The 48952-nt window shown below is 40.2% G+C and carries 35 protein-coding genes and 5 tRNA genes; 11 read left to right on the top strand and 29 right to left on the bottom strand.

Going from position 1 to position 48952, the window contains the following annotated elements:
• Positions 1-72: 72 nt before the first annotated feature.
• Positions 73-975, bottom strand: a complete 903-nt coding sequence (locus ABD985_RS14775; RefSeq protein ID WP_345373004.1) for an ROK family protein — start codon at positions 973-975, stop codon at positions 73-75.
• A 117-nt stretch (positions 976-1092) separates the two neighbouring features.
• On the opposite strand from ABD985_RS14775, the gene ABD985_RS14770 reads away from it, so the two are divergent.
• A complete protein-coding gene (locus ABD985_RS14770; protein WP_345373002.1) occupies positions 1093-2178 on the top strand; it encodes a J domain-containing protein in 1086 nt (361 codons plus the stop codon).
• A gap of 111 nt (positions 2179-2289) precedes the next feature.
• Here the strand turns inward: ABD985_RS14770 and ABD985_RS14765 are convergent, their stop codons facing one another.
• On the bottom strand, positions 2290-4479 hold the full coding sequence (locus tag ABD985_RS14765; protein WP_345373000.1) for a glutamine synthetase III family protein: 2190 nt from the start codon (positions 4477-4479) through the stop codon (positions 2290-2292).
• Between the two features lie 513 nt (positions 4480-4992).
• Here ABD985_RS14765 and ABD985_RS14760 point away from each other — a divergent pair.
• The gene (locus ABD985_RS14760; RefSeq protein ID WP_345372998.1) at positions 4993-8148 is read left to right on the top strand and encodes a hypothetical protein; all 3156 of its coding nucleotides are present in this window, start codon (positions 4993-4995) and stop codon (positions 8146-8148) included.
• Between the two features lie 356 nt (positions 8149-8504).
• Here ABD985_RS14760 and ABD985_RS14755 read toward each other — a convergent pair whose 3' ends face one another.
• The 7 genes from ABD985_RS14755 to ABD985_RS14725 all read right to left on the bottom strand — a co-directional run bounded on the left by ABD985_RS14755 (position 8505) and on the right by ABD985_RS14725 (position 12390).
• Positions 8505-9935, bottom strand: a complete 1431-nt coding sequence (locus ABD985_RS14755; protein ID WP_345372996.1) for a PP2C family protein-serine/threonine phosphatase — start codon at positions 9933-9935, stop codon at positions 8505-8507.
• 250 nt (positions 9936-10185) lie between these two features.
• Entirely contained in the window at positions 10186-11616 is a 1431-nt protein-coding gene (locus ABD985_RS14750) for a PP2C family protein-serine/threonine phosphatase (protein WP_345372994.1), read from the bottom strand.
• Positions 11617-11868: 252 nt separating this feature from the next.
• Positions 11869-11942 (bottom strand) — tRNA-Met (locus tag ABD985_RS14745).
• A gap of 36 nt (positions 11943-11978) precedes the next feature.
• A tRNA-Met gene (locus tag ABD985_RS14740) sits at positions 11979-12052 on the bottom strand.
• A 39-nt stretch (positions 12053-12091) separates the two neighbouring features.
• Positions 12092-12165, bottom strand: a tRNA-Met gene (locus ABD985_RS14735).
• A gap of 38 nt (positions 12166-12203) precedes the next feature.
• Positions 12204-12277 (bottom strand) — tRNA-Met (locus ABD985_RS14730).
• A gap of 39 nt (positions 12278-12316) precedes the next feature.
• Positions 12317-12390 (bottom strand) — tRNA-Met (locus ABD985_RS14725).
• Positions 12391-12750: 360 nt separating this feature from the next.
• Here ABD985_RS14725 and ABD985_RS14720 point away from each other — a divergent pair.
• Positions 12751-13149, top strand: a complete 399-nt coding sequence (locus ABD985_RS14720; protein ID WP_345372992.1) for an START-like domain-containing protein — start codon at positions 12751-12753, stop codon at positions 13147-13149.
• A 524-nt stretch (positions 13150-13673) separates the two neighbouring features.
• Positions 13674-15023 carry a magnesium transporter gene (gene mgtE / locus ABD985_RS14715; RefSeq protein ID WP_345372990.1) on the top strand — a complete coding sequence of 450 codons (1350 nt, stop codon included), beginning with the start codon at positions 13674-13676 and terminating at the stop codon, positions 15021-15023.
• A 65-nt stretch (positions 15024-15088) separates the two neighbouring features.
• Here the strand turns inward: mgtE and lgt are convergent, their stop codons facing one another.
• The 3 genes from lgt to tsaD all read right to left on the bottom strand — a co-directional run bounded on the left by lgt (position 15089) and on the right by tsaD (position 18153).
• Positions 15089-15937, bottom strand: a complete 849-nt coding sequence (gene lgt / locus ABD985_RS14710; RefSeq protein ID WP_345372988.1) for a prolipoprotein diacylglyceryl transferase — start codon at positions 15935-15937, stop codon at positions 15089-15091.
• Between the two features lie 196 nt (positions 15938-16133).
• Positions 16134-16706 (bottom strand): hypothetical protein, encoded by a 573-nt coding sequence (locus ABD985_RS14705; protein ID WP_345372987.1) that lies wholly within the window; start codon positions 16704-16706, stop codon positions 16134-16136.
• Between the two features lie 421 nt (positions 16707-17127).
• Positions 17128-18153, bottom strand: coding sequence for a tRNA (adenosine(37)-N6)-threonylcarbamoyltransferase complex transferase subunit TsaD (gene tsaD, locus ABD985_RS14700; RefSeq protein WP_345372985.1), 1026 nt, complete (start codon positions 18151-18153; stop codon positions 17128-17130).
• A 286-nt stretch (positions 18154-18439) separates the two neighbouring features.
• Between tsaD and ABD985_RS14695 the strand changes: the two genes are divergently transcribed.
• The gene (locus ABD985_RS14695; RefSeq protein WP_345372983.1) at positions 18440-22966 is read left to right on the top strand and encodes a translocation/assembly module TamB domain-containing protein; all 4527 of its coding nucleotides are present in this window, start codon (positions 18440-18442) and stop codon (positions 22964-22966) included.
• 49 nt (positions 22967-23015) lie between these two features.
• Entirely contained in the window at positions 23016-23915 is a 900-nt protein-coding gene (gene hemF, locus ABD985_RS14690; RefSeq protein ID WP_345372980.1) for an oxygen-dependent coproporphyrinogen oxidase, read from the top strand.
• 170 nt (positions 23916-24085) lie between these two features.
• On the opposite strand, the gene ABD985_RS14685 is transcribed toward hemF, so the two are convergent.
• The 4 genes from ABD985_RS14685 to ABD985_RS14670 form a co-directional block, all read right to left on the bottom strand.
• Positions 24086-25177 (bottom strand): alanine racemase, encoded by a 1092-nt coding sequence (locus tag ABD985_RS14685; RefSeq protein WP_345372979.1) that lies wholly within the window; start codon positions 25175-25177, stop codon positions 24086-24088.
• 42 nt (positions 25178-25219) lie between these two features.
• On the bottom strand, positions 25220-27031 hold the full coding sequence (locus tag ABD985_RS14680; RefSeq protein ID WP_345372978.1) for a hypothetical protein: 1812 nt from the start codon (positions 27029-27031) through the stop codon (positions 25220-25222).
• Between the two features lie 388 nt (positions 27032-27419).
• Positions 27420-28382 (bottom strand): CorA family divalent cation transporter, encoded by a 963-nt coding sequence (locus tag ABD985_RS14675; protein ID WP_345372976.1) that lies wholly within the window; start codon positions 28380-28382, stop codon positions 27420-27422.
• A 206-nt stretch (positions 28383-28588) separates the two neighbouring features.
• Positions 28589-29569 carry a vWA domain-containing protein gene (locus tag ABD985_RS14670; protein WP_345372974.1) on the bottom strand — a complete coding sequence of 327 codons (981 nt, stop codon included), beginning with the start codon at positions 29567-29569 and terminating at the stop codon, positions 28589-28591.
• 165 nt (positions 29570-29734) lie between these two features.
• On the opposite strand from ABD985_RS14670, the gene ABD985_RS14665 reads away from it, so the two are divergent.
• The gene (locus ABD985_RS14665; protein WP_345372973.1) at positions 29735-32101 is read left to right on the top strand and encodes a S9 family peptidase; all 2367 of its coding nucleotides are present in this window, start codon (positions 29735-29737) and stop codon (positions 32099-32101) included.
• A gap of 325 nt (positions 32102-32426) precedes the next feature.
• A complete protein-coding gene (locus ABD985_RS14660; protein WP_345372971.1) occupies positions 32427-33266 on the top strand; it encodes an alpha/beta fold hydrolase in 840 nt (279 codons plus the stop codon).
• A gap of 68 nt (positions 33267-33334) precedes the next feature.
• Here the strand turns inward: ABD985_RS14660 and ABD985_RS14655 are convergent, their stop codons facing one another.
• From ABD985_RS14655 to ABD985_RS14645, 3 genes are all read right to left on the bottom strand, one after another.
• A complete protein-coding gene (locus ABD985_RS14655; protein ID WP_345372970.1) occupies positions 33335-34132 on the bottom strand; it encodes a hypothetical protein in 798 nt (265 codons plus the stop codon).
• 136 nt (positions 34133-34268) lie between these two features.
• On the bottom strand, positions 34269-34640 hold the full coding sequence (locus ABD985_RS14650) for a hypothetical protein (RefSeq protein WP_345372968.1): 372 nt from the start codon (positions 34638-34640) through the stop codon (positions 34269-34271).
• Between the two features lie 21 nt (positions 34641-34661).
• Positions 34662-35372, bottom strand: a complete 711-nt coding sequence (locus tag ABD985_RS14645; protein WP_345372966.1) for a hypothetical protein — start codon at positions 35370-35372, stop codon at positions 34662-34664.
• Between the two features lie 166 nt (positions 35373-35538).
• Here ABD985_RS14645 and ABD985_RS14640 point away from each other — a divergent pair, with 166 nt between their 5' ends.
• On the top strand, positions 35539-35988 hold the full coding sequence (locus ABD985_RS14640) for a hypothetical protein (RefSeq protein ID WP_345372964.1): 450 nt from the start codon (positions 35539-35541) through the stop codon (positions 35986-35988).
• Between the two features lie 82 nt (positions 35989-36070).
• Here the strand turns inward: ABD985_RS14640 and ABD985_RS14635 are convergent, their stop codons facing one another.
• The 6 genes from ABD985_RS14635 to ABD985_RS14610 all read right to left on the bottom strand — a co-directional run bounded on the left by ABD985_RS14635 (position 36071) and on the right by ABD985_RS14610 (position 42456).
• Positions 36071-37360: a hypothetical protein gene (locus ABD985_RS14635; RefSeq protein ID WP_345372962.1), complete on the bottom strand. Its 1290-nt coding sequence runs from the start codon at positions 37358-37360 to the stop codon at positions 36071-36073.
• A gap of 327 nt (positions 37361-37687) precedes the next feature.
• A complete protein-coding gene (locus ABD985_RS14630) occupies positions 37688-38815 on the bottom strand; it encodes an NAD(P)/FAD-dependent oxidoreductase (RefSeq protein ID WP_345372960.1) in 1128 nt (375 codons plus the stop codon).
• Positions 38802-39518 carry a methyltransferase domain-containing protein gene (locus ABD985_RS14625; protein WP_345372958.1) on the bottom strand — a complete coding sequence of 239 codons (717 nt, stop codon included), beginning with the start codon at positions 39516-39518 and terminating at the stop codon, positions 38802-38804. Before ABD985_RS14625 ends, ABD985_RS14630 begins: the two co-directional genes overlap by 14 nt.
• 206 nt (positions 39519-39724) lie before the next feature.
• Entirely contained in the window at positions 39725-40819 is a 1095-nt protein-coding gene (locus tag ABD985_RS14620; protein ID WP_345372956.1) for a type III polyketide synthase, read from the bottom strand.
• Between the two features lie 41 nt (positions 40820-40860).
• Positions 40861-41763: a UbiA family prenyltransferase gene (locus ABD985_RS14615; protein WP_345372954.1), complete on the bottom strand. Its 903-nt coding sequence runs from the start codon at positions 41761-41763 to the stop codon at positions 40861-40863.
• A 180-nt stretch (positions 41764-41943) separates the two neighbouring features.
• Positions 41944-42456 carry a glutathione peroxidase gene (locus ABD985_RS14610; protein ID WP_345373006.1) on the bottom strand — a complete coding sequence of 171 codons (513 nt, stop codon included), beginning with the start codon at positions 42454-42456 and terminating at the stop codon, positions 41944-41946.
• A gap of 617 nt (positions 42457-43073) precedes the next feature.
• Here ABD985_RS14610 and ABD985_RS14605 point away from each other — a divergent pair.
• Entirely contained in the window at positions 43074-44150 is a 1077-nt protein-coding gene (locus ABD985_RS14605) for an NADH:flavin oxidoreductase (protein WP_345372952.1), read from the top strand.
• 59 nt (positions 44151-44209) lie between these two features.
• Here ABD985_RS14605 and ABD985_RS14600 read toward each other — a convergent pair whose 3' ends face one another.
• The 4 genes from ABD985_RS14600 to ABD985_RS14585 form a co-directional block, all read right to left on the bottom strand.
• Entirely contained in the window at positions 44210-44716 is a 507-nt protein-coding gene (locus ABD985_RS14600; RefSeq protein ID WP_345372950.1) for a hypothetical protein, read from the bottom strand.
• 93 nt (positions 44717-44809) lie between these two features.
• Complete coding sequence (locus tag ABD985_RS14595) at positions 44810-45733, bottom strand: hypothetical protein (RefSeq protein ID WP_345372947.1); 924 nt, start codon at positions 45731-45733, stop codon at positions 44810-44812.
• Between the two features lie 168 nt (positions 45734-45901).
• The gene (locus tag ABD985_RS14590) at positions 45902-46408 is read right to left on the bottom strand and encodes a hypothetical protein (protein WP_345372945.1); all 507 of its coding nucleotides are present in this window, start codon (positions 46406-46408) and stop codon (positions 45902-45904) included.
• 55 nt (positions 46409-46463) lie between these two features.
• Positions 46464-47597 (bottom strand): hypothetical protein, encoded by a 1134-nt coding sequence (locus ABD985_RS14585; RefSeq protein WP_345372943.1) that lies wholly within the window; start codon positions 47595-47597, stop codon positions 46464-46466.
• Between the two features lie 313 nt (positions 47598-47910).
• Between ABD985_RS14585 and ABD985_RS14580 the strand changes: the two genes are divergently transcribed.
• Complete coding sequence (locus tag ABD985_RS14580) at positions 47911-48573, top strand: porin family protein (protein ID WP_345372940.1); 663 nt, start codon at positions 47911-47913, stop codon at positions 48571-48573.
• The last annotated feature ends 379 nt before the right edge of the window (positions 48574-48952 follow it).

The following is a 48952-nucleotide window of genomic DNA, read 5'->3' as shown; positions in this document are numbered from 1 at the left end:
TACGCACGGTTCTGTGAGAGGGATGAAGTTAGGGAGAGTCCCTAACTTTACCCTACTCGATCATTCATTTTATTATTTACAAAGGGATGCAGCCCCCAAAATGCCTGCATTATTCCCCAAGGTAGCTATTTCAATCTGGAGATCATTTGTATAATAAGGGGTTAGGTAATGATGGATAACTTCTTTCATTGGGGCTTCCAAAAGATGATACGTTTTGGAAATGCCGCCACCCACCAGGATTGTTTTAGTATCCAAGATACGTACCGTAGAGACAATCACTTCTCCAAGGTATTTTCCTACCTCTCGAAATACTTCTGTCGCTAAAGGATCTCCCTCCAAAGCGGCATTCGTAACCGCTTTAGCATCTAAGTTTTCTATATGATGTAATACAGACCCTGGATACAAAGGAAGCTTACTTTCTGCAGATCTTAGGATGCCTTTTTTACCGATATTTTCTTCTATCGTTTGGCCACTACTACTGATAATATGACCAATCTCAAGTCCATTACCTTCTCCTCCTTTGAATACTTTGCCATTAATTATAGCACCGCCGCCAACTCCAGTACCTAGTGTAATAAATAGAAAGTTAGGGGGAAGGGAGGCTTCGCCAAAGTAATATTCTCCGAGAGCCGCAGCGTTAGCGTCATTTTCAAGGTAGAATTTTACCTCAGGGAATGCTTTCTGAAGACTCTCCGTGAGTTGTATTCCATTTAAGGTGGGGATATTAGGAACTTCTAAAATAGTGGAGCGATCTACCGATATAGTTCCGGGAATACCGATGCCTACTTTTTTTATCGGTGAGGGACTTTTCTTTAAGCGTTTCCCAATAATATGAATGAAGTTGTCGACAAATTGTCCACCTTCATTGACCTCCGCAGTAGGATACTTCTTCTTCTTGATGATTTCCCCTTTTTCATCTACTAAGCCTACCTTTACGTTGGTACCGCCTACATCAATTCCTAAAAAGAGCTTCATATGTTATCGTTTTTCTATGATCTATTGTTTACATTCCGTACATACTCTAATATAAATAAAAAAGAGTAACATCTACTGAAAGAATGAGGCAGGATACAATTTGTTGATCGATGAACAATGCAGCAAAACTACTATAATATACTAGGGGTGTCTTCCAAGGCGACACAACAAGAAATAAAACGAGCATATAAGACATTGGTAAAACATTATCATCCGGATATTTATGATGGAAGAGATGCGGATGATAAGATGAAACTGTTAAATGAGGCTTATGGGATATTGGGAAATAGTTTAAAACGTCATCAGTATGATCAGTTTTGTTATGGAGAAGGAGCGCAATATGCCTATACCTCTCCTGCTTCAACAAACTATCATACACAATACAGTAGCAATACCTATCAGTCGGAAGGATTTAGAGCAACAACGATTCCTTCCGAAAAAATTCCTAAACGGCATTATGCCTTTGTCTTATCAGCATATTTACTCTTTCTTTCGTTAGTTTTTTGGGGAGGGTATCAAATGCAACAGTACAGTGCGAATAAGTATTATGAAGAGGCTCATGCTTATTATTTGGAGGGAGATATTCCTCAGGCATTAATCAAACTTGCGGAGGTAAGAAAACAGGATGACACACATGTGAGAGCTAATTGGCTAATGGGTGTGATTTTATTCCGAGAGTATAGTGACGAGCAACAAGCGTTAACTTACCTAAGAGCAGCAGATCGTTTGTCAGAAAATACAGAGGATAAGTTTATCATCTTACAAACATTGGCCGAGGTGTATACCGCTCAGCAACGATATGATCAGGTAGTAACAGTATTGGAGAACATAGAACAATTGAATCAAGTATTTGATCCCTTGTTGACGGAGCGTATTGCCTGGATCTATACTTTTCAGTTGAAAGAAGGAGGGAAGGCACTGCCGTATTATAGCCTGTTACAGGAGCGTGGCGTAGAAAATACAGCCCTGACATTGGGGCAAGGAGTTGCATATTGGCTAGCTGGTCAAGGAGATAAGGCTAAAGACCTTTTAGAAAAATATAGAATGTATCAACCGGAAGATGGACAAGGAGCGTATTATTTGGGGTATTATTATTTATATAATCAAAAAGATACGCTGCAAGCTTTAGAGTACTGGCGAGAGGCCAATGATAAAGGACTCACAGAAGCAGCTCAATTGATACAGAAGTTTTCAAACAACTAAACACCATGAACGAGCGAAGCTCAATTAAACATTATGAACAAACAAGCCTTCAATTACACCAGTGTAGCTGAAGGCTTGTTCGTTTTGAAATAGTTTTTCTGTCAAGAAAAACTATCGTATAAATAGCATTTCTCTAAACTTTGGAAGAGGCCAGATTTCATCGTCAACCATTGTTTCTAGTTTATCACAATGCCAACGAATCTCGTCAAAGTATTTCGCCTTGATGTCTTCATCATAAGCAATCGCTTTCTTTCTGGTATCCTTAATGGCATTGACGCGCTTACGCTCTTGCGTCATCTCATAGCTCAGACGTTTGATATCACTGATGTGCTTGGAGATAATTTTAATAGTAGTGATGATCTCCTGTGTTTCCTGATCTAGCCCGATTTCTTTTAACCCCTTAACATTCTCAATCAATTGATTCTGATATTTAATGCCGGTTGGGACAATATGGTTCTTGGCCATATCTACCATGATCCTGGATTCAATTTGTAGCTTAAGGATAAAGTTTTCCAACAATACTTCATGACGAGCCTTGAGTTCTGCCGCGCTCATGATCTGCATGTGCTCAAACAGTTTGATGCTATCCTTTTTTACTAAGATGTCTAGCGCCTTAGGAGTTGTTGGGATATTGGAAAGGCCTCTTTTCTTCGCTTCTTTGACCCATTCATCACTATAGCCATTACCATCAAAAATAATCCCCTTGGAGTGTTGAATGTACTTTCTTAAAGTATTGACAATAGCAACCTCTTTCTTGGTGCCTTTGTCGATCAATGCATCCACATCCTTTTTAAACTCCTGTAGTTGATTGGCAACGATGGTGTTGAGTATTGTCATCGGAACGGCAGTGTTAGCCGTTGATCCTACAGCTCTAAACTCAAATTTATTCCCTGTAAAGGCAAATGGAGAAGTTCGGTTTCTGTCCGTATTATCCAATAGGATAGGAGGGATCTTGTCGATACCTAGTTTCATATAAAGGTTATCTCCTTTATCAACTTTAATATCGCCGTTATTTTCCAGTTCCTCAATAACCGCAGATAACTGACTTCCAATAAAAGCCGAGATGATGGCAGGGGGAGCTTCGTTGGCCCCTAAGCGGTGATCATTTCCGGCAGAAGCAATACTAGCTCTAAGAAGGTCCGCGTAATCGTAAACGGCCTTTAGTGTATTCACAAAGAAGGTAAGGAACTGTAGATTCTCCTTTGCTTTGGTGCTAGGTGCGAATACATTTTTTCCTGTATTGGTAATTAAAGACCAGTTATTGTGCTTTCCAGAACCATTCATCTCAGCGAAAGGCTTTTCATGGAACAATACCTTGAAGTTGTGCTTCATGGCTACTTTTTCCATAATATCCATAAGGAGCTGGTTGTGGTCATTAGCCACGTTGACTTCTTCAAAGTAAGGAGCGACCTCAAACTGACTAGGAGCCACCTCATTATGGCGTGTGACAATAGGAATGCCTAATCTATAGGATTCTACTTCCAGCTCTTCCAAAAAGTTTTTAACCCTTGGAGGAATAGAACCAAAGTAATGATCATCAAGTTGCTGTCCTTTAGGTGGCTTGCGTCCGAATAAAGCACGTCCACTTAATAGCAAATCTGGACGGGCATCAGCCAATGCTCTGTCAATTAGGAAGAACTCCTGTTCACATCCCAGGGAAGCGGTCACTTTAGTGACATTCTTGTCAAAATATTGACAGATTTCCGTAGCAGCAATGTCTACGCGTTCCAATGCTTTTAGGAGAGGTGCTTTATTGTCTAGGGCTTCTCCCGTATAGGAAACAAATATCGTTGGAATACAAAGTGTTTTAGAGCTGCCACTTTGGATCAGAAATGCTGGGGAAGTGGGGTCCCAGGCAGTATAGCCTCTAGCCTCAAAGGTTTGTCTTAGTCCTCCACTAGGAAAAGAGGAAGCATCAGGCTCTTGTCGAATCAATGCGCTTCCCTTGAATTGCTCCATGGGCGTCCCGTCATCAGAGAGCTTGAAAAAGGCATCATGTTTTTCGGCAGTAGTACCGGTAAGAGGTTGAAACCAGTGGGTGTAATGGGTAGCACCTTTGGAAATCGCCCATGTTTTCATGGCAGAAGCTGCGGCATCTGCATCATATTCGTTGATAGGAGTTCCCTTTTTAATCGCATTTTGGAGGTTCTCAAAAATGTCGGAGGAAAGCATTTGACGCATAACTCTCTGATCAAATGTGTTTTCTCCAAAGTAATCGGAAACCTTGGAGGAAGGAGGGGTTACCTTTCGGATACCACGCTTTTCTACTAATTCTAGTGCTTTAAATCGTAGTGTGGACATATCTATACGTTAGGCTGAAATAATTAATTAAAGCTATTGATATAGTCAATATACGTACTAATGGATACAGGAAAGAAGTATTTGGATTCTTTTTTATAAGAGAATTTTTATAGAATCCTTATCTTGAGGGATTGTTCAGTAAACGTGGAGAAGTTATCCAAAAAAATGTTAGTATTGTTATTTGAAAATTTTTAACAATATTAACTAATTACACCTATCATAGGCAATACAAGGGAATAATGGTTGGATTTTTGCTAATTGTAGAACACAAAGGTCCTATTCAGTAGACTTTCTTGTGTCATGACTCAATAAGCGGACAAAATACTCGTTAACTTTTTGTAATTGGGAGTGTCTTTGCTGAAAAACTTCTTGTTGCTCTCTCAGCGTTGGGTCTGTTAAACAAGAAGAGAAGCAAGGGAAGACTGAGGGAAAATGAAAATTGAAAGCAGTGTGCTTTTACTAAAATATTTTTTGATGGCTACTTATCTGGTACGATTAAAACTATCAGCAATAATGATGAGAAACCGTTTGTTTATTCTACTTCTTTTGCTTGGCTGTGCCAACATGTTGAATGCGCAGGCGTTAGAAGGGAATGTTTTGATAAAGAATGGTAAAGAGGTGAGCGGTATCACAGTGGTGAATGACCCTGATGGTATGGTAGATCTTTTGTTGAAGGCCAACGGAGCTACAGAAATGAAGATCAGTAGAAGATCAAGTTTCGATGGTGTGCGTTGGGAGCCTTATTCTTCTACAAAAAATAGAGTGCCGCTTATCCGTAAAGGAGAACAAGATGGCTTAAAGTTTTTGTATGCCGTATTTAGAGACCGCAATGGAAATGTCTCTGAAGTAATTCCTATTCAGTGTGAGTTGGACCGTACCCCACCTTATGATTTGTCCCTTATTTTGAACTCAGGAAGCAAATATACGAATGATAAGTATGGTATCGTATCGGTGATTGTATCCGCTGAAGAGGCTAGTGAACTGAGGGTTTCTATTACTCCATTTATTGAGAAAGCACCTTGGAGAAAGTATATGGAGAGTTTCAAGTATCGTCTACCTCCTGGAGATGGGCTGAAAAAAATCTATGTACAGTTTAGGGATGCGGTAGGCAATGAGTCCAAGGTAATCGACGGAGAAGTAATTGTCGATCGTACTGGGCCTAGTAGACCTTCCGTGAAAATCAATGAAGGGGAACGCTTCACTAAAGATCAACAAGTAAAGCTGAAACTGTCTGCAGAAGGCGCCTCTCATGTACAAGTAAGAGGTGGCAATGGATGGGAAGAATATGCAACGGAAATAACACACGAACTTTCAGCTAATGATGGCTTGAAGGAAGTTTATGTACGTTATAAGGACGAAGCTGATAACTTTTCTACAGTAGTAAAAGCCGCAGTGATCTTAGATACAACCCCTCCTAAGTTTGCAAAAGTAGTCGTGAATAAAGGTGGACGATATATTGAGTCAGAAGATCAGCAAGGTCTACAATTAATGGCTTTTGGGGCAACTGAAATGATGATCTCTAATTATGAGGATTTTAGAGATGGACGTTGGGAGCCTTTCAAGAAGTATGCAGCTTGGCGATTTTTACCAGGAGATGGTGAGAAATTTGTGTATGTCAAGTTTAGGGATCCAGCTCATAATGAGTCTGATGTAGCGAAAACAAAAGTGATTTTAGATTCGCAGCCGCCGGAAGTAAGCGGTATCAAGATCATGGCAGAAGGAGTCGTTATAAATAATAAGGATAAAAAGAAATACCTTAAAAATGACACTTATACCGTGGATCTAGAGTTAGAGGCAGAAGGAGCAATGTTTATGATGATTGCGAATAACCCAGCCTTTACCGGTGCAAGATGGGAGCAATATAAGCCTCAAAAAGTGGGATGGGTTTTCGAGAAGTCCGAAGGGCTGAAAACCGTTTACGCCAAGTTTATGGATCGCGCTCGTAATGTGACTCCGGTGATATCAGATGAAGTGGTTATTGATAATACACCGCCGATGGCAGGTAAATTGGTGATTAATAATGACGCTACATATACGAATCATAAAGATAAGCGAGTAAAGCTGAACCTTACGGTAGCTGAAGGAGATTCCATGATGATCAGTAATCGCCCTACTTTTGAAGAAGCAGAATGGGAGTCTTTTGTTCAGCAAAAAGCATGGACCTTGGAAGGGGATGATGATATTAAAACCGTTTATGTCAAGTATAAAGATATAGCAGGGAATGTTTCAGAGGTGTATGAAGATAATATCATTTTAGATCGTCAACCTCCTCAGGACTTGATGTTGGTATTGGATAAAGGAGCCAAAGTAACGAATCACCCAGAAAAAATGGTGCAATTGAAAATACGTGCCAAGGAAGCAGTACGTATGAAGTTGTCTAACGATTTCAATTTGAGTGGTGTGAACTGGACAGTGTATACTCCTGTTAACCGATACTGGAAACTGAAAGGAGATGATGGTAATAAAATGGTTTATGCCCAGTTTATAGATGAAGCAGGAAATGAAACGGAGGTTTTAAAGGCTAGTATTCTATTGGATCGTCGACCGCCACTAGAGACGTCTATGGAAATTGTAGGAAACAAAGAAGATTACAGTGTTTCTCAGGATGTTACCTTAAAGATGAAGGCAGAAGGAGCAGTGAAGATGATGGTGGCAGATAATGTTGAGTTCAAAGAAGCAAGCTGGGAGCCATTTAAGCCTACCAAGAAATGGTATTTCCAGGGAGGTGATGGACTGAAAATTGTTTTTGCCAAGTTTATGGATGATGTTGGAAACGTTTCAGTGCCTGTATTCGATCGTATTGGTTTGGATACAGAAGCTCCAGCAGAAGGATCATTTATGGTACTGACGGATAATGGAAAGTACTGTACAGATATTGGTGGACGTGTAAGATTAAGACTGAGTGTTCGCAATGCTGATGAGATGCTGATTAGTAACAACGCAAAGTTTGATGGAGCAGACTGGCAACGCTATTCTCCATATGTAACACGATATTACTTGGATGCCATGGAAGATGGTGAAAAGAAAGTGTATGTGAAATATAGGGATAATGCAGGGAATGAAACGGAGCCTTTAGTAAGGTCTGTGATTCTGGATAGGCAGGAGCCAGTACATGAAAGTGTTCTGATTAATGGAGGAGAAAAATATATTACTGAAAATAAGCCTGTGCAGTTGACTATTTATGCAGAAGGAGCGACAGAGATGATGATCAGTAACAGTAGTCAGTTCTCAGGTGCTCAGGATAAATGGGAAAGGTATAGTACTAATGTGACCTGGAATCTTGCAGCAGGGCAAGATGGTATAAGAAGGGTATATGTGAAGTTCCGTGATGAGGCAGGAAATGTTTCTACGGTAGCTTCAGCTTCCATCATCATGGATACGACACCTCCAGCGCCATACTATGTGAAAATCAATAAAGGAGCGAGAGTAACGACGACTACCAATGTCAATCTATCCATTCGTGCCGCTAAGGACGATGCAGAGAAGATGATGGTATCCAACTCTCCTAACTTTGATGATAATGCCTACTGGAGGCCTTATCAGCATGATATTAGTTGGCCATTGACTTCTGGAGCAGGAGTGAAAAGAGTCTATGTTCGATTCAGTGATGAGGCTGGTAATATCTCTACCTTTATTACGGGAACTATTACCCTGGGAGGCGAGAACTAGGATAGCAATAATCACAAACAAAAAACACCTCAATTTACTTGAGGTGTTTTTTTTATACCCATGGCGGTGCCATGGGCTATAGATTATCACAACAATAATTCATGAAATATGACTAGTACTATGGCGGTGCTATTATTGATTAATAGAATGACGATTTATGGAACATAACCAATTACGGCGGTGCCATGGGCTATTGATTATTACAACAATGATCTACGAAATATAACCAGCCCATGGCATCGCCATGGGTTATTAAGGTGTTATTAATGGCTAGCAGTTTTTTTAAGTAGTTGTATAAATCAACTAAACATTATGAACGAGCGAAGCTCACCCTAAACATTATGAACAAAGCGCCCCTAAACCTCAATGCCCAATACCATTACATCATCAATTTGCTTCTTGTCTCCTTTCCATTCCTCAAACTCCCCCAAAAGAACTTGGGCTTGTTCAGGTATCTTGATGTCGGAAAGCTCTGAGATTGTACGGTAAAAACGTTTACTAGAGTATTTCTTATTGTCTTCACCTCCAAATTGATCGACATACCCATCGGTAAATAAGTAGAAGCGATCTCCTTTCTGTATACGGAAGATATTTTCCTTGTATTGATTCTCTACATTTTGAGCATTACCGACAGCTTTTTTAGTGCCGCGAATAATGTTGTACGTTTTCTTTTCAGAGTCCCAGTGGATCAGTGGACGCTTGGCTCCTGCGAATAGAGCGACATCCATTTTGCTATCGATGGCTAGGATACCGGCCTCTAAGCCATCCAGGTTGGTTTTGCCTTCTTCTTTTAGACGATAGTTCATTTCTGCGTCAAGGAAGGTAAGTATTTCCTTTGGAGACCATGATTTCTTCTCTACAATAATACGGTCAAGAATTTCTGAGGCAATAACGGTAAGGATAGCCCCTGGAACACCATGTCCGGTACAGTCTCCTTGAGCGATATACGTAATACCATTAAGTTCTCTTACGAAGCAAAAATCTCCAGAGACAATGTCTTTAGGTATATCCAATAAGAAACTATCTTTTCCTTTTAGAATATTTCTCGAAGAGTTGAATAACGCTTTCTGGATACGGTTAGCGTAGTTGATCGATAAAAGCAGGTTGTTATTGGTGCGTTGAAGTACCTGATGTTGTCTGGCTAACTCTTCTCGTTGTGACATGATTTCCTCTCTTGTCGTCGTAAGCTCTTCATTGGTTACTCTTAGCTCTTCATTTTGAGTGGCCATCTCTTCTTTTTGTTCCTGTACAATGGCTTGCTCTTCTTGTACCTGATCACTGTATTTTTTTAGCGTGAAGGAAATGAAGGTGTACGAGACCGTAACAAATACTAAGTCAAATAGGAGCATTTCTGGGCGAGAAACGACAATATAATTAGGAAATAGAAAAGCGAAGATATGTAGTAGAGCAAGACAGATACCAAAGACAATAGATACCTTGGTTACAATCTTTGGTTTGTCGTTGAGCATAATATGCCCCTGTGCCATTAGGACTAATGATACTAGATTTCCTATGTTGTGGATGTTTCCAGATGCATACCATCCATACAATACGAATAAGTTATTGTTGAGCATGCATAGGGCAGTGATACGGTAGCTAGGTTTTTTAAAGGTAAAATACGTAAGTATTAGGTTGATGACTGTATCTATTATAAACATTATACAGACCAGCATGTCTTGCATAATGAAATAAGCTATTAATGCAGCAGTACTTGCAAATAATGTGTTAGCAATAGAAGCCAAGTACAGCGCTCTTTTGTGAAAGATCGTAAATGTTGAAGGTTGCATTTTGGTGATTTGTCCTTAGAGGAGCTTTGTAAAAAAAAAGTAACGTAGGCTAATAATTTAGCTGATAAAAAAGTCAAGATGTAAGCGGCTCCTCATTAATATTAGAGGTTAACAAAGAAATATCGTACTCTTTGTATACACTTTTTATTTTAATCTATTTTAGGACGGGATAATTCACAAACAAAAAAAACACCTCAATTTACTTAAGGTGTTTTTTTTATGCCCATGGCATCGCCATGGGGTAATGATATTAAACCTCAATGCCCAATACCATTACATCATCAATTTGTTTCTTGTTTCCTTTCCATTCCTCAAACTCCCCTAAAAGAACTTGGGCTTGTTCAGATATCTTGATGTCGGAAAGCTCTGAGATTGTACGGTAAAAACGTTTACTAGAGTATTTCTTATTGTCTTCACCTCCAAATTGATCGACATATCCATCGGTAAATAAGTAGAAGCGATCTCCTTTCTGTATACGGAAGATATTTTCCTTGTATTGATTCTCTACATTTTGAGCATTACCGACAGCTTTTTTAGTACCGCGAATAATGTTGTACGTTTTCTTTTCAGAGTCCCAGTGGATCAGTGGACGCTTGGCTCCTGCGAATAGAGCGACGTCCATTTTGCTATCAATGGCTAGGATACCGGCCTCTAAGCCATCCAGGTTGGTTTTACCTTCTTCTTTTAGACGATAGTTCATTTCTGCGTCGAGGAAGGTAAGTATTTCCTTTGGAGACCATGATTTCTTCTCTACAATAATACGGTCAAGAATTTCTGAGGCAATAACGGTAAGGATAGCCCCTGGAACACCATGTCCGGTACAGTCTCCTTGAGCGATATACGTAATACCATTAAGTTCTCTTACGAAGCAAAAATCTCCAGAGACAATATCTTTAGGTATATCCAATAAGAAACTATCTTTTCCTTTTAGAATATTTCTCGAAGAGTTGAATAACGCTTTCTGGATACGGTTGGCGTAGTTGATCGATAAAAGCAGGTTATTATTGGTACGCTGAAGTTCCTGATGTTGTCTGGCTAACTCTTCTCGCTGTGACATGATTTCCTCTCTTGTCGTCGTAAGCTCTTCATTGGTTACTCTTAGCTCTTCATTTTGAGTAGCCATCTCTTCTTTTTGTTCCTGTACTGTTGATTGCTCTTCCTGTACCTGATCACTATACTTCTTTAAGGTAAATGAAATAAATGAATAGGCAACGGAGATAAAGGCCATATCAAAAAGAAGCATTTCTGGTCTGGCAACAACAATGTAGGTAGGGAATAAAATAGCCCCTACGTGCAGTAGCATAAGGAGTGATCCAAAAACGATAGAAACCTTCGTGACAATACCTGGCTTGTCATTTAGCATAATACGTGCCTGAGCCACGAGTACCAAGGCTACCATATTGGCTAAGTTGTGGATATTGCCAAAAGCATACCAGGCATAAAGTAAGAATAAGGCATTGTTGAGGAAACTTAATAAAGCAACACGATACCCTGGTCTTTTAACGGTAAAGTAAGCCAAGATGAAGTTAATGAGCGCATCAACTCCAAACATCCAAGTGACCTGTTTGTCAAATAGGATAAAAAAAGCTAGTAATGCAGCGCTAGTGGCAAATAACGCATTAGCAATAGATGAAAAGTACAGTACTCTTCTTTGGAATACTGTGATTTTTGATGGTTGCATTTGATAATTAGTTTTTAGAGGAGCTTTCTAAAAAAAATGTAAAGCAGGCTAATAGTTTGGTTGATATAAAAAGTATAAGATGTAAGCGACTCCTCGAAATAGTAGAGGGTGATAAAGGTAAGTTGTACTCTTTGTCTACGCTTTTTGTTTTAAGCACTTCAAGGAAGTACGGTGTTTAATAAATTGATCATATAGTTAATTTTTGAGATAAAAAAAACCTATCACGTAGCGTACTACGGATAGGTTTTTTAGTAGCGAAGACGGGAGTTGAACCCGTGACCTCAGGGTTATGAATCCTGCGCTCTAACCAACTGAGCTACCTCGCCAGGAAATTGAAAGTGATAGCAAGTGCTTGCTTTTAGTAGCGAAGACGGGAGTTGAACCCGTGACCTCAGGGTTATGAATCCTGCGCTCTAACCAACTGAGCTACCTCGCCAGGAAATATAAAAGCTATAAAGCAAGCGACTTGCTATAGTAGCGAAGACGGGAGTTGAACCCGTGACCTCAGGGTTATGAATCCTGCGCTCTAACCAACTGAGCTACCTCGCCAGAAATATAAAAATCATAAAGCAAGCGTTTGCTTTTAGTAGCGAAGACGGGAGTTGAACCCGTGACCTCAGGGTTATGAATCCTGCGCTCTAACCAACTGAGCTACCTCGCCAAGAAATGTAAAAGCTATAAAGCAAACGGCTTGCTATAGTAGCGAAGACGGGAGTTGAACCCGTGACCTCAGGGTTATGAATCCTGCGCTCTAACCAACTGAGCTACCTCGCCATTTGATTCTTCAGAAAGTACGTCTGTGAATCGGTGTGCAAATATGGGGGGTTCTGAATAATAATGCAAGTTTTGTACCCCTAAAAAATCCATTTTTGACTGAAATTTGTGCTATCTCTTTGATTTGTAGTTTGAAAAAATACCCATTTTTTTTGCGCTTAGATCTAGGGAAGGTACTTTTTTTCTAAACCATGGCTTTTACTATTTTTCGGTATCACCGTATCAACATTTTTTATATATTCCCACTTGGAGTTAGTGTGTCATCGTGATCATACTTTTTTTGAAGAATGAAAACAAACAAGCACTGACCAAGTATGAAATATGTACCAATGGAGTTTTCCTAGCTAAAACATTTCTATAATGCCCAAATATAAATATCGTCAGGAGTTTGAGGTGAATGCCTCTGTTAAAATGCTATACCCCTATTTCTCTACCGCAAAAGGTTTGTCAGAATGGATTGCTGATGAAGTGAGGTCTACGGATCAGAAAGATCACTTTGTATTTGTCTGGAATGGGGAAGAACGACCTGCTCGTATGGTAATTAAAAGAAAGGAAAACCACTTGAAGTACGCCTTTGCACCCACAAGAGAAGGAGAGGATGAAGAACCATCTTATGTAGAGTTCCTGATGGATTTTAATGAAATGACTCAAACAACTTTCGTTAAGGTGATTGATTATTCAGATATGGATGATGAGGAAGAGTTAAATGACCTTTGGGGGCAATTTTTTGAGGAACTAAGAACATTGGTAGGAGCATAACCTACTCCGTAGAGACACCTTGCCAAGGCATCTAAACCCATTAGTGTAAAAGTAGAAAGCAAGGGCGCTCCTTGTGGTCAATACCGTCAATTTAAGAAAAAGGTAAACACTGGTCTTTGCGTCCTCGCAAAGACCAAAAGATAATGTGAGCGTCCACGCTCAGGTTCTATAAGCGTGAGCGAGGACGCCCACATTATGTTTAAAATCCTAGCGAGGACGCTAGGACTAGTGGTCTAAAGACTAAGTTTTCTGATAGAAATAAAGGGACTACTTCCAAATGGATAAAGGTATAGGAGTATCTTCTCTGGATAATAATCCTTCTTCCTTCATCTTTCAGCTATAAGTTTATTTAGCAATCAATCTACTAGTACTTAGTTCCCCCTCGTGGTAGCCCCTATAAAAGGAGAAAGAAAAAAGGAAGAGACCTTTGCGCAGGGTTTTATTCCTTTTTCCTTTCTCCTTTATCCTTCAAAAAGGATTCTGCATATTTGTATTTTCATGAGAAAATTAAATAAACTCACTATATGTCTTTAGAATATTCTAAGAAATATTACAAACAACTTGAACAGGCGGTAGAAAATGAAGAGAATCAATTCCTGATTCAGGAGTTTTCAGGAAAGCACTATGCCGATATTTCGGAAATACTGTATCAGTTGGACGGACCTTCTTGTAAGTATATATTGGAGTTATTGGGTCCTGACGTAAGGGCTGATGTAATTTCAGATCTTGAAGAGGATATAAGGATTGAGTTCCTGAAGCAATATACTGCTGAGGAAGTTGCAGAAGTGATCGATCACCTGGATTCCGATGATGCAGTGGATTTATTGAATGAGCAGCCTATTAAAGCCAGGGAGGAAGTGCTTACAGCAATTCAGGACTCTGAACAGGCTGCCTATATCATGGAGCTGCTTCATTATGATGAGGATTGTGCTGGTGGTTTGATGGCCAAAGAGTTGATCAGGGCAAATATTAACTGGACGGTTAAGCAATGTATTGATGAGATTCGTCGACAAGCTGAACGTGTAGAGAAAATTATGACCGTTTATGTAGTCGATGATCATAATATATTGATGGGTAGAGTATCTCTTAAAGAGATTATTCTAAGTAAAGATGATACCAAGATCCAGGATATTTATGTTCCTGAGATTGCCTTGGTACATACCTTTCAGCAAGAGGAAGAGGTGGCAGAGCTCATGCAGAAGTATGATCTGGAAGTAGTACCTGTCGTTAATGTCCAAGGAAAGCTACTGGGGCGTATTACCATTGATGATATTGTCGATGTGATTACAGAACAGGCAGAGATTGATCAGCAGGCAATGGCTGGTATCTCAGAAAATGTGGAGTCTAGTGATGGTATTTGGGCATTGACAAGGGCACGATTGCCTTGGTTGATTGTTGGAATGATTGGAGGACTATTTGGGGCTCAATTTATAGGGGTTTTTGAAAATGAACTGACCTTGGTGCCTGCAATGGCATTCTTTATCCCTCTTATCACTGCAACAGGAGGAAATGTAGGCATACAGTCATCTACAATTATGGTACAGTCCATGGCAGGGTCTTCCTATATTCATGACACCCTATGGGATCACTTTGTGAAAGTAATTGGAGTGGCAGGGGTCAATGGATTGACTATGGCTTCTTTGGTGTTTGGATTTAATTATTTCTTTGCGGGGCCTGAGTTAGCAATGGTCGTATCATCGGCCTTGTTTTGTGTTGTAATGCTAGCCTCTGTCATGGGAACAGTGACTCCTGTAGTACTAGATCGGTTCGGGATTAATCCAGCATTGGCATCGGGGCCATTTATTACTACAGCCAATGACTTGTTAGGGTTGGGCGTATACTTCTCTGTTGCCAAGATGCTATTACACCTTTAGAGTTTAGAGTCTGGAGTTTGGAGTGATGAGTTTTTCTTAACTCCAAACTCCAGATTCTAAAACTCCTAACTTATATTAGCTTCTTTTTTCTCCGAAGAGGTCTTTCTAAGTAAGAAGTAGAACCCTGCAAGAACCAGTGGAATACTTAGTAGTTGTCCCATACGCAGTTCCAAGCCCATCATAAAGTCAGCCTGATGTACTTTTAAGAATTCCCATACAATACGGAAGCCAAAGACCAATACAAGGAATAATCCAAATAGACGTCCCTCTGCTAGTTCTTTTCCTTTACTCCAGTATAGTTTCCATAACACACCAAAAGTGATAAAGTAAGTAATTGCCTCGTACAATTGTACTGGATGTCTAGGGACATTACTCAATTGTCCATTTACTTCTACCAGGTAGCTTTTGTAGTCTCCTAATCGCTCAAACAGGAAGGCCCAAGGGAGGTCAGAAGGAATACCGACAATTTCAGAGTTCATAAGGTTACCCATACGAATAAATCCACCGGCTAGAGCAACAACTACTACGACACGGTCAACAACCCATAGAAAGCGGTGATTATATTTTTTGGAATACATCCATAGTCCAGTAAGGATACCAATGGCAGCACCGTGACTGGCCAATCCACCTTCCCATACTTTAAATATTTTAATAGGATTTGATAAGTAATACTCTGGATCGTAGAAGAAACAGTGTCCTAAGCGAGCACCCAATACCGTAGCGATAAGCATGTACATCGTTAGACTATCAACATCTTTTTCTAGTCGACCATCATTTTTGTACATTTTAATCATTAAGAATTGGCCAATAAAGAACCCTGAGGCAAAGAGTAATCCATACCAACGAAGGGAGAAAAAGCCAATATTGAAGATTTCCGGATCAACGTTCCAAGTGATATACTGAAGTAAGTTCATTTAAGCTTATTGATTTATAGAACAAAAAGTTTTTTCATTTAGGATGAGCGTATCTTGATATGAGTATCTACGCTTGGTCGCACAAAATAAGAAGCTTCTTTGTAAAAAGGTATTAAATAGTATGAATATTGATGGGTAAAAAAATACCCCTGCAAGAAACAGGGGTTGAAATTGGGTAGTATGTGCGAGAAATATTTTATGCTTTGCCGAAGAGATCCATGTCGACCAAGGTGTAGTAAATAGAACCTTTATCCGATACATCCATGTACATGACACCCTTTTCATGAAGCTCTTCCAATCGGTCTTTGGCACTATCAAAGCTTACTTTACCCTTGACACATAAGACCGAAGGAGATATCCTTCCTTTATTTTCTAGCGCAATGCGAATGATCTCAGCATCAGTGATGTGCTTTAGCGTTTTTTTATAGGCTTCATAAGAGCTATTGACATCATATAAAGTACTTTTAACAATATCGCTGAGTGCATAGACCGTTTCAAAACGCTCATTATATTCAATCGTGAGAATACGTTGTGTCAGCATGGAAGATAATTTGTACTTAGCATCTTCTTTGCTAAGTCCTGTGGCTCGAACAAATTCTTCCATCCCAATTTGTCCTCTGTGTTTTCGGATTAGCTCTATCACCTCTGTGTTGCTTATTTTTCGTAGGGCACTGGCGTATTTCTTACTGGATTGCTCCATCAGGAAAAAGCCTAAGCTACCGGCAACAAAGATGATAAGAATAATAAATATCACTTCTCCTCCTGGCATAGTGATAAACGTTTATTGGTGAATAATCATAACTGGTTGCTTCTCTTTATCTTATTGTTTACTACAATTGTTTAAAGAAAAGGGTATTTACGTTTATTTAAATTATCTAAAATTATTCCCATAATCAATTACTAGAATCATTAAATGTAAATTGGATTTAATCTATATTATTATTGTTGGGAATAATTGTATTATTTCGGTAGGAAAATGTGATTTTAAGGAAGGAACTGTTAAAAGAATAGATTTTTGTACATTGTTCCTTTAAGGGAAAAGGACTTTATTGTTGAATTATTTGTAGGTGTAAGACCGTTGGAGTTGTTAATGTGTAGCAATAATAGGGCAAATTACAGGTTGAAGGTACAGTAAGCTTTTGAAGACGATTGCAACGGTTTGTTGAGGCGGCACAAGCCGCCTCAACAAATTAGGATATAGTGCCTTCAAATTTTAATCGAGGATTGGCGCTGCTAGTGAGTGGCTCGAAGTCTTTAGCCAGGTACTGATAGTGCGCCGTGATGGCGATCATCGCAGCATTGTCTGTACAGTACTCAAACTTAGGAATAAAAACATCCCAGCCTCTTTTTTCTCCTTCTGCTTGTAAACGTTCACGCAATCCTGAATTGGCAGATACCCCTCCAGCAATAGCGATCGATCGGATATTATGTTGCTTGGCGGCTTTTTTGAGTTTCTTTATCAGAATCTCAATCAAGGTTTGCTGTATACTGGCACAAATATCAGGCATATTTTTCTCTAGGAAATCAGGGTCTTTCTGTACTTCTTTTCGCATAAAATTAAGAAAAGCGGTTTTAATCCCACTGAAAGAGAAGTTGAGACCAGGCGTACTTACTTCAGGAAAGTCGTAGGCTTTAGGGTTTCCTTCTTTGGCATAGCGATCAATCAATGGTCCACCGGGGTAGGGGAGTCCCATGATCTTGGCTGTCTTATCAAAAGCTTCTCCTACAGCATCATCCAAGGTTTCTCCAATGACTTCCATCTCCAAAGGGCTGTGAACAATTACTAGCTGTGTATGTCCACCACTAACCGTTAGGCATAGAAATGGGAAAGAAGGCTTTGGGTCTTCGATGAAGTGCGCCAAAATATGTGCTTGCATATGATTAACACCAATAAGAGGAATGTTTAGTGCCTGAGCCATAGATTTGGCAAAGGATCCTCCAACCAGCAAAGCACCTAGTAGTCCGGGACCTTTTGTGAAGGCTACGGCATCTAGCGCTGACTTTTCTATTCCAGCTTCTTGTAGTGCTTGATCAACTACAGGAACAATATTTTTCTGATGTGCCCTTGAGGCGAGTTCGGGAACGACCCCTCCATATTTTTGGTGAACTTCTTGGGTAGAAACAATATTAGACTTTACGTTACCATCAATAATGACAGCCGCCGAGGTTTCATCACAAGAGGATTCTATGGCTAATAGGATTGCTGACTTGCTCATGCAGTATTTATATAATTATGCTATGACTCCCTCTTCTTAAAAGGTAAAAGGAGGTAATGTCCTTTTAATCCCTATAAAAACTGTTAGGAGTTTTGTTAAAAACATTTTTTTAACCCCTGATTCATACTGTTATTTATTAAATTTGTCCAATTCTGTGTATTTTAGAGAGGATTGCTTCAACTAATCGTATTGAATCAGGAGCTGAATGAGGACAAAGTTACTAAATATTCATTATAAGCACATAGGACAATTGCTACTGAAATGGAGTAGTTCACTGTTATCACTTATGGTAATAGCTTGGACTATACTCTATATCCTATTGCATTATCCTCAGGTTCAGACGTATTTAGTGAAGGAAGGAACACGTTATCTTTCTGAAAAGACGGGATATCCTACGCATATTGATAGAGTCTCCATCGATTGGTTTGACCGGGTGAAGCTGTTTGGTGTGGAGGTACAAGACTTGGAGGGGAACTGCATGATTGTAGCTCCAGAAGTAAGCTTTAGTTATCAGTTAAGGCAAATCTATCAGCCAGAAGGACTTTACTTTGATGATTTTTACTTAGAGGGGACTACGGTATACATGGTTAATGATGCGGAGGCAGGGATGACCAATTTTGAGAAGTGGTTGCAAAAAGTGAGGGGTAGTGGAAATGCTTCCAGAAAAAAAGGGAAGAAGCCTCATGAGATTGTGGTCTCTAATCTGAAAGTAGAGAATGGACACTTCGAGATGCATTATCCAGATGCACCAGCTTCCGCTAAAGGTGTCTTGGACCCAAAACATCTAATCATAAGTGACCTTAATGGAGCCGCAAAAGATTTACGTTTTGTTGGCAGTAGAATAGAGATAGATGTTCGGGAGCTAAGCTTGAAAGAATATAATAGTGGGCTCAAGGTACATGAGTTAGAGGCGAACTATAACACGACTCCAACGCAGATGGAGTTCGAAAATCTATATGTCCGTTTTGGAAAGAAGTCATTTATTCAGCTGAGGCATACATTGCGATTAGGGTATGCATCTTATAAGGATTTCTCAGACTTCTTTAACCTTGTTCATATGGAAGGTGAGCTGGTTAATAGCAAGCTGCTTACGGATGATTTGCTAAGACTTAATGAATCCTTAGGACAATATGATGATCAGTACCAGGCTAAAGGGGTGTTGAAGGGTACGGTGGCGGACTTGTACTGGAATGAAGCGGAGGTTACACTAGGAGATTCTTCCATCTTCAAAGGAAACTTTTTCTTTCGGGGATTACCAAAGCTAGACAGTACCTATATGTTACTGGATATCTCAGAGGGTAGCTTATATCATCCGGAAGATCTGCAACAATACGCTCCAGAAACGGTGTATACCTATATGCATCGCATGGGTAAGAGTGATTTATCCCTACAGTTTTCGGGGTGGATGCATCAGTTTGAAGTGAGTGGTCAGGTATCTTCAGCTATTGGAGTAGTAGAGGCAGAGCAATTTAATTTACATACACAGGAAGAAACTTATCAGGGCACTTTGCGCTTTCAGCAGTTTAACGTGGGAGCATTGATAGAGGCCCCGTTGATTGGTGGTATAAGTGGAATGCTGAACATTGATGGGCAAGGGTATGATTATGAGAATAATCTTCGTCTGGCACTGAACACAGACTTGCATAAAGTGGCCTTTAATGGTTACCGATACGATTGTTTTGTACTGGATACACTTCAGTATACGGCAGAAGAAATATTGGTGAAAGGAGCTGTAGAAGATCCTTTCTTAAAATCATCAATATTGATCGACTACCTTTATGGTGAGCAACAGGGAAGTATTGATTGGACCTTGGATGCAAGAGATCTTTCAACACTGAATGTGTTGGATGATGCCATAAAGGTGTCTTCGGCAGGAAACATGGTTTTTTATGGAGACCATTGGGATAACTTACAAGGAACTTTAAACATAGGACAAACATTACTGGAGCGTAATGGGAGGGCAACGACTATCGATACCCTATCTTTAGAAACCACTTACACTCCTCAGAGCGGATATCGTACCTTGACGATAGAATCTGATATTGCAAGTATATTGGCAGAAGGGACATTTAATATTTTTGCCTTTACAGAGGACTTCACAAACTATTGGAAAAAGGTATGGGACTATTATGAGGTTAAGCCAGAGATAGTTGCTTCTCAGGAAGGCGAGAAGAGAAAGCCAGAACGAACCTATACCCTTTCATTTGATTTTGAGAATAAGGACCTTAATCGGCTGATTGCCCTTTTTGATCCGTCTATACGTATGTCTCAGGGCACCAAAGCCAGCGGAGGATTTCATCTGGGAAATAGGGATTCCTATTATTTAGATATGTATATGGATACTCTTATTGTAGGGACGCATTATTTCCTATCCAATGAATTACATGGGTTGGTTGACTTTATTCCTCATCAGGAAAAATTCAAAACTGTTTTAAACTTTTCATCTGATAAGCAGCGTGTTCTCGGAATGCCTTTCGAGAATATGGACTGGAGTCTTTATACGGAAGATTCCTTATTGCGTTTGGATGGACAAGTAGAACATGCCCGTTCTTCTGACCGATTAGACTTTAAAGGAGACTTGTTACACTATCAGGATAGTGTTGTGTTGCGCTTTCCAAATACTGAGTTTGTGTTGATGGGGTATGAGTGGGGGAATCCTACACAGAACGATAATATCATTCGCTGGAATAAACAGAAAGAACAGTTAGAAGTATTAAATACTGGGTTTGAACAGGGTATTCAGAAGTTCTGGTTAGATGGGATTGCCGGCAAGTATCCCGACAATGAACTTACACTAGATATAGTGGAATTAGATATCTCTTTATTGGAAAGAGCTTTGGATAAGGAGTATAAGGGTAACTTGAATATGGAAGCGTCCTTCTTTGAGCTCTTAGGGAGACGCCCCAAAATGCTGGGAGATATTTCTGTCGATAGTATTTATATAGAGGATTACCTTGTAGGGCATATGGAGGCCAGTTCTACTTGGAAAGGTAAAGAGAAGTTGATGGAGTTGTCTGCATCCCTCACCAGAGATGATAAGACACTGATGGAAGTAGATGGACGCTATGCTCCCGATATGCCAGAGGACCGTCAATTGGATGTGATGGTTTTGTTGAATAATACAGAAGTCAAGCTAGCAGAACCTTTCTTGGAAGGAATATTCTCCGATCTGGAAGGGGACGTATTGGGATACCTGTCTGTCACAGGGTCGCTAGGAAGCCCTAGGTTAAATGGTAATATTAAACCCATTGATGCCTATATGCGATTAGATTATACCAATGTTCGTTATCAGTTTCGTAATCGACTGGATATCATTGGAGATCGCTTTGTGCTTGATGGTATGGAAGTTATGGATGAGGCAGGGAATAAGGCCTCTTTGGATGGAAGTATTACTTACCATGATTTTGAGCGGCTTAGTTATAATATCCTTGTTTCCATGAATGAGCAGATGTTGGTATTAAATACTACTGAGGAGGATAATGAGCTGTATTACGGAAAAGTATTTGGAAGTGGGCGATTGAACTTGGCGGGTACAGTTGATGAAATAGATATTACTATTGACGGGAAGACGGAGCGAAATACTACCTTGAGCATTCCTTTGTCCAATGAGGAGGCGGTAGACCAGAGTGAATATATTCGCTTTAAAAGCGTCAAAGGTGAAGAGGCAGAAAAAAATACATCAACCCTGGATTTAGCAGAACAGGATGACTTAAAGGTACATTTGAATATGAATGTGGAGCTTACTTCAGGAGCCGAATGTCAACTTATTTTTGATAAAAATACAGGAGATATTATGAAGGGCAATGGAGTAGGGAAATTGCAGATGAACTACGAGTCAGATGGTGCTTTTACCATGTTTGGAGATATGAATATCCTAAAAGGGGATTATCATTTTACCATGAAGATTATGGATGTCAATTTGATTGACAAACACTTTACAATTTTGCCTGGGTCCAATATCATTTGGTCGGGAGATCCTTATGGAGCTAAACTGGACATGAAAGCCTCTTATGCACAAAAGACCTCTTTGTTGCCGATCATTCGATCAGCAGATGAGTCAGCAACAACGGCTCCTGAACTTAACCGTAGGTATCCCGTAGATCTATTGATGAATATGCAAGGCGATTTACTACAGCCAGAAATTACTTTTGGTATCGATATTCATGACTACCCTTCAGCTGTAACTTATACGGATGGAGGTGCGACACTATTGTTTCCTTTGGAAGACCATGTCTCTGCTTTTGAAAGACGTATCAAGGCTGATGAACAAGAGCTGAATCGCCAGGCATTTAGTTTGATCGTATTAAAGAAGTTATCTCCGGAGAATACTTTTGGTAGTTTGGATGGCTCCGCAGAAGGGAGTGTAAGTGAGCTGCTTTCTAACCAGCTGAGTAACTTTATGTCTAAATTGGATGAGAATTTCCAAGTGAATATGGACCTAAATGGATGGGATGAAGAGGCTTGGAAGTCTTTTCAACTGAGTGTTTCCTATACGATGTGGGAAGGAAGACTAAGAATATCAAGAGACGGAGGTTTTACAGATACTAGAAATGAAACCAGTGTAAGTAGTGTTATTGGAGACTGGACAGTAGAGATGGCCCTGAACAAACAAGGGAACCTAAAAGCAAAGTTTTATCAGCGCAACAACGATAGACTGTACCGTACCGAATTTGTAACCAATACTACTACTGGATTGAGTCTTATGCATACCAAAAGTTTTAATGAGCTTAAGGAGGTGTGGCAGCTTAAGAACAAGGAGAAGGAAGATAAATTAAAGCAGAAGGTGAAGCAGTGGATGAGAGAGCATCCGTAGGGGTACGGTGATACAATGAAAGCATATAATAAAATAATAGTAACGATAAATGGTAGATAAAAAGACGATAGAGGAGTGGATGAAGGGACTGCAAGATAACATTTGCCAAGCATTGGAGCAGGCAGATGGTAAAGGACAGTTTCATCAAGATAATTGGGAGCGCCCAGGTGGAGGTGGAGGTAGAACAAGAGTGTTGACCTCTGGTAATGTTATAGAAAAAGGAGGGGTGAACTTCTCTTCTGTACATGGTAAAGCTCCGGCTCAGTTGGTCAAGGCACTGGAAGTGGAGGCAGGAGAATTTTTTGCGACAGGAGTGTCGATTGTTATGCATCCTCATAATCCTCATGTACCTATTATACACATGAATGTTCGTTACTTCGAGATGGATAATGGAACTTACTGGTTTGGAGGTGGAATTGACCTTACTCCCCATTATGTGGTAGAAGAAGATGCTCAATGGTTTCATCAGCAATTGAAAGACGTTTGTGATAGACATCATGCAGACTTCTATCCACGCTTTAAGCAATGGGCAGATGATTATTTCTATGTACGACATAGAGAAGAAACCAGAGGAGTAGGAGGCATCTTCTACGACCGCTTGACACACGCCAAAGAAGAAGGAATGAGCAAAGAACAGTTATGGCAGTTCCATCAAGAAGTAGGAGAAGCGTTTGCAGGGATTTACACACACCTGATGAAAAAATATGCTGACAAACCGTTCACTCAAGAGCAAAAAGATTGGCAGTATATCCGAAGAGGCCGTTATGCTGAGTTTAACCTGGTATGGGATAGAGGTACAAAGTTTGGGTTGGAAACCAACGGCAGAACGGAGTCGATTCTTATGAGCTTGCCTCCTCAAGCCGAATGGCATTATGATCACCAGCCAGAAGAAGGCTCTCCGGAGGCAAATACTTTGGCTTTGCTCCGTAAAGGTATCGATTGGGCATAACATATGGAATCGTTGAGGCGGCTTACGCCGCTAGTTGAGCGCTCCGCTGTTGAGTTGAGCTTCGCTCGTTGAGACTTTCAGTACGGCTCTTTCTCAACAGTTCGAAGGACTACTCAACGGCACGAAGTGCCACTCAACAGCGGAGCGCTCAACTAGCAGCGTAAGCTGCCTCAATATCCCATGCATTGAATACTTTTTCCTTCCAAAGTGAGATAAGTACGCATGGCACTCACACTTAGACAAGAGTGAATAGGAACAATTCCTATAAGATCACCTACCTTGATTTGCTTCAAAAGCTCAGAAGTAGTCCGTATAATACCGTGCTCCTGTGATAATGCTGTCACGTAACTCTGTTCCCAGGGTGAAGACCATCCATTATTTGCTAAGGATACAATCCTTCCATAATCTCGGCTGCCATCGGTCTTGAAAATAAAATCCTTGGAGAGATGTACAGCTCCACCGTGTACCACAAATTCTTGTCGGTTGGGATGAATAGCGACAACAGGACAAGCCATTACCATAGCGATTTGATCAAAATGACATGCTCCTATGATATGTTGCATCCAGTCATAGAATACAAAGTTACCAGGTCTGATCTCATCAATTTCCAGAAAATCATCTGCCACACTACAAGTAGGAGTATCACCGGTAGATAAGATAAGGTTGGGATATTGTGGTACATAGATATCCTTCAGCTGATTAATAAAGTCCATACTTTTTAGGTGAATATTCATAACTTCTTCACTGGATCGAGCCTGATAGCTATGTCCTGTATGGGTAATAAAGCCACAAAATTGAAAATGAGCGTATTCCTTGATACTGTTCAAGGTGTCATCAATACGCCCAAAATCGCTGAAAGGTATTCCTGTACGCTGGGTTCCCACGTCAATCTTAATATATACTTGTAATGGTGTACGAACCTTTTGAGCTAATAAATGTACGGCATCTGCAGACTCTACCTGTATATTAAGTGTGATCTTACTCCCCAATTCACTAATTAATTCATGTTCCAGTACATTGACTGGAAATGCTACGGTGATATCATTCCATCCATCAGTAGCAAAATAGGCTGCCATTTGCATAGAGGAAACCGTAATTTTATCAACCCCAAAATCCTTGAACCATCGCCCTACCTCTAACGACTGATGTGTCTTGAAATGAGGACGGAAGATGATACCATTTCTTTTGGCTTTGGCAGCCATGGACTCAATATTCTTCAGACATTTTCTTTTGTCTAATAGTAAGGTAGGGCTTGTAATCATAGGGAGTGGGAATGTTTATTGATAGGTGTTCAGAGGCTATAATTAACGAATAATAATAATATCCGCTGACACAGCCCCTTTATAATCATCATAGCGTAAAATATAGAAGCCGGTTTGAAAAAGATCAAGTTTTTGGTTGAAGGCTTTACTTTCATATATTTTTTGTCCCAAAGGGGTATATATGGTGAATTCCCCCACTTCTTTAATAAAGTCGAGATTAAAGGTGCCATTGGAAGGGTTAGGATAAATTCTTACGCCCAATAGCTCTCTACGGTTATAATACTCTTTACTGGTAAGATGTAGATTAAACTGATAGGTGGTTTGGTCAAGCATATGCTCTTCTGTTAATTCACCGTCATAGGTGGTTAAGTCTATCATAAAGGTATTGATCCACCCATTGTCATAATATTCAGCAATGATCGGTAGAAGGTCCAGTGTATTCACTGCTGTTGTAGTGGTTTCAAATACGACCTCTTCTTGCTGTGCTGCATCGTTGATGATACGCTTTACACTTATACGGGCATTGCTGTAACTCCCTGCAGGCTCTAGAAATAGTTGATTCCCCTCAATGTTTTCCATAGTGATTCTAGGAGTCGTTTCTTCTCTTTGCGCCTGATAAGTATTTACGATGTCTCCGTCGTTATTGTAAAGTCGCAAAGGCAGGAATCGATCCGTTTCGGAAATCTCGGCGTAAATGGAAAAGCCATTCTTTCCTGCCGGAATCAGCTTCTGTTCATCTTCATATAATCTAACTTCGAAGTTAAAGCAATCCGTGGGTTTTCGAAGTGGCCCTTCATAAAGGGTATAGTAATAATAGTCACCTTCTTGACGGATTTCCTGTAGAGGATAAGGGATCAGATTGTCACAGTTATATAGTTCATAACTACTGCCCTTTACTTTGGATCTAAAAATAATGGCATATTCTTCTCCTTCTTCTATCTCTGGGTAATCCAGGTAGTTGAATAGTTCTCTGGCTTGTGCACGGTGTCTGAACTCATCATCATAGATAAGGTAATCTCCTTCAATATCAGGCATAGGAATATCTCTCACGAAATGAAAGGTAATGGAGAATGTACCTAATAGGTTTCCATTTAAGCTATAGCTACTGTAGGCAGCTACAGTAATGGTATAGGTGCCTTCTTGTAGCTTTTCACAGTCGATTCCGTTGGCATCATTTCCAAAAGAGGTGAAAAGAGGATCATTTTCCATTTGCTCGAACTCAAGCCCAGGGCCAGAGAAAGTGATCAATACACTGGCAGGCTCAAAAGGTTGTCCATCCTGGGTGAAATCTATATAGCTGAATAGACAGTTGTCTTCATAGTAACGAACATATGCACCATCAACAAGCTCAATGGCAATGCCTGCATTTTGATCCTCCAGATGAAAAATAGCCTGTAACGGGATATTGGTATAGTTGAAGGTGATACTTTGCTCACAAAGGATGTCACCTTCTCCATTGGGTTCTGCATAAGCGATCACTGTGATAGTATAGCTGCCGTCTTTCAGTAAGTTACCTTTCCCATAATAATCGCCGCCCTTATTACCGAACAGGGTATAGGGGCCGTCGTTTTCAATATTTTGATAGATGATTTCTTCTCCTTTTTTTAGGGTAATCATAACGCTCCCGAAATCTATCTGGCTCATTGCTCCAAATGAAAATTTCTGCACGTCCTTATAGTTCCTCAAGTCTATTTTATCGCCCTGTTTTACCTCAGTAAGAAACTGGTCATCTCCAGCATCTATAAAGTGGAAGGTAAAACAATCATTGGTTTGGGCAAGAAGACCTGATGCCATCAAAAGCAGAAAAAAGCAACAAACGAAAAAGGCTTGTAATGGGTACAGTTTTCTAGTCATCGAGTTGTATTGCTGTGTGAAAGTAGTCGTATAAGTATTCTAGGGAATAACCCCTAAAAATGAGGGGACGTTCCCTGCTTTAGAGATTATTTTACATTGATTTACAGTGAAGGATAAATGTCTACAGAGTAATGATTCATTTTCTAGGAAAAGTACATCCTTTCTTGCGCACCTTTATGCTTCCCAGAGAGTTCGTACGTAAAAAGAATGAGCATATTGTGTGTCATATTGCCCCAGTCATAAGCCCTCAGGAAGTCCAATCGCTGACTTCCAATGAAACATTGGAGTACGTGTTAAGGAGAAAAAGGTAAAAAGTAATAGGTAATAGGTAAAAGGGATAACGTAGTTTAATTTCCTTCATCCTTCATCCTTCATCCTTCATCCTTCATCAAAGCCATTTCTTCTTATAAAAATAAAGTAACGGAACAGCTACCGAAGACAACATTAGCACGATGGCAAAAGGATAGCCCCATGCCCAATGCAGTTCCGGCATATTACTAAAGTTCATGCCGTAGATACCAGCAATAAGGGTAGGAGGACTCAGACAAAATGTAATCACGGTCAGTAGCTTAATGAGCTTATTCTGGGCCAGGTCAATCTTACTGTTGATATTTTCTTTTAGGTCGTCAATACGTTCGAAGTTATAGCGAATATGGTCATTGAGTACCCTAAGGTCACGAAGTTCGCTATCCATAGCTTCTCGCATATCAATAGAAAAGCTCTTGCTTCTTCTGAGCATTAACATGATCTGTTGTAGCTCCAGTACACTCTCCTTTAATAGGATATTATCAAATCCAAAAGCCATCAACATGTCTAAATCAGCAGAGGTAGAGTATTCCTGTTTCTTGATAATGCGGTAAACATGTTTCTTGATACGGGCGGTTTGTACCTGTATCAGATCGGCATAATAGTCGGTAAAGTGCTGTATAAGAATTAAGAAGAGTTCTTCAGAGGAGTCGGCTTCACTAATTTCTCGTTTTTTTACTTGGTAGACCCTATGGGTAGCCATAAAGGCTTTCATGTTATTAAAGGAGAAAATATTTCCATCCTTAAAAATAACGTGAAAATAAGTCTCTTGTATGTGGTTGTCTTCCCCAGAAAATGGTACATCAATCGAAATGGCTAGTTGCTCATGCTCCTCACTATACCTGGAGCTGATCTCAATATCCTCCCGATGGTAGAAGGGTTGTAAGTTAATCTGAAAAGTATCTTCTAACCACCTATACTCCTCTAGCCCACCGTCGACTACCTGTATCAGAAATACGTTATTGAGATTGGTAGAAGAAAGTTCCTGTATACGATTGAGGCGACGAAAATAGCCGCCTTTCATGACTAATTCGATTAAGGGCATGTAGAGTAGGGAATTTGGGTTAGTTAATGATGACTATAAGATATTGATATAAATGTTGCAATCGTAATTTTTGCAAGGCCATTTTTATATTAGTGATGAGTTATGAGTTAACAGTGATGAGTTTTAATTTTTCCTTAAGACAAACTCATAACTCATAACTCATAACTCATAACTCATAACTCATAACTCATAACTGATCACTAGCTCTAGTCCAACACCAGCTTATTCACTTCAAATTCAAATTTCACTTCAATGGCTTCATCCAAGATCTGGTCAGAGCGTTCGTATATAATCTTGTATACAGAGACCACTTGACGAGCGACAGCCTCAAAAGCATCTTCTAGTTTATTTTCTCCATCGACAACGATTACGTTATTGTTGGAGCTGGCAATGGCTTCAAGGTCTCCCTTATCAAAATCATTCCCTTTTAGTCCAATACTGATACGGGCATAATTCGAAGCAGCGATAGAGGCTTTGAGTGTTGAAGGACTATCCGAGTCGTTATCTCCTCCATCAGTGAAAACCACCAATGCCTTAGAGCCTTCAAAAGTTAGACTGTCCAAAATAGAGATTCCTTCTTGTGTAGCTTGAAATAGGGCGGTTCTGGAAGCAGATTGTGAGAACTCTTCAATAGTGGCTTTTAGTTCATCAGCATTATCCTTATGAAAAAACTCAGTAGTATAGATGTTTTCCTTGCTGGAGAAGAAGACCACAGCAACTTGAGAGCTTTCAGAACTATTGACCACTTTGTCTACATAGCGCTTAGCGTACTCTTTTAGGCTATCTTTTAATCCTTCCAGGGATTCACTCATATCCAATACCAATACCGTAGCTACATCAGTTTTAAAACTACTGGATAGGTTGGTAAACTCATCTTGAATATCAAAGGAGCGATCATCTTTCTCATAAATATTGATCTGAGAAATTTCATAGTTATGGCGATTGCTTTGTACACGTACACCATCCAGAATAACTTGAATGGTACCATTTTGCTCATCAACAGTCCATATGCTGTCAAAATCTATAAAATGACTTTTATTGATGGTAGAAGAAGAAACTACAGGTCCTTCTCCTGAACGGTTGCTGTAGTTGAAGGTAAGGAACTCACTTTCTCCTACCCAAAGTGGATTTTTCTCACAAGAGAACAGTAAAATTGATAATGAAATAAAAAGAATGATTTTTTTCATACTAAGGATGTATTGTTAGTGTAGTAAATAGTGTTCAAACAAGCGCTCAAGTAACAATTACCCTACCAAATAGAAATAAATGAATCAGAAAGCCTCTCCTCATAACTCATAACTTTCCACTATCTTTGTCATAATCGATTTTTTATCAACCAATTCTAACAGAGAATGAATAAACTTCACTTAAGGCTATTATTAGCCGTACACTTACTTTTTAGTGTCAATTATCTGTGGGCACAGTCTCCTTTAACCATTGATCAAATCATGGAGGGAGAAGACTTTATCGGACATCAGCCCCACCGCTTCCAATGGTCAGAGGATAGCAAAACGCTATACTTTTATTGGAACCCAGAGCAGAAAAGCTACGAGGAACTATACAAAGTAGCGGCAGGGAAAAATACTGCAGAAAAGGTAGGAGTAGAGGAGCAGAAGTCCTTGCCGGCTGCTCGAGGTGATTACAACCAACGTTATACGCAGAAGGTCTATGCCAAGCAAGGAGATATCTATTTATATGACATCCGAAAAGGCAAGGAAACACAGATTACCAATACGGTAGAGCGAGAGCGTAATCCTAAGTTTCTGTTGAATGAAAACCATATTGTATTCCAAAAAGGAAACAACTTATTCATCTGGAAGCAAGAGGATGGTAGTATCCAACAGGTAACCAATTTCAAAAAAGGATCGAAGGCAGGAGACCCTTCCCAAACCAAACAGCAAGAATGGTTGGAAGAGGATCAATTGGCTCATTTTGAGATCTTAAAACAAAGAAAAGCAGATAAGGAATCAAGAGAGGCTTATCAAGAGCAATTTGAGGTTAAAAGACCATTAGAAATTTACCTGGAAGGAAAGAGTTTGTATAATACGACACTTAGCCCTGATGGAAAATTCGTGACCTATACCTTGCGTAAATATGCGAAGGCGAAGAGCACAGAGTTGATTGACTACGTGACGGAATCGGGATATGCGACATTACAAACGGCTCGTCCAAAAGTAGGAAGCAAGCAGGATACGTTTGAGACCGCCGTTTATGATATCGAAAAAGATACCACTTATACGGTGGATACCAAGCAGATCGAAGGCATCTTCGAGAAACCAACGTTCTTGAAGGAATATGTAAAAGAAGGGGAGAAGTTTGAAGAAAAATATGAGAAACCAAGAGAGGTGATTATTCATCCGGCTGTATACTCGGCTGATGGAAAATATGCTGCAGTAGATATCCGTGCGATGGACAATAAGGATCGCTGGATTATGTTATTGGATTTGCCAACCGGAAAGCTCTCGCTAATTGACAGGCAGCATGATGACGCATGGATTGGTGGCCCTAATATCTCGGGTTGGAACCTATGGGTTGGAGAAATCGGATGGATAGGCAACAAATTGTGGTACCACTCTGAGGAAACCGGTTTTTCTCATTTGTATACGTATGATGTAGTTTCTAAAAATAAGAAAGCATTAACGGCAGGAGAATTCGAGATCATTAATACGCAGGTTTCCAGAGATCAAAAGTATTTCTACTTGACGTCCAATAAGGAAAGCAGCGCTGAGCACCATTTTTATAAGTTGCCGGTAGCGGGAGGAACAATGCAGAAGATTACTCAAATGGAAGGAGGGAATGAAGTCACCCTTTCTCCTGATGAGAAGCAACTGGCCATTCGTCACGCATTCAGTAATCAACCTTGGGAGCTATACTTAAAATCCAATAAAACAACGGCTAAGGCAACCCGTATTACCAAGTCGACCACAGAAGCATTCGATAGTTACCAATGGAGAGCTCCGGAGGTGATTACCTTTGATGCTCAGGATGGTGCAAAAGTGCATGCAAGACTATACAAACCAGCCAATCCTAAGCCGAATGGTAAAGCAGTTATCTTTGTACATGGAGCAGGGTATTTGCAGAATGTACACAAATGGTGGAGTGTATATTATCGAGAGTACATGTTCCATAACTTCCTGGCAGATCAAGGGTATACCGTATTGGATATTGATTACAGAGGGAGCGAAGGATATGGACGTGATTGGAGAACGGGTATCTACCGCCATATGGGAGGAAAAGACTTGTCTGACCAAGTGGATGGTGCCAAGTATCTGGTAGAGGCACACAACATTGATCCTAACCGCATCGGAATTTACGGAGGTTCTTATGGAGGGTTTATGACCTTGATGGCGATGTTCACAGAGCCAGATGTATTCCGCTCAGGTGCAGCTCTGCGTTCGGTAACGGATTGGGCACATTACAATCACCCTTATACCTCTAATATCCTGAATACGCCGGAAGAAGATCCAAAGGCTTATCGTCGTAGTTCTCCTCTCTATTTTGCAGATGGACTAAAGAAAGATTTAGTGATCTTACACGGTATGATGGATGATAACGTACAGTTCCAGGATGTGGTTCGTCTATCTCAACGCCTGATCGAGCTAAGAAAAGAAAACTGGGAGATGGCAGTATTCCCTATGGAGCCACACGGTTTCAAGGAGGCTACTAGCTGGGCCGATGAGTACAAGAGAATCTTTAAGCTGTTTGAGAAAACACTTTAGGCAATGAACAGTGGGCAGTGAACAGTGGGCAGTGAATAGTGGGCAGTGAACAGTGGGCAGTGAACAGTGGGCAGTGAATAGTGGGCAGTGAATAGTGGGCAGTGAACAGTGGGCAGTGAACAGTGGGCAGTGAACAGTGGGCAGTGAACAGTGGGCAGTGAGCAGTGAGCAGTGGGCAGTGGGCAGTGAACAGTAGGTAGCTTTAGTGATTTGCATTTGATAAATAGAAGTAATACCTTTTATAATCCAAAATAAGGATCACAAAAAACTATTTACCGCACACTGTACACTGCTCATTATTCACTGTACATTGCTCACTGTTATTATGGGAAAAAGAAATACATATTCCGTAGGAGGCAACACACTATCTGTAATAGAAATGGGAGACTCAGCCGATCCCGTAGCGATTTTTTTACATGGCATTCCCGCTTCAGCAGAGCTATGGAGAAGTAGTATGAGTCGAATCGCCCAAGATGGCTGGTACTGCATGGCACCGGATTTGCCGGGGTTTGGACAGACAGAGATCAAGGTCAAAGATCCTTCTGCCTATACCTTGGAAGGGATGGCCAAGTTATTACTACAATGGATGATGCAGGAGGGGTTAGGAGAAGTGTGGTTAATCTCTCATGATATAGGAGGAGGCGTAGCCCAATGGATGCTTTCCGAAAAACCCTTGCTTTTTACCAAAGCGACATTTAGTAATAGTATTGCGGGAGACTCCTGGCCTGTAAAAGATGTAGCACCTATGATTAAGGCGGCTAAAACGAAGATGTTTGCCTGGATGGCACTTTTAGGTTTTTTCAAGAAAAAAGATCTGCATCGGGCAATTGCTAAGACCTTCCGTCAACAGCCTATTGAGATGGATGAGTTCGAGTGTATCTTCTACGATGGGAAATTCAGTAACTTTCAACGGGCTAAAAAATTCCAGAAAATGCTACGATCACTGGATAATAAATACACCCAAGAAATTTTAGGAAAGCTCTCCTTAGTGAATGTTCCCGTACAGTTGGTATGGGCCATGGACGACATTTATCAGCCTTGGGGGATTTCTGGAGTAATGCTTAAAGAAGCCTTCCCAAAAGCCACAGTCACCCAGATCCATAATTGCGGCCATTTTCTGCAGATCGATGATGTCGATAGCTATACCGAAGCACTTTTAAGATAACCGTAGGGATACGCCATTGATGCGATCGAGTAGGGTATTACAAATTAGCACAGGGCACCGCCCTGTGCCTACAATTGAAAATGAATATGATCATCATGCCTTACCGCCCGACACCCATGAAACCTTAGTTTATGATGTTGCAGTTTCATTCGGGTTTTCAGATGAGGTTCTATAAATACTTTTTTTACACTAATTTGCTGCAGGATCGTTTGCAGTAAAGTCCTATTCCCCTGTATAGAAAACGTTAGTTCTTGCTCCTTTTTTCCTAAGGTTAAATACTGTGCATAATCATACTGCCAGAATCCTTGATTCTTACAGACTTCTATTTGATTATACTCTTGTTTCAGCGGTTCTTCAAAAACGCCGTACCCGCTATTGGAGGGTTTTAGATTGACCAGCTGCTTATCCTTATTGCTATAAATAAAAGAGAGATCTACTTTTTTTCCATCGTTATGGCTCAGGTGAGGAAATAGTGGAAACCCCTTGATAAAAGGGAAATTAGCATCCAAATAGACGACTTTAATACCATGGTGTTTTTGATCCAAATTCTGACTGATTTCCTGCAAGGCTTGATTTAATGCTGGAGTAACATAATTCCTGTTAGCTATTTTGTAAAGCATAGAATGGGCTTCAATCATCTCGCTTTCCTTGATTCTTTCTCTTCCAAACAATGGGGCGACATAGGGTATGACGAGAAAAGTAGCCAATGCATATAGCAGGCTAAACAGCGTGAGCCGTTTGCCCCACCAATAGCGGGATTTCTCCCGGATAAGCAGGATTGTGATCAAGTAGATAATTCCACCAACTTGGGTGAGTAGCGTTAATAATAACGTTATAGCTAAGTGAAAGAGAATAGAAATGAACATAAAAAATGGTGATAGTATCATCAATTTACAGACCCAATAAACTCATAAAGCCACTCATAGATAGGTTCCAAAAATTCACCAATCCTTACCCTGAACTTATAGCCTAAAACAAAGAGACAAATGGATAAGGTCGCTTTTAGGTATTGATGAAAAGACTCTTCCCTGCTTTTTGAGAGCACTTCTTGACTAAGCACTTTTCCCGAAGCAATCGACTGTTGATATTGCTGTATAAGGGTATGGCAAAAGTTTTCAAAGCCTTCTGCTTATCCTTTGAGGGGAATCCGTTGATCGCTATTCGAACCGCTTCCTCTTGATAATTAATGGTAATGATGTGGTGTTGCTTGATAGGAGAAAAAGAGTATACCCATGGAAGTTTTGATCTGAACTTTAGATGACGTGTTTCTTGAGTCTCCAAGGAGTACCCTAGTCCCTGAAAGAAGCGAATGCTTAAGGCTAAAGGATGCTCCTCTGTTGAGAAGTTTGTATTAAAAGTAGTTTGAATGAGCATAATTGATACTTCAATGAATCCTTAAAGCTTGATTTGAATACCCATTCCTACAGTTCCTATATTTAAGGTAAGGTCGATTAATTCTATTTCTTGTTGAGTAGGGATAGCAGGGTTTTCAAATGTGACCGTATTGCCAAAATGTATGATTCGCTGTCCTTGAACGGAACAGGTAAATGCCAGATGATCCGTAAGTGGGGCAACCAGTTGAACTTCAGCTTGTCCTCCTAATCCGAGAGTATAGGCCTCTCCAAAAATAAAGACCGGTAAAATTCCTGCTTTAGGAAGGATTTTGATGTTGTTGCCTAAACTGTAGCCAATAGAAAGTGGTAGTTGAATCGTTTTATAACTACTAGAGCCCGACGCAATCTCATTGGAAAAATTACTAAAACCAATATGATATCCATACTTTTGAAAAGTAATACCTAAGCCTCCTACTAGGTTGTTTTTGGAGACATATTGGTAACTAGCTCCTATAGAGGATTGAATCATGTAGTCATAAATTATTTCTGGTGAGGTGGTTTCAGTGGATTGAATAACTTGTTCTGAGGTATTAGCCTGCCATTGATTGGTTATTTCAAATGATGTATTGTTAGAAGGCTTTGTCGTATTATTATATTGCCTTTTAGGAAAGGAACTAATGGTGCCGTATCCTTGGATACTAAATAAATGTTCTTGTGAAAAGCCTTGAAGAGATACGAGGAATAAGAATAAAATAGAAGCAAGGTATTTCATTGTTTATAGGGTATAAAGATTTGAAAAAATACAAAGATCATAGTGATAAAAATCAAACTCAAGATAACGATTATTCAATAAAATCCTTTAATAATCAATCTGCTAATTGTTTGTAAGCCCTTCCTTTCTTTTCTATTTTGCATTAACGCTTTTTAAACTTGATCAAATGGCATCCATGACAGACCTCTTTTTTCCCGCAATTTTCTTCGCTAGCTTCTTTTTATTCATGTTTTTTGTCAACTACTTTATTAGTAAGCAAACGCATCAAAGAGCAAGGACTTTACAGGCTAGTCCACACCTTCAACTCCTAGCAAGAGAGAAGAAAGCGGTAGTGCAAACCACCTCCTTTAAAAAGCGTATCAACTTACTTTCACGTATTCGAAAAGTGGACCTTTACCTGCATCAGGAGGGAGTATTACTGATAGGGCATCAACAATCGTTAGGATTAACCTTCTATCAGTTTCTATGGGTAACGAAAGGTAAAAAGCACTTTCCGGTTCCCAATGCTCTTGCCATACGCCCTGAAAAAGTTTCTACTTATCTCCAAGATAGCGGACCTTATGGTTTAAAGGAGGAGTTGGTAGTAGCTCTATTAATTTCAGAATACAGGATTTGAATGAAGAAGAAGGTCAATTGGTGGAAGCGGCATTTAAAGTAAAAGTATAATAGTTATACGTTACCTCAACACCGATCACCACCTACAAGAAGATTTGTGTTTGCATCACAAGGCCATTCACTCGCTCAGGTCTTGCTCCTGTGTAGTTTTGCAAGGAGTTTTTATACTCCAGCGTCACCTTGGCATTATGTCCATTGATAAACCAGTTGAGACCTACTTGTAAGGCATCTCCTGAGTTTTCAAAGGCATGATAATCCCTGACACTATAGGCCATATAAGGCATCACACGTCCTACCGTACTTTTGAATGGCAACAGGTAACCTACCTGTCCATAAATAGAGGAGCCAGACCCATAAGTGGTGCCAAGGGTATAGTCATCAAAGCCATAATGGTAGTTATAGTATACCACATAGGAATTAATAGCTCCCTTGCCCAATGGAGCATCGTAGTACAGGTCTACGGCAAAGTGATTGACATCTCCTCCTACTGCTGTATTCTCCTCTTCAATTTTCACTACCCCATTTTTGTGGTTGAAGAAACCTGCACCCAAGTTTAGGACTTTCTTTTTGCCCATATAAGTACCGACCCTGTAAGGAAGTTTATGCCCTTCTTTCTCTAGCAAGTTGTATTCAAAGTAACCGGCAAAAGCATATCCAGACGCTTCACCCAAAAGCTTTTTACCTGAGTAGGATATATCTCCTACCGCCAATGAGGTTTCATCCTGAGCACCTAGCGCATGGTGGATCGGATCGTTGATGGCTACGGAGTAACGGAACTTACCCATATACCCCTTGGCATATATTCCCAAATGTCTGGCAAACTGATCGGTCAGGCCTAGCTGTGGCCATGCTTGTCGGTAATTATCTAGGGTAACAAAGTTTAGCGTACTGGCATTAGTGGCTCTGCTCAAACCATTCCAGTAGTGTAAACCTGCTCCCACATATAGCATTTCGTTATTGGAAACCTTGAATTCTCCCCAGGCGCCATGCAAGAAGATCTGTGTAGCATTTGCTGTAGCGGCATTTGTGGCTCTGCTCCCCAAGGGATCCATATTGGAAGCACTCAGGTTATTCAGTCCAAAATGGGAAAGTACCAGAAATCGGGGGGATATCTGTGCATAAGCCAGCAGGCGCGACCTTCTTATTCTCAAGGAAGGATTGATATTGTCGCTAAGGTTGTTGTCCTCTGCCCAAATTTGGTTCCATAGAATAAATCGCAAGTACTTGGAGCCATCCTCTGATAGGGAAAGTTTAAGCGGCTTGTACTCCGCCGGGAAGTCCTGTTGATGTTTTGTCTCCTGTCCCATCGAAGGGAATAGGAATAAGACCTGTACTAAAAAGAGTAGGCCCAGTCTCAGTGTCAGTGATTGCATTATTTCGTTTTCTTTTCTAATGATTGTGATGGGAGAATGCTATAGTTGACGTATCCCCTTCATTGGAATCGGCTAAAAATAACTAGAAATAGTTCAATTAAATCCACTGATTAAACGTTGTTAACGAGATGGGAGCTTCGAAAAAGAGTATTTACTTAGAGCTTGTTTGAAATACTGATTTAGATAGAGAAAATTTCTATAACCTGTTCAAATTGATTCAAATTTGAGAATAATAGTGGTTCTATTAGTTGAAAATTTGAGTCGATTTGAACAGTGATTAGAGGAATTTTCTATCTGAAGATGTATTCCAAACAAGCTCTTAGTCTTCTATAAAAAAGGTTTCCCATGTGTCCTGAGAATAATCTGTCGTGTTAGCCAGGGAAAAAGGGTGAGGAGTTCAAGAGTGCGGTAGGCCCAACGGGTATTCTTGAGAATCCCCTGCAAGATTCTACCGGTTTTCAATCGGCTGCCAAATTCATTTTTCCATTGCTTGGCATAGAGTTGCTTGAGCACTTCCCAACTCATTTGATCTTGAAAATACCTCTCAAGCAAGGAGGCTAGCATGTTGCTGCTTCTAAACGCCATGCTCATCCCGTTTCCTGAAAGGGGGGCGATCAGTCCGGCAGCATCGCCAATCATAATAATGTCTTTGTGAAAGAGTTCCTTGGAGGAAAAGTCAATCTGAGAAATTGCCAGTGGTTTTTCGTACAAACGCTTGAAGCCGAGGAACTGACGTAGGTAAGGGTTTTCTGAGAGGATTTCTTGCTCCATACGGTGAATGCTCCCACCAGCCTTTTTCAGGTTCGTCGCTGTGGTAAGGTAACACATGCAGTATCTATGGTCTTCTATCTTGGAAATCCCACAATACCCCTCCTTGAAATTGTGAAGCCCAATAAGGTCCTCAGGCAAGTCGGCCTCAACGTGGTACTTTACCCCTATAAAATCACTGTATCGATGCTTCATTTTGTGCTTTCTTTGTAAGGCCTGGTCAAGGTTGGATTGCTTTCCAAAAGCACCTACAGTAACCCTTGCTTGAAGGGTGGTCGTGCCACTTTTGACCTCAAAAATGTCACAATGGAGACGTTTTACGTGATTCACTCCATGTCCTTCCAATACTTCGACTCCAACATTTTTTGCCTGCTGAAAAAGTAAGTGATCCAAGCGATACCGAGAGATGCCAAATCCTCCAAGCGGTAAGGGAGCCTGCAGACTCTTACCCTTAGGGGTGGTGAGTTGTAGTCGTTCTATTTTTGGCAGTTGCTCATGCGTTAGTGATACCCCTAAGGATTCAATAAAGTCCCAGGTCTCCATAGACACATACTCCCCACAGACCCGATGAAAAGGATAGCGTTTTTTTTCCAGTAACACGACTTCATAGCCTTTTTGGGCCAGCTGGATGGAAAGGCTCAGTCCTGCGATTCCTCCTCCTATAATGGCACAATCATACGTTTTCATGGCGACCAATCATTAGCCAACGGAAGGCCCACTTCCATTGCAGTTGTACATGAGTGATATTGGCTTGCTGGCAAAGCGCCAATAATTCCTTTTTTCGAAAAGCCCTCAATACAGATAAAGGAGCATCATGCTTTACCAAATAGGATCGGGAAAATAAGCGCGTAAGCCACTGTATGCTATAGTAGGCCAGGAAGTGGCGGTGAAGGTCGTTGATCACAAACCCAATGCGGGCATGCTTTTTCATCCAGGTCAGCAGCTCTACCATAGAGGGATTATCCAGGTGGTGACAAAACAAGGAAGTAATAATAATATCAAAAGGGGGGTGCTCTTGCTGGGACAGCAGTACCCTATAGTCGGATTGTATCCAGGTGATAGGCAATCCGGCAGTATTCTGCTTGGCATATACAATACAGTCCTCTTTTAGATCTACCCCCGTGAGCGCTATATCGTATTGCTGATGCAAGTGAAGGTATACCTGTTTTAAGGTGTCCCCACCACCGCTGCCAATATCCAGAATACGGATTGTTTGCCCCTTAGGAATGGACTCAAGTAACTGTTGAAGCCCCTTGAGTACCACCTCATAACCGCCCAGTTGCTGATTGATCGTATCCAGCTCTTGCAGATTACGAAACAACGCATCCCGAGGAATATCGGGTGCATCCAGAAGCTCTTTTTTTTCAGATCGTTGACGAAATAGCAACATAATATAGTAGTTAAGATGGAAGTCTTTTGTGGAACCTCGTTCTAGAGACCGTGCTAATGCGAGGGCGTACATTGTATCATCAGGTCAGAAAGTAGTTTTTATGAACAGTTTCTGTTTATTACTGATCGTTTAAAGAATTTTGCTCACTGCTCACTGCTCACTGCTCACTGCTCACTGCTCACTGCTCACTGCTCACTGCTCACTGCTCACTGCTCACTGTAAACCAACGTCAGTCCTTCCATCGTAAGCCCGGGTCCAAAGCCAGCCGCAAAAATCGGGAAGCTCTTGTTCTTGGGGTGGTCCATCAGTCGCTTCAACACAAACAGTATAGTGACCGAAGACATATTGCCGTGGCTTTTTAAAGTCTCATAAGAATGTCCTAATGCTTCTTTAGGAAGCTCAAGGGCAGTGCCAATATTTTGCAGGATTCGGGGACCACCAGGGTGAAAAGCCCAGTGAATTTCCTCTTTGGTTTGATAGGGAAATGCCTGATCGATAATACCATGTATCCAATGGGCAATATCCTCTTTGATCAACTGTGGTACATAACTACTCAAGCGCATCAGAAATCCCTTGGAGGAAAGGTGCCAGGCCATATCCTGTTTCCCTTTTAATAATAATTGGGAATGGAACTCATTCATTTTCAACGGCTGTTGAAATCCTTTTTTATTATGGGAAACGAGGGCAGCGGCAGCGCCGTCAGCAAAAATCGCATTGGCCATTAAGTTGTCTTCGCTATCATCTTGTTGCAGGTGTAACGTACATAGTTCTACCCCAGCGATGAGCACCACAGCCTCTGGGTCTCGGGCGCAAATGGCATCGGCTTGTCGAAGCGCATGAAACATGGCATAGCATCCCATAAAGTTGATTCCTGTGCGAAAAGTGGTCGTCGGTAGCCCTAGTTCCTCAATCAGTGCAATTTCCAGCCCAGGAGCCGATAGTCCTGTACAAGACACTGTAATCAGGTGTGTCACTTCCTTTTTATCAAAATCTCCAAGACAACGATAAGCAGCTTTGGCGGCAAGGTCTGCAGCGTGCTTGTAATAGACCTCCATACGCTTTTCCAGAGAAGGAGCCTCTTCCTGCTCAGGGCCAAAAAGCAAGGATTTCTCAAAGGCAGGAGTGAAGTCTGGCAGTATCGCATGTCTTTGAGCGATGGCACTTTTCCGATAGATAATGTCTAATAATCGTTTTTCCTTTTCTTTATGGGGAGGCAAGGAGGCCTTCATAAAGGAAAGGATATCAGATTGCTTATGCTTGAAAGGGGGAACAGCAGTTCCTATGGATAAGAGGTAGTTCATGGTATGTTGATATTTTTGGAGGGATGGAAAAATATTGTTGCCTAAACCGATAACCACCACATCGCCCCATAAGTCAGGTTCATGGAAACGGCGGCCAGCAGATTCATGCGCATGGTGTTCTTGAAATTAGCGGCCGAAGTATCTTGCCATACTTTTCTCATCCAGTAGACAAAAAAGAGCATCGTAGGCAGCATCCCAACTTGGAAAACCATAAAGAAAAAAGCACGTTCAGGCAGAAAGTATATTCCTAAGAGTAAATTAGCCAAAAAGAAGCTACATAGACTGACCATAAAAGTACCTTTGTAGCCTACCCAACTGCTCAAGGATATATCTCCGTTTTCTCGATCCTGCTGGTGCTGATAGATCTGTGACAAAGGATAAGCACCTCCAATCATCAAGGAAGAGGTCAGGGCAGGCATCCAGCAGTTGACCAAAGACTCCGTAAGGGACAATCCTGAGACGGCCATATAAACCATCAGGAAGGTGTAAAAACCCTGAAAGAAAAACACCACTGAAAAGCCACCAATAGGATACTTTTTCAGTCGTATAGAACGAGCGCTATAGGCACGAGATGCCAGGATATATCCTACCAATAGCAAGGCAGGAAGTAAACCCAAGAAAAATGTCGTAAGCCCTATAGCTACGGTATCCAGTAGGATCGTGATCCAGAATAACTCTTTCGGGGGGAGTGGAGGGTGTTCTACGCCACCAATGCTATCCGTATCCTGATCCATAAGGCTATTGAAGGCATTGCTGCTCGGATAGACCAACAGGTGTAAAATGAAAAATAACCACCAAAATTGCTTCCAAAGAAAAACTTCAGGCTCAATTTGACTGACCGCAAAAAGAAAGACGGGAAGCAATAATAAAGAAAAAGGAATTCGAAGTAATACCAAGATATCCCGCAGCTTATGTCGGGGAGAGAGTACAGTGTTGTTGGGCATAAAAAGTGTTGTTCAGTCTACAGATTTATCCCTTAAGATGAAAGGTTTATCACTATAAAACAACATTGTATCGCTGAAATTGTTTTTGGCAGGGGAAAATAGAATTTAGGTACCCGAGGGGGATTTTCAGTCAATACGCAGGTCTTTATCTCATGGTAAAGACCTGCGTATGAGGTTTAATTAAAGAATCGCTTTAATATCATCCTCCATTTTCTCTGGCTTTGTCGTAGGTGCAAAACGCTTGACAGGGTTTCCGTTTTTGTCAATCAAGAACTTCGTAAAGTTCCACTTGATGTCGTTACCCAAAGTGCCTTTTAGTTCTGATTTAAGGTATTGGAACACAGGGTGGGTATTGTCACCATTGACCTCGATTTTGGCAAACATTGGGAAACTTACTCCGTAGTTGAGCTGACAAAACTCCTCAATATCTTTTTCCGTACCAGGCTCCTGGCTACCAAACTGGTTACATGGGAATCCCAGAATCACCAATCCTTGATTTTTATACTTTTTGTAAAGCATCTCAAGCCCTTCGTACTGAGGGGTCAATCCACATTTGCTGGCCGTATTAACCACAATAATGGTTTTTCCCTTGTACGCATCCATCGACATTTTCTTTCCACGGATGGTTTCTGCCTCTAAATCATAAAATGGGGCTTTTTCGATGTGCTGAGTATGTTCCTCCGTAGGATTCATCAATGTTTGTGCGCTGATTAAGCCTACTGCCAGAATAAGAATACCTCCAATAATTTTTAATGTCTTTGTCTTCATTGTTTAATAAATGTCTTATATGATTATATCGTGAGCAATTCAAATATAATACAAATTGTTGTTTAAAATATAGTATAGTAATTAAGATTGAAGCATATCCGCAGGATATCAGGTTATCGTTTAATTAAGATTGTAACCGTCATACTACCCAAAAGCTTTGTTGAGTGACACTGTGTGTCGTTGAGTGGAGCTTCGCTCCGTTGAGATGTGCTTCGCACGTTGAGATTTTATAGTACTATTTCTCAACAGCCCTAAGGGCTACTCAACGGCACGTAATGCCACTCAACTAGCGGCGCAAGCCGCCTCAACTGTCGGTTAATTATTCAAACTTAATTAAACGATAACCTGTCTATTATCTCGTAGACAGCGACAAGGTCAACCTGAATGACTATACAACAATAAACCAAGAAGTGTGTTGTAGTATTTAAAGTTAATTTTGTCGCTGTCTACGGAATAATAGATATCTTAACCGATAACCGAATATCACACGACAGCTTCAATCTTAACTACTATAGTTTTCATAAAAAAATAGTATCAGGAATATGGGAAATACTGTATTGAATACTCCTCTTTCGTTTGGATGTGGAAAAGTGATGAAGAACCGCTTTATGTTGGCGCCATTGACCAACAGACAAAGCCATGAAGATGGGACCTTGTCGGAGGATGAGTTTCACTGGTTGACGATGAGGGCCAAAGGGCAGTTTGGCTTGGTGATGACCTGTGCCTCCAATGTACAGCAGAACGGACAATGCTGGCCGGGGCAGCTCGGAATCTATGATGATAAACACATTGCAGGACACCGAAGGTTGGCCGAGAAAATACAGGAATATGGCAGCTTGGCCGTGATACAGCTGCACCACGGGGGAATGAGAAGTATCGAAGAGCTTATGGGGGAGCAGCCCGTTTGCCCATCAGCCAACGAAGAGACCAATGCCAGGGCAATGTCCTTGGAAGAAGTAGAGCAGCTCAGAGAGGACTTTATCACCGCAGCCATCAGGGCACAGGAGGCAGGGTATGATGGCGTGGAGCTTCATGGGGCGCATGGATATATCTTATGCCAGTTCTTGAGTAGTGAGATCAATCATAGAGAAGATCAATATGGAGGGAGTTTGGAGAACCGTTCCCGTTTGCTCTTTGAGATCGTAGAAGGCGTGAGAGCAGCTTGTGGAAAGGAGTTTATGCTCGGTGTAAGGCTTTCTCCAGAACGCTTCGGAATGAAACTATCTGAAGTGAAAATCGTCGCTCAGCAGTTGATTGACAGCGGAAAAGTAGACTTTCTGGATATATCCCTTTGGGATGTCTTCAAGAATAGCGATGAGACTGGAGAACCCCTAATGGAAACCTTTACCAACCTTGACCGCAAAGGTGTGCCCATCACAGTAGCGGGTAAGATTCATAGTGCCGAAGATGTAAAAAAAGTATTGGCTGCCGGCATTGACTTCGTAAGCATTGGAAAGTCTGCGATTCTGCATCATGACTTTCCGGAGAAAGTCATAGAAGATGACCATTTTCAGACCATAGAAACACCCGTCAGTAGAGCCTATCTAAGACAGGAAGGGCTAGGAGAGACCTTTATTCACTATATGGCAGAAAGGTGGGAAGGTTTTGTGGAAGGGTAAAAGGGTTGGAAGTGATACGCATTCCAATGGTATTGAAATGTAGCAATTCTACCATGGAGTTACTCTAAAAAAAGAAGAAAACCTTTATCTATAAAAACTAAACTATCACTATAATCGCTAAGTTTATATTCCCAAATTATCGGTTCAAAAAAATTAATCTCTATTTTAGATGAGTCTTTTTTAGATTGTGAATTTTTACGTAAAAAAGAAAACTCCGTGTAATCATCTCCTTTTCTAAGGAAAAAATCACTTTGTTTCTTATTTGTAAATACCAATACACTTTTGTTATAAAATTTAAAAAAACCAATAGCTTTATCAGACTTTCCTTCTGAATAAGAAGGGAAGTCTGATTCGTGAAGAATTGAAATCTTAAAATAATCTTTTGATTCTTTTGAATATTCTTTCATAACAAAGATATACCCCTCTTCATTCCAAAGCCCATGTTCATCTGATACAGCATATAAAACTTCTTCAAAATTAATGGTGGGGTGTAATTGGGGTAATTGATGGTTTTGAATAGTCCATGAAAATTGGACTAAAATAATCATTTCAATTAATTTTTTCACGGTATTATATCTTGGAATCAAGTAACTAATGCAGCTGTTTTTTTATAGTGAAAAACCACTGTCTATTCAGATATACTGTGTGCGAACGGGGCCTTACTGAATCCAGATATATTCAGACGAGTTTTTTCCAGAAAGTATTATAGTTTCCTTGTTGTTATTCAAATTGTAAACTCGTATTTCCCCCTTGTTGGAGTAGGCAATTTCGTTGTTGTTGGGAGATAGTTTCGGAGATTTCATTCTTTTGGAAATTGTTTGTGTAAGTTCTCCGGTAGAAGTGTCAAATAGTAAGACTTTTCCTGTTCCTGATTGCATAAAGAATTGTAGTAAGCTTGTCTCCAGAATGGGGACTAAGAGGGTTTTCTCATCCTGAGACAAGCTAATATCAAAAATACCATTTCCGGTTTTCGCATCAAAATAGCCGTCATAATGATAAATGTTTCTGGGGTACTGCTTGCTATCCATTAGAAAAATGTCTTGCTGCTTGAGATAAGCAGTTTGATAAGCTCCTTTCTCTACCATTTTAATGCTAGGGTCTATGCTTTGTATTTTGTCTAAAAGTTCAATTTTTCCCGGTAGAATATATTTTAATGAAATAAGGGTGTCGGCCACTAACGCTACTTCCTCATTTCCTTTAATTTGCTTGTAGTAAGTTTTGTTGCTTGATTCTTTTTTGAATGTTTTTACATACTCATGTTGTTCCTGTAGGGTACAGTTCATGCTGTCCAGATTAATGGAATAGTAAGACCATTTGTATATAGCTTGTTTACTCGTAAGACTTAAACTGTCTACAATACCTATGCGTATCTTATCGTTAGTTTTGCTTAGTGAATGATAAACAAAGGTTTTGTTGTTAAATAGATCTTTGAAGATAGGAGTAGGGGGATTGTTCCCATCCCAGAGAGATAACCCTTTGTGGTCTTCGGCAATTATGAGTTGGTGGTTGGATTGATATTTTGATTGCTTATGACAGGAGCTTATTAAGAAGAATAAGGAGAGGATGAGTAGAAAAGTCTTCATGTTATTAATGTTATGCTGATAAAAACCAAGCTATTAGACTCAGAATTAGGGTGACAAAAGAATATTAATGGAGGTTGAATAAAGTGCTTATAGACCGTAGTTGTTTATCAACTAATGCAATATATTTTTTAGGAATATGAGTTTTGAGAAATTTTATAGGTTCAGGATTTAGTCCCCAAGATATTGTTTATACTTTTCCCTAAAACGGTCATCGGATTTCATTTCATTTAAAAATAAAAATACTAATCCTCTATCATTTTCATACACCAAGCCATTTGCATTTAACCTTTTCACACTATCAAAATAAATTCTTTTTGTTCTTCTACCGTTAGAATAAAAATCACAAATCATTTTTGGAAAAAAGAATGAGGATATAGGCTCTGATTGAATAGTTTCTGAGGTTATAACACTTTTATACAATGAATCGATAGTCTCTATAACTAAAGGAGAAACTATGGTGTCGGTATAGTTGTACTTATCCAAATCATAAACTGAATAAGCAGCCCTTGACCTTATTTCAAATGGCTGGTACTTTATTAGTATAGTATCATTTTTAAACGATATATCGCGCGAAAGACCTAAGAGTTTGGCTTGATAATAACAATCGTCTGATTTCTTATTGACTTCATGACAAGCAAAAAATAATATAAGTAGAATAGGGTAAATTGATTTCATGAAAATCGGGAATGTAAAGTGAAAAGAGTGTAAAGCGTACTATTAGAGCATGTTTTTAGAAACAGTCATTCTCCTTAATCAAGAAGGAAGACTTATCTCTCCATAAGGCCCAACAAGTTTTCAGAGTATCATACTCCTGAAATTTTGGTACTCCTAAGTTGCTTGAGATTCGCATTTTTGCCCAATTCCCAATTACTTCTTCTACATAATAGCAATTGTTAATATCGTATTTGATTGTATCCGAATCCATTTTAGGTTTTGTACGAAGAGGGGTTATACTTGGATCGATTACATTTACAAAATTATGTGCAAAATGCTTTCCCCACTCTAAATAAGTTAACCTAGTGTCCGACGCTAGCCATAAGTACTTAGGTTCAGTTTTAGAGTTAACTTCTACAAGGTATCGATTTTCATATCTATCAAAACATCTAAATGCTAGCTCATCCAAGCCTTTTAGTCCATATTTGGTTTTGACTCTCAAGTTTCCATTATCAATAAATTGATTCCCTCTCACTTCACCACTTTCAACTTTAATTGTTAATAATGGTACGCTATCATTTTTATTTACAAAAAAATCATGTCTAAAAATCAATAAATCATTTGGGTTTTCAGGGTAGTCCAAAATAACCATTCCAATCCCTTCAATTACATTGGAGGAGTTATTCCTACCTGAGTAGTTATCAGTAAATCCTGAGTTCATTATAGAATCACTTAAAATTCGCTCATCGTCATCTGAATCGTAAGGAGTAAAGGGAAGGGCTGTGTATTCTTCAAATAGTTTCCAAAAGAAGTTGTTTTTATTCAATAAGAATGAGTACAGTTTATTACATTCATGGTATATCAAGTTATCAACAAATATGGAATTATTATCCATAAAATAGATTCTTTTGACTCTTCGTCCGTTTGAATAAAAATCACATACGATTGTAAATAAATCAGAAGAATCATTATTAATGACCGTATATGGATGACAAAGTAGTACTTCTTTAACGCTGGATACGATATACTTAACTTCCGCTTCTTTAGTTGCTGTAATATCATATAAGATCCTATTAGAGTCTTTTAATACATTCGTTTTTTCATATTGACTCTGCTCAGTGAGGTATTTTACACAAACAGAGTCAACTATTTGTGCCGTAGAATTATATGATGCAAATAAGAAACTAAGAAGTAAAAGTTTTCTAAACATTTTGTCTGCAGGTAGTTAATGAAGTCAAAATAAGTATAATCCAACAATCCCCCTAATAACCAATCCAGTAAATTCTTGTAGCACCTTACTTTCTTTTCTATTTTGTAGGGCTGTTTTTAACCCATCGTCTACGAGTGAACAGTGCTATTATTTAACTTAAGTTGACGACCTTGGCTACAAGGCCTATCCCTACCAATAGAATTTGTTCTGCTTCTCAAAAGATTCTCCTAATGGAATAATTTTTGATCAAGAGCCTGTTTCCGGGGAAATTACCTGAGGAGAATATTTTAAATGCACTAAACAACAAACCAATATGAAAAAGTATTTACAGCTAACGGGATTACTGATCGGGCTGCTATTTGGAAGTTCTCAAGCTTCTGCCCAGGAATTGACCGTAGTGGGGGGTATAACCCTTACCAATGAATATGCCCAGGTTTACAACACCATTGTCAGCGAGAATAATCTATGGAAATCCGGTTACCACATTGGGGTTGAGATGGATTTTCCATTGGTGGATGATCTGGCCATACAAACAGGATTGCAATTACAAAAACGAGGTTATTCTACCTTCGATAATATCTTTGGAGAGGAAATCAAAACGAGTTTCTCTACACATTACCTGGTTGTTCCCCTATTGGCCCGCTATCAGGCACGAATAAACTCACAGCTACAACTACAGGCAACGTTTGGCCCTTACCTGGCCATGGGACTCTGGGGAAAGATGATTAGTGAGGAAACCCTATTTGATACAAAAACAATTGGAAAGGTATATTGGGGAGATACCGAAGATGACGATTACACCCGTCCGGATATGGGTTTCCGCCTGGGAACCTCCCTGCTCTATGAAAACTATCGCATCGGCATCAGTTATGATCTAGGACTTTACAATACCATGCCTACTGCTTTTATCGAGGATATGAAGTCGCAGCATAGGGGCTGGCAGTTGATGATGGGGTATACCTTACCTGGAAAGTAATTAGGATTTAACACTGGGAGAGTTGGTGTCTTTTTTTTTGGTAGATCGTCATTGGCAGAGGTGCTTGCAGTGCTATGTTTTTTATTGAACTACCTTTCTTCTTTTGGGGAGAAGACCATAACTATCTTCTACCTTTGGGGTCTACAGGATTTGCAGGATTGAATTGTAGGATCACTCGACGGAGACGCCATGTAATGGTGATCTTGTCTCGATATACACAGAACTATCGGTTTATTACCCACATTTGAATCATCCACCCAATCGGATTTATAAGGAATAGGCCGTATGGTTCGCAGTGCACTCCCGTCGAGTGCACCTAGTTTGCCCCGCATGCAAACATATCTGGCAGCTTGCAAGAAAGCTGTGCCGCCTAATCGGA

The sequence above is a fragment of the Algivirga pacifica genome, from assembly GCF_039543525.1.
GTDB classification, from domain to species: domain Bacteria; phylum Bacteroidota; class Bacteroidia; order Cytophagales; family Flammeovirgaceae; genus Algivirga; species Algivirga pacifica.
Note: the sequence above shows the minus strand (reverse complement) of the source record. Positions and strands in the feature narration are given on the sequence as shown.

Excerpts from the sequence above, each read along its gene's own strand:
- ABD985_RS14620 (WP_345372956.1), bottom strand. The coding sequence starts at position 40,819 with ATGAACTACCTCTTATCCATAGGAACTGCTGTTCCCCCTTTCAAGCAT.
- ABD985_RS14755 (WP_345372996.1), bottom strand. The coding sequence starts at position 9,935 with ATGCAACCTTCAACATTTACGATCTTTCACAAAAGAGCGCTGTACTTG.
- ABD985_RS14605 (WP_345372952.1), top strand. The coding sequence starts at position 43,074 with ATGGGAAATACTGTATTGAATACTCCTCTTTCGTTTGGATGTGGAAAA.
- ABD985_RS14650 (WP_345372968.1), bottom strand. The coding sequence starts at position 34,640 with ATGCTCATTCAAACTACTTTTAATACAAACTTCTCAACAGAGGAGCAT.
- tsaD (WP_345372985.1), bottom strand. The coding sequence starts at position 18,153 with ATGAGCAAGTCAGCAATCCTATTAGCCATAGAATCCTCTTGTGATGAA.
- ABD985_RS14610 (WP_345373006.1), bottom strand. The coding sequence starts at position 42,456 with ATGAATCCTACGGAGGAACATACTCAGCACATCGAAAAAGCCCCATTT.
- ABD985_RS14655 (WP_345372970.1), bottom strand. The coding sequence starts at position 34,132 with ATGTTCATTTCTATTCTCTTTCACTTAGCTATAACGTTATTATTAACG.
- ABD985_RS14660 (WP_345372971.1), top strand. The coding sequence starts at position 32,427 with ATGGGAAAAAGAAATACATATTCCGTAGGAGGCAACACACTATCTGTA.
- ABD985_RS14635 (WP_345372962.1), bottom strand. The coding sequence starts at position 37,360 with ATGCAATCACTGACACTGAGACTGGGCCTACTCTTTTTAGTACAGGTC.
- ABD985_RS14665 (WP_345372973.1), top strand. The coding sequence starts at position 29,735 with ATGAATAAACTTCACTTAAGGCTATTATTAGCCGTACACTTACTTTTT.
- ABD985_RS14675 (WP_345372976.1), bottom strand. The coding sequence starts at position 28,382 with ATGCCCTTAATCGAATTAGTCATGAAAGGCGGCTATTTTCGTCGCCTC.
- ABD985_RS14695 (WP_345372983.1), top strand. The coding sequence starts at position 18,440 with ATGGTAATAGCTTGGACTATACTCTATATCCTATTGCATTATCCTCAG.
- ABD985_RS14625 (WP_345372958.1), bottom strand. The coding sequence starts at position 39,518 with ATGTTGCTATTTCGTCAACGATCTGAAAAAAAAGAGCTTCTGGATGCA.
- ABD985_RS14640 (WP_345372964.1), top strand. The coding sequence starts at position 35,539 with ATGGCATCCATGACAGACCTCTTTTTTCCCGCAATTTTCTTCGCTAGC.
- ABD985_RS14705 (WP_345372987.1), bottom strand. The coding sequence starts at position 16,706 with ATGCCAGGAGGAGAAGTGATATTTATTATTCTTATCATCTTTGTTGCC.
- ABD985_RS14645 (WP_345372966.1), bottom strand. The coding sequence starts at position 35,372 with ATGAAATACCTTGCTTCTATTTTATTCTTATTCCTCGTATCTCTTCAA.
- ABD985_RS14585 (WP_345372943.1), bottom strand. The coding sequence starts at position 47,597 with ATGTTTAGAAAACTTTTACTTCTTAGTTTCTTATTTGCATCATATAAT.
- ABD985_RS14630 (WP_345372960.1), bottom strand. The coding sequence starts at position 38,815 with ATGAAAACGTATGATTGTGCCATTATAGGAGGAGGAATCGCAGGACTG.
- ABD985_RS14720 (WP_345372992.1), top strand. The coding sequence starts at position 12,751 with ATGCCCAAATATAAATATCGTCAGGAGTTTGAGGTGAATGCCTCTGTT.
- ABD985_RS14685 (WP_345372979.1), bottom strand. The coding sequence starts at position 25,177 with ATGATTACAAGCCCTACCTTACTATTAGACAAAAGAAAATGTCTGAAG.
- ABD985_RS14680 (WP_345372978.1), bottom strand. The coding sequence starts at position 27,031 with ATGACTAGAAAACTGTACCCATTACAAGCCTTTTTCGTTTGTTGCTTT.
- ABD985_RS14775 (WP_345373004.1), bottom strand. The coding sequence starts at position 975 with ATGAAGCTCTTTTTAGGAATTGATGTAGGCGGTACCAACGTAAAGGTA.
- mgtE (WP_345372990.1), top strand. The coding sequence starts at position 13,674 with ATGTCTTTAGAATATTCTAAGAAATATTACAAACAACTTGAACAGGCG.
- ABD985_RS14590 (WP_345372945.1), bottom strand. The coding sequence starts at position 46,408 with ATGAAATCAATTTACCCTATTCTACTTATATTATTTTTTGCTTGTCAT.
- ABD985_RS14580 (WP_345372940.1), top strand. The coding sequence starts at position 47,911 with ATGAAAAAGTATTTACAGCTAACGGGATTACTGATCGGGCTGCTATTT.
- ABD985_RS14615 (WP_345372954.1), bottom strand. The coding sequence starts at position 41,763 with ATGCCCAACAACACTGTACTCTCTCCCCGACATAAGCTGCGGGATATC.
- ABD985_RS14750 (WP_345372994.1), bottom strand. The coding sequence starts at position 11,616 with ATGCAACCATCAAAAATCACAGTATTCCAAAGAAGAGTACTGTACTTT.
- lgt (WP_345372988.1), bottom strand. The coding sequence starts at position 15,937 with ATGAACTTACTTCAGTATATCACTTGGAACGTTGATCCGGAAATCTTC.
- ABD985_RS14765 (WP_345373000.1), bottom strand. The coding sequence starts at position 4,479 with ATGTCCACACTACGATTTAAAGCACTAGAATTAGTAGAAAAGCGTGGT.
- ABD985_RS14760 (WP_345372998.1), top strand. The coding sequence starts at position 4,993 with ATGATGAGAAACCGTTTGTTTATTCTACTTCTTTTGCTTGGCTGTGCC.
- ABD985_RS14670 (WP_345372974.1), bottom strand. The coding sequence starts at position 29,569 with ATGAAAAAAATCATTCTTTTTATTTCATTATCAATTTTACTGTTCTCT.
- ABD985_RS14770 (WP_345373002.1), top strand. The coding sequence starts at position 1,093 with ATGCAGCAAAACTACTATAATATACTAGGGGTGTCTTCCAAGGCGACA.
- hemF (WP_345372980.1), top strand. The coding sequence starts at position 23,016 with ATGGTAGATAAAAAGACGATAGAGGAGTGGATGAAGGGACTGCAAGAT.
- ABD985_RS14595 (WP_345372947.1), bottom strand. The coding sequence starts at position 45,733 with ATGAAGACTTTTCTACTCATCCTCTCCTTATTCTTCTTAATAAGCTCC.